The sequence below is a fragment of the Empedobacter falsenii genome (assembly GCF_013488205.1).
Classification (GTDB): Bacteria; Bacteroidota; Bacteroidia; order Flavobacteriales; family Weeksellaceae; genus Empedobacter; species Empedobacter falsenii_C.
The window spans coordinates 2,420,001-2,477,671 of the sequence record NZ_CP040908.1 but is presented as its reverse complement, the minus strand read 5'-3'; the positions used below and the strand labels follow the sequence as shown (position 1 = coordinate 2,477,671).

General features: G+C 31.8%; 47 protein-coding genes, 5 tRNA genes and 2 rRNA genes (2 of these 54 cut by a window edge). 28 read left to right on the top strand and 26 right to left on the bottom strand.

All coding sequences use genetic code 11. From position 1 onward, the window contains the following. Positions 1 to 825 carry the 5' portion of a tetratricopeptide repeat protein gene (locus tag FH779_RS11485; RefSeq protein ID WP_180904785.1) on the bottom strand. The gene continues 150 nt to the left of window position 1, outside the view, so 825 of the gene's 975 nt are visible here — the first part of the coding sequence; the start codon lies at positions 823 to 825; its stop codon lies off the left edge, out of view. A gap of 132 nt (positions 826 to 957) precedes the next feature. On the opposite strand from FH779_RS11485, the gene FH779_RS11480 reads away from it, so the two are divergent. The 4 genes from FH779_RS11480 (at position 958) to FH779_RS11465 (ending at position 4,384) form a co-directional block, all read left to right on the top strand. Beyond that, complete coding sequence (locus tag FH779_RS11480; RefSeq protein ID WP_180904784.1) at positions 958 to 2,589, top strand: ABC-F family ATP-binding cassette domain-containing protein; 1,632 nt, start codon at positions 958 to 960, stop codon at positions 2,587 to 2,589. 101 nt (positions 2,590 to 2,690) lie between these two features. Next, the gene (locus FH779_RS11475; protein WP_180904783.1) at positions 2,691 to 3,215 is read left to right on the top strand and encodes a hypothetical protein; all 525 of its coding nucleotides are present in this window, start codon (positions 2,691 to 2,693) and stop codon (positions 3,213 to 3,215) included. A gap of 36 nt (positions 3,216 to 3,251) precedes the next feature. Continuing rightward, the gene (locus FH779_RS11470; protein ID WP_180904782.1) at positions 3,252 to 3,494 is read left to right on the top strand and encodes a helix-turn-helix domain-containing protein; all 243 of its coding nucleotides are present in this window, start codon (positions 3,252 to 3,254) and stop codon (positions 3,492 to 3,494) included. Positions 3,495 to 3,619: 125 nt separating this feature from the next. Further along, a complete protein-coding gene (locus FH779_RS11465; protein ID WP_052217565.1) occupies positions 3,620 to 4,384 on the top strand; it encodes a hypothetical protein in 765 nt (254 codons plus the stop codon). Between the two features lie 32 nt (positions 4,385 to 4,416). Here FH779_RS11465 and FH779_RS11460 read toward each other — a convergent pair whose 3' ends face one another. Further along, the gene (locus FH779_RS11460; protein ID WP_038332200.1) at positions 4,417 to 5,001 is read right to left on the bottom strand and encodes a PhnA domain-containing protein; all 585 of its coding nucleotides are present in this window, start codon (positions 4,999 to 5,001) and stop codon (positions 4,417 to 4,419) included. Between the two features lie 111 nt (positions 5,002 to 5,112). Here FH779_RS11460 and FH779_RS11455 point away from each other — a divergent pair, with 111 nt between their 5' ends. Then, complete coding sequence (locus FH779_RS11455; RefSeq protein WP_038332197.1) at positions 5,113 to 5,964, top strand: ATP cone domain-containing protein; 852 nt, start codon at positions 5,113 to 5,115, stop codon at positions 5,962 to 5,964. 41 nt (positions 5,965 to 6,005) lie between these two features. On the opposite strand, the gene FH779_RS11450 is transcribed toward FH779_RS11455, so the two are convergent. Then, complete coding sequence (locus FH779_RS11450; RefSeq protein WP_052217563.1) at positions 6,006 to 6,473, bottom strand: DUF4268 domain-containing protein; 468 nt, start codon at positions 6,471 to 6,473, stop codon at positions 6,006 to 6,008. A gap of 117 nt (positions 6,474 to 6,590) precedes the next feature. Here FH779_RS11450 and FH779_RS11445 point away from each other — a divergent pair, with 117 nt between their 5' ends. The 3 genes from FH779_RS11445 to FH779_RS11435 all read left to right on the top strand — a co-directional run bounded on the left by FH779_RS11445 (position 6,591) and on the right by FH779_RS11435 (position 8,507). Next, positions 6,591 to 7,076 carry a TlpA family protein disulfide reductase gene (locus FH779_RS11445; protein WP_038332192.1) on the top strand — a complete coding sequence of 162 codons (486 nt, stop codon included), beginning with the start codon at positions 6,591 to 6,593 and terminating at the stop codon, positions 7,074 to 7,076. Positions 7,077 to 7,150: 74 nt separating this feature from the next. After that, a complete protein-coding gene (locus FH779_RS11440; protein ID WP_038332187.1) occupies positions 7,151 to 7,606 on the top strand; it encodes a hypothetical protein in 456 nt (151 codons plus the stop codon). 1 nt (position 7,607) lies between these two features. Beyond that, a complete protein-coding gene (locus tag FH779_RS11435) occupies positions 7,608 to 8,507 on the top strand; it encodes an MBL fold metallo-hydrolase (RefSeq protein ID WP_180904781.1) in 900 nt (299 codons plus the stop codon). 34 nt (positions 8,508 to 8,541) lie between these two features. Here FH779_RS11435 and FH779_RS11430 read toward each other — a convergent pair whose 3' ends face one another. Both FH779_RS11430 and FH779_RS11425 read right to left on the bottom strand, forming a co-directional pair. After that, positions 8,542 to 9,309, bottom strand: coding sequence for a GH12 family glycosyl hydrolase domain-containing protein (locus FH779_RS11430; RefSeq protein ID WP_180904780.1), 768 nt, complete (start codon positions 9,307 to 9,309; stop codon positions 8,542 to 8,544). Positions 9,310 to 9,370: 61 nt separating this feature from the next. Then, positions 9,371 to 10,312 carry an NAD(P)H-dependent flavin oxidoreductase gene (locus FH779_RS11425; RefSeq protein WP_180904779.1) on the bottom strand — a complete coding sequence of 314 codons (942 nt, stop codon included), beginning with the start codon at positions 10,310 to 10,312 and terminating at the stop codon, positions 9,371 to 9,373. A gap of 170 nt (positions 10,313 to 10,482) precedes the next feature. On the opposite strand from FH779_RS11425, the gene FH779_RS11420 reads away from it, so the two are divergent. The 4 genes from FH779_RS11420 (at position 10,483) to FH779_RS11405 (ending at position 15,129) form a co-directional block, all read left to right on the top strand. Continuing rightward, positions 10,483 to 10,704: a DUF2795 domain-containing protein gene (locus FH779_RS11420; protein WP_019976296.1), complete on the top strand. Its 222-nt coding sequence runs from the start codon at positions 10,483 to 10,485 to the stop codon at positions 10,702 to 10,704. Between the two features lie 128 nt (positions 10,705 to 10,832). Next, positions 10,833 to 13,955 carry a preprotein translocase subunit SecA gene (secA, locus tag FH779_RS11415; protein WP_180904778.1) on the top strand — a complete coding sequence of 1,041 codons (3,123 nt, stop codon included), beginning with the start codon at positions 10,833 to 10,835 and terminating at the stop codon, positions 13,953 to 13,955. An 87-nt stretch (positions 13,956 to 14,042) separates the two neighbouring features. After that, positions 14,043 to 14,504 (top strand): hypothetical protein, encoded by a 462-nt coding sequence (locus FH779_RS11410; protein WP_180904777.1) that lies wholly within the window; start codon positions 14,043 to 14,045, stop codon positions 14,502 to 14,504. A gap of 130 nt (positions 14,505 to 14,634) precedes the next feature. Beyond that, entirely contained in the window at positions 14,635 to 15,129 is a 495-nt protein-coding gene (locus FH779_RS11405) for a YqiA/YcfP family alpha/beta fold hydrolase (protein WP_180904776.1), read from the top strand. Positions 15,130 to 15,194: 65 nt separating this feature from the next. Here FH779_RS11405 and FH779_RS11400 read toward each other — a convergent pair whose 3' ends face one another. The 10 genes from FH779_RS11400 to FH779_RS11355 all read right to left on the bottom strand — a co-directional run bounded on the left by FH779_RS11400 (position 15,195) and on the right by FH779_RS11355 (position 21,513). Beyond that, positions 15,195 to 15,779 carry a hypothetical protein gene (locus FH779_RS11400; protein ID WP_180904775.1) on the bottom strand — a complete coding sequence of 195 codons (585 nt, stop codon included), beginning with the start codon at positions 15,777 to 15,779 and terminating at the stop codon, positions 15,195 to 15,197. A gap of 99 nt (positions 15,780 to 15,878) precedes the next feature. Further along, the gene (locus tag FH779_RS11395) at positions 15,879 to 17,525 is read right to left on the bottom strand and encodes a dipeptidyl-peptidase 3 family protein (RefSeq protein WP_180904774.1); all 1,647 of its coding nucleotides are present in this window, start codon (positions 17,523 to 17,525) and stop codon (positions 15,879 to 15,881) included. A 565-nt stretch (positions 17,526 to 18,090) separates the two neighbouring features. Then, positions 18,091 to 18,522 (bottom strand): hypothetical protein, encoded by a 432-nt coding sequence (locus FH779_RS11390; protein WP_180904773.1) that lies wholly within the window; start codon positions 18,520 to 18,522, stop codon positions 18,091 to 18,093. Between the two features lie 13 nt (positions 18,523 to 18,535). Beyond that, positions 18,536 to 19,093 (bottom strand): hypothetical protein, encoded by a 558-nt coding sequence (locus FH779_RS11385; RefSeq protein WP_180904772.1) that lies wholly within the window; start codon positions 19,091 to 19,093, stop codon positions 18,536 to 18,538. A gap of 84 nt (positions 19,094 to 19,177) precedes the next feature. Further along, positions 19,178 to 19,253, bottom strand: a tRNA-His gene (locus FH779_RS11380). A 42-nt stretch (positions 19,254 to 19,295) separates the two neighbouring features. Continuing rightward, positions 19,296 to 19,371, bottom strand: a tRNA-His gene (locus FH779_RS11375). Between the two features lie 41 nt (positions 19,372 to 19,412). Further along, a tRNA-His gene (locus FH779_RS11370) sits at positions 19,413 to 19,488 on the bottom strand. A gap of 118 nt (positions 19,489 to 19,606) precedes the next feature. Next, positions 19,607 to 20,308: a bacillithiol biosynthesis deacetylase BshB1 gene (gene bshB1, locus FH779_RS11365; RefSeq protein ID WP_114999735.1), complete on the bottom strand. Its 702-nt coding sequence runs from the start codon at positions 20,306 to 20,308 to the stop codon at positions 19,607 to 19,609. 3 nt (positions 20,309 to 20,311) lie between these two features. After that, complete coding sequence (locus tag FH779_RS11360; RefSeq protein ID WP_180904771.1) at positions 20,312 to 20,905, bottom strand: glutathione peroxidase; 594 nt, start codon at positions 20,903 to 20,905, stop codon at positions 20,312 to 20,314. Positions 20,906 to 21,000: 95 nt separating this feature from the next. Next, positions 21,001 to 21,513 carry a gamma carbonic anhydrase family protein gene (locus FH779_RS11355; RefSeq protein WP_180904770.1) on the bottom strand — a complete coding sequence of 171 codons (513 nt, stop codon included), beginning with the start codon at positions 21,511 to 21,513 and terminating at the stop codon, positions 21,001 to 21,003. 59 nt (positions 21,514 to 21,572) lie between these two features. On the opposite strand from FH779_RS11355, the gene FH779_RS11350 reads away from it, so the two are divergent. Beyond that, positions 21,573 to 22,454: a NifU family protein gene (locus tag FH779_RS11350; protein ID WP_038333605.1), complete on the top strand. Its 882-nt coding sequence runs from the start codon at positions 21,573 to 21,575 to the stop codon at positions 22,452 to 22,454. An 87-nt stretch (positions 22,455 to 22,541) separates the two neighbouring features. Here FH779_RS11350 and FH779_RS11345 read toward each other — a convergent pair whose 3' ends face one another. From FH779_RS11345 to FH779_RS11330, 4 genes are all read right to left on the bottom strand, one after another. Beyond that, positions 22,542 to 23,807: an acetyl-CoA hydrolase/transferase family protein gene (locus FH779_RS11345; protein WP_180904769.1), complete on the bottom strand. Its 1,266-nt coding sequence runs from the start codon at positions 23,805 to 23,807 to the stop codon at positions 22,542 to 22,544. Positions 23,808 to 23,936: 129 nt separating this feature from the next. Further along, entirely contained in the window at positions 23,937 to 24,512 is a 576-nt protein-coding gene (locus FH779_RS11340; protein ID WP_180904768.1) for a hypothetical protein, read from the bottom strand. Positions 24,513 to 24,596: 84 nt separating this feature from the next. Then, entirely contained in the window at positions 24,597 to 25,379 is a 783-nt protein-coding gene (locus FH779_RS11335; protein ID WP_180904767.1) for a hypothetical protein, read from the bottom strand. 36 nt (positions 25,380 to 25,415) lie between these two features. After that, positions 25,416 to 26,435: an isoaspartyl peptidase/L-asparaginase family protein gene (locus FH779_RS11330; RefSeq protein ID WP_114999768.1), complete on the bottom strand. Its 1,020-nt coding sequence runs from the start codon at positions 26,433 to 26,435 to the stop codon at positions 25,416 to 25,418. Between the two features lie 113 nt (positions 26,436 to 26,548). Here FH779_RS11330 and FH779_RS11325 point away from each other — a divergent pair, with 113 nt between their 5' ends. From FH779_RS11325 to FH779_RS11300, 6 genes are all read left to right on the top strand, one after another. Beyond that, entirely contained in the window at positions 26,549 to 27,583 is a 1,035-nt protein-coding gene (locus FH779_RS11325; protein WP_244957951.1) for an AI-2E family transporter, read from the top strand. A gap of 23 nt (positions 27,584 to 27,606) precedes the next feature. After that, entirely contained in the window at positions 27,607 to 28,038 is a 432-nt protein-coding gene (locus FH779_RS11320; protein WP_180904766.1) for an acyl-CoA thioesterase, read from the top strand. Positions 28,039 to 28,130: 92 nt separating this feature from the next. Next, entirely contained in the window at positions 28,131 to 28,616 is a 486-nt protein-coding gene (locus FH779_RS11315; protein ID WP_180904765.1) for a SixA phosphatase family protein, read from the top strand. After that, the gene (gene ppk1, locus FH779_RS11310) at positions 28,613 to 30,679 is read left to right on the top strand and encodes a polyphosphate kinase 1 (RefSeq protein ID WP_180904764.1); all 2,067 of its coding nucleotides are present in this window, start codon (positions 28,613 to 28,615) and stop codon (positions 30,677 to 30,679) included. The genes FH779_RS11315 and ppk1 overlap by 4 nt, the downstream gene beginning before the upstream one ends. Beyond that, positions 30,669 to 31,556: a Ppx/GppA phosphatase family protein gene (locus FH779_RS11305; RefSeq protein WP_180904763.1), complete on the top strand. Its 888-nt coding sequence runs from the start codon at positions 30,669 to 30,671 to the stop codon at positions 31,554 to 31,556. Before ppk1 ends, FH779_RS11305 begins: the two co-directional genes overlap by 11 nt. Before the next feature lie 117 nt (positions 31,557 to 31,673). Beyond that, positions 31,674 to 34,262, top strand: a complete 2,589-nt coding sequence (locus tag FH779_RS11300; RefSeq protein ID WP_180904762.1) for a T9SS-dependent M36 family metallopeptidase — start codon at positions 31,674 to 31,676, stop codon at positions 34,260 to 34,262. A gap of 368 nt (positions 34,263 to 34,630) precedes the next feature. On the opposite strand, the gene dinB is transcribed toward FH779_RS11300, so the two are convergent. From dinB to FH779_RS11270, 6 genes are all read right to left on the bottom strand, one after another. Continuing rightward, positions 34,631 to 35,710 (bottom strand): DNA polymerase IV, encoded by a 1,080-nt coding sequence (dinB, locus tag FH779_RS11295; RefSeq protein ID WP_180904761.1) that lies wholly within the window; start codon positions 35,708 to 35,710, stop codon positions 34,631 to 34,633. A gap of 19 nt (positions 35,711 to 35,729) precedes the next feature. Then, positions 35,730 to 37,997 (bottom strand): cation:proton antiporter domain-containing protein, encoded by a 2,268-nt coding sequence (locus tag FH779_RS11290; protein ID WP_180904760.1) that lies wholly within the window; start codon positions 37,995 to 37,997, stop codon positions 35,730 to 35,732. Positions 37,998 to 38,133: 136 nt separating this feature from the next. Continuing rightward, complete coding sequence (locus tag FH779_RS11285) at positions 38,134 to 43,167, bottom strand: DUF4132 domain-containing protein (protein WP_180904759.1); 5,034 nt, start codon at positions 43,165 to 43,167, stop codon at positions 38,134 to 38,136. Between the two features lie 21 nt (positions 43,168 to 43,188). Further along, positions 43,189 to 43,626: a hypothetical protein gene (locus FH779_RS11280; RefSeq protein ID WP_180904758.1), complete on the bottom strand. Its 438-nt coding sequence runs from the start codon at positions 43,624 to 43,626 to the stop codon at positions 43,189 to 43,191. 152 nt (positions 43,627 to 43,778) lie between these two features. Then, positions 43,779 to 44,483, bottom strand: coding sequence for a class I SAM-dependent methyltransferase (locus FH779_RS11275; RefSeq protein ID WP_125350536.1), 705 nt, complete (start codon positions 44,481 to 44,483; stop codon positions 43,779 to 43,781). A 39-nt stretch (positions 44,484 to 44,522) separates the two neighbouring features. Continuing rightward, complete coding sequence (locus FH779_RS11270; protein WP_180904757.1) at positions 44,523 to 45,500, bottom strand: YpdA family putative bacillithiol disulfide reductase; 978 nt, start codon at positions 45,498 to 45,500, stop codon at positions 44,523 to 44,525. Positions 45,501 to 45,644: 144 nt separating this feature from the next. On the opposite strand from FH779_RS11270, the gene FH779_RS11265 reads away from it, so the two are divergent. From FH779_RS11265 to FH779_RS11245, 5 genes are all read left to right on the top strand, one after another. After that, on the top strand, positions 45,645 to 46,235 hold the full coding sequence (locus tag FH779_RS11265) for a TetR/AcrR family transcriptional regulator (protein WP_180904756.1): 591 nt from the start codon (positions 45,645 to 45,647) through the stop codon (positions 46,233 to 46,235). 7 nt (positions 46,236 to 46,242) lie between these two features. Then, on the top strand, positions 46,243 to 47,556 hold the full coding sequence (locus FH779_RS11260; protein ID WP_180904755.1) for a TolC family protein: 1,314 nt from the start codon (positions 46,243 to 46,245) through the stop codon (positions 47,554 to 47,556). A gap of 12 nt (positions 47,557 to 47,568) precedes the next feature. Continuing rightward, positions 47,569 to 48,639 carry an efflux RND transporter periplasmic adaptor subunit gene (locus FH779_RS11255; RefSeq protein ID WP_180904754.1) on the top strand — a complete coding sequence of 357 codons (1,071 nt, stop codon included), beginning with the start codon at positions 47,569 to 47,571 and terminating at the stop codon, positions 48,637 to 48,639. 11 nt (positions 48,640 to 48,650) lie between these two features. After that, a complete protein-coding gene (locus FH779_RS11250; RefSeq protein ID WP_180904753.1) occupies positions 48,651 to 51,827 on the top strand; it encodes an efflux RND transporter permease subunit in 3,177 nt (1,058 codons plus the stop codon). 138 nt (positions 51,828 to 51,965) lie between these two features. Continuing rightward, positions 51,966 to 52,787: a hypothetical protein gene (locus tag FH779_RS11245; protein ID WP_125350542.1), complete on the top strand. Its 822-nt coding sequence runs from the start codon at positions 51,966 to 51,968 to the stop codon at positions 52,785 to 52,787. 52 nt (positions 52,788 to 52,839) lie between these two features. Here the strand turns inward: FH779_RS11245 and FH779_RS11240 are convergent, their stop codons facing one another. Further along, positions 52,840 to 54,132, bottom strand: a complete 1,293-nt coding sequence (locus tag FH779_RS11240; RefSeq protein WP_114999787.1) for a serine hydrolase domain-containing protein — start codon at positions 54,130 to 54,132, stop codon at positions 52,840 to 52,842. 1,231 nt (positions 54,133 to 55,363) lie between these two features. On the opposite strand from FH779_RS11240, the gene FH779_RS11235 reads away from it, so the two are divergent. From FH779_RS11235 to FH779_RS11220, 4 genes are all read left to right on the top strand, one after another. Further along, a 16S ribosomal RNA gene (locus FH779_RS11235) occupies positions 55,364 to 56,882 on the top strand. Between the two features lie 185 nt (positions 56,883 to 57,067). Continuing rightward, positions 57,068 to 57,141 (top strand) — tRNA-Ile (locus tag FH779_RS11230). A gap of 42 nt (positions 57,142 to 57,183) precedes the next feature. Further along, positions 57,184 to 57,257: transfer RNA gene (locus FH779_RS11225), tRNA-Ala, on the top strand. A gap of 167 nt (positions 57,258 to 57,424) precedes the next feature. Then, positions 57,425 to 57,671, top strand: a 23S ribosomal RNA gene (locus tag FH779_RS11220); it runs 2,537 nt beyond the window's last position. The 16S and 23S rRNA genes sit together here with 2 tRNA genes alongside, the layout of an rRNA operon.

Genomic DNA, 57,671 nt, shown 5'->3' with positions numbered 1-57,671 from the left:
TTTACACATGTAATCTAAACCTTTTTCATATTCTTTAAGATCAACGATATACAAATGACCTAAACCGTAAAAAGTTTCAGGATTGTTAGGATAAATATCTGCAAACTTTTCATAGGCTTCTATTGCCGCAGTATAATTTTTTTGATGTATATAAGCCACTGCAATATTTTGTAATGGCATAGCGCCATAAGGATTGATTTGCAAAGATTTTTGATAAGCTTCTATTGCCTCATCATATCGTTCCAATCTTCTCAAATTTACCCCAAGATTATCCCACGCATAATAAAACTTCGGATCTTCTTTAACCGCATTTGCAAAAAAGTCTGCTGCAGATTTCCAATTACTTTCCTTTACAGCTTTCAAACCTTCAGAATAATAATCCAAAGCTTTTCTATTTTCAGAAGGGATTTCATTTTCTAATCCAATTTCACTTGAAGCAATAATATCTCTAAAATTATCGCAATTATCGAATAAATCTGACTCGATTGCTCTGTAATATTTTAGATATTCTCCACTTTTTTCATTTGTATCAATATTAATTTTGATTTCTTTTTTATCCTTTTTCTTTTTACCGTTTGTTTCAACTGAAATAGCACTTAATTTATCAATCATCTGAAAAGCTAGGACTTCTTCATCAATACAAGATTTGATTTTGTCATAAAGCTCTTTTCGATTATATAATTGATTTTGTTTTATTTTATGAAAACATTCGCAACTATTTTTAACAGCATTTGCTTTAAATTTATCAAAATCCGATTTTTTTTCTTGTGCAATAACATTGCTTACAGAGATTAAACTTATAATTAAAATGTAAAATTTATTCATAATGAGTATTAATATTTAGATAAATATACAATTTAATCGATTCAGTGGTAAAATAATACGATTCTAAATCCTATTGATAATAATTAATCTTTCTCATTCGATTATCTTTGCCGCAATTATTCGATAAAATTTATGATTACAGTTAATGATATTACCGTTCAATTCGGTTCTTCAACGTTGTTTAGTGGAGTTAGTTTTGTGATAAACGAAAATGACAAAATTGCTTTAATGGGAAAAAATGGAGCAGGAAAATCTACTTTACTTAAGATTGTTGCAGGAATCAATAAACCTTCTTTGGGAAATATTTCAGCGCCAAAAGATGCGGTAATTGCTTATTTACCACAACATTTGTTAACCGAAGATAATTGTACTGTTCGTGAAGAAACATCAAAAGCTTTTGCTGAATATTTATCAATGAAAAATGAAATTGATGAATTAAATGAGCAATTAACTGTACGAACTGATTATGAAAGTGATGATTATATGAAGCTAATCGAGCGCGTTTCAGAAGTTAGTGAGAAATTTTATTCGATAGAAGAAGTAAATTACGAAGCCGAAGTGGAAAAGGTTTTGAAAGGAATGGGATTTGCGCAAGAAGATTTGGATCGATCAACTTCTGAGTTTTCGGGAGGTTGGCGTATGCGAATCGAATTAGCTAAAATTCTTTTGCGTAAACCAGATTTAATTTTATTAGATGAGCCAACGAATCACTTGGATATCGAATCGATTCAGTGGTTAGAGGATTTCTTGAAAAATCAAGCCAAAGCTGTGATGGTGATTTCGCACGATCGCACATTTGTCGATAATATTACGAATCGTACAATCGAAGTGACAATGGGACGAATTTATGATTATAAAGCCAAATATTCTGACTATTTAGTGTTGCGTCAAGATCGTAGAATTCATCAGCAAAAAGCTTATGATGAACAACAAAAATTCATTGCTGAAAATAAATTATTTATCGAACGTTTTCGTGGAACTTTCTCTAAAACAGAACAAGTGCAATCGCGCGTTCGTATGTTGGAAAAGCTAGATATTATCGAAGTTGATGAGGTTGATACTTCAGCTTTGAAATTGAAATTCCCTGCAGCTGCTCGTTCGGGACAATATCCTGTTGTAGTCGAAAATTTAGATAAATCGTATGGCGATCATATTGTGTTTAAAGATGCGAATATGGTAATTGAACGAGGACAAAAAGTAGCGTTAGTTGGTAAAAATGGCGAAGGAAAATCAACAATGATTAAAGCGATTATGAATGAAATTGATTTCGAAGGAAAATTAGAAATAGGTCATAATGCACAAATCGGATATTTTGCTCAAAATCAAGCTGCTTTATTAGATGAAGATTTAACTATTTTCGAAACTGTAGACCGCATTGCAGAAGGTGATATCAGAACACAAATCAAAAGTATTTTGGGCGCATTTATGTTCAAAGGTGATGATGTCGACAAGAAAGTAAAAGTGCTTTCTGGTGGAGAAAAAACGCGTTTGGCAATGGTAAAATTGTTGTTAGAGCCTTATAATGTCTTGATTTTAGATGAGCCAACAAATCACTTGGATATGAAAACAAAAGATATCATCAAAGATGCATTGAAAGAATTTGAAGGAACGGTAATTTTAGTTTCCCATGATCGTGATTTCTTAGATGGGTTGGCAGAGAAAGTTTTCGAATTTGGAAATAAACGTGTCAAAGAACATTTTGAGGATATCAAAGGTTTCTTAGCAACAAAGAAAATAGAAAACTTGAAAGAAATAGAAAAGTAAATTCAATTTTAGATATACAGAAAATCCTTAAAATAAGTTTTAAGGATTTTTTTAATGTTTCAAATTACCTTTACATTTAAAGAGATAATGGACTTTCTATTATGAATATTGAATACTACAAGCCGAAAAATAAAATTTTACAGAAATATGTAGATGGATATTATTTTATAAAAGAGGATAAAAATTCAGGAAGTGTAGAATATGAGACATTTCCGAATAATAATTTTTTTTATACAATCAATAAAAATACCATTGTGAAAGAGGAAAAAGAGAATATTTTTCTTAGTTCTTCTAACGATAATTCAATTATTGGTTCTTTGGTTTTGAGTTATTCGAAGCCGATGAGAATTTTTTATACACATTTGTTCGACGAAATCACGATCTGTTTTAAACCTTTAGGAATATTTCATTTTGATGTAACTGATTTTAATTCGGAAAGTAAAAAGACATTAATTGATTATGATTTGTTTGAAGATATAACAGAGTTTTCTGCCAAATTATTTGATTTAACAGTGAATGAAAAAGCAATTGAATTAGAAAAATATTTGATTTCAAAGTTGATAGAAGTTGATTTATCTTTTATGGAAAATATAATTAGAGATGTTGAAAATGAAATTAAAATCTAAGATATTTCAACTAAATATTCAATTTCAAGGCAATATTTGAATCGAATTTTCAAGAAACATTTAGGAAAATCTCCTTCTGAATATAGAAAAGTATATCGATTCAGAAATTCTTTACTCAATAAAAAAGAAAGTAAAAATTTAACTGAATTGTCATCAAATGATTATTACGATCAATCACATTTTATGAAAGATTTCAAATCAATCACAAAACTAAAACCAAATCAATTTTTTAAGGAAGTTGATTTAGAAAAGGACACACTTTTGAAATTTTTTGATTAGTTTACATTCTTACAATTTTGAATCTTTTTATTAAAATATTTTAGCCAATAAATTATTTTTACATGATCAATAGGAAAAAGATTCACTATTTTACTTATACATTTTGTCGCTATTTTTTAGCAACCATGATTATTTCTTACGCTTTTGCAAAAATTTTTGAAACTCAATTTATATCGCAACCAAGCGTCTATGACAAACCAATAGGAAATCTTTCAGGATTTGAGCTTACGTGGTTTTATTATGGTTATTCATATTGGTATGGTTTAATCATCGCCTCAACCCAAATTATCAGTTCTTTGCTTTTGTTTTTTAGGCAAACAACAAGAATTGGCATCATTATTTTCTTAACGTTTATGGTTAATATTTTGCTGATGGATTTTGCTTATGATATTGATGGAGCAAAAGGAATGGCAGTCGTTTTAACGATGATGGCGTTATTTGTTTTTCTGTCAGATTATAAGGAATTGATTAAATACTTTATAAAAACTCCTCCTTTGTTTGAAGAAGAAAGAACGGTTAAAATCAATAAAATAAGTAAACTGAAATTTATTTATATTCCTCTAGTTTTTATTGGATTCTTTGTTTTGATTATAACGTTAAAAGATAAATTTTTAAGCCAAAATCAGTTTTTTGGAGCTTGGGAAAATGTAGAAAATAATGAAAGAATTTATTTTGAATCTGCAAATACATTTCAAAAAGTGAATAATTCTACATTTAAACCAATTAATTCAGGAATGTATGATTTTGAAAAAGATTCAATTTATTTAAAAGGAATACAAGAGGAAAATCAAACTCCTGAAATTATTCTTAAAGGAAAGTTTAATATCCATAATAATGTATTGAAAATAGAGACTGCTAAAGGAGTTGAAATTTATAAAAGAATTAGATAAAACGAAAAATCCACTCAACTGAGTGGATTTTTTTATGCTTGTTTTTTCACGAACTTCGTTAAAATAACGATTAATTGTCCGTCAACTTTTCCTTCAATTTGTTCGGTATTATCATGAACTAAACGAATATTTCGTACAGCAGTTCCAATTTTTGCATTGATAGAAGAACCTTTTACGTCCAAATCTTTAATCAATGTCACCGTATCCCCATTCACCAAAATATTTCCGTTGCTATCCTTGTGCAAATCAACACTTCCGTCACCTTCGTGATCACCAGATGCTTTTGCCCACTCCATATTTTCGTCATCCAAATACATCATATCCAAAGCATCAGCAGCCCAAGATTCGTTACGAAAACGATTCAACATTCGCCATGAAAGCACTTGTACGGCAGGAACTTCGCTCCACATAGAAGAAAGTAAAAATGATTCCCAAAATGAAGTATCTAATTCCTCTTTCTTTTCAATTTGGTTGATACATTTTTGTGTAATGTAGACATTTCGATCAGGATTACTACTCGCATCAGGATTCACTTCATAAATAGCCAAATTTTCTGTAACTCGCGTCAATTCGCATTGGTTACCACTTCTTTCTTGTAAAAATGTATCTAATTTCATGTATTGATTTTAAAACTTTTGCAAAGATAACCTTTATTTAGAATTTAAACTTTTGAGGTATTTTAATCAGAATTATTTAAATTCGTTAAGAATAAAATTCAACCTTAAAATATGTTAGTAAAGAAAAACTCGGGCGAGTTAATCCCATATGATCCAAAAGCTTTAAAACGTTCGTTAACGAAATCTGGTGCAAAAAAAGAGGAAGTTGAAGAAGTTTTCGAATTAGTTTCGAAAGATCTTTACGATGGAATTCCGACCAGAGAATTGTATCGCATTGCTTTTGCTCATCTCAAAAATTATAGAAATTCGTATGCAGCGCGTTATAGCCTAAAACGAGCTTTGAGAGATTTGGGACCAGAAGGATATTATTTTGAAAAGTGGATTGGAAGAGTAATGCAAGCAGCAGGATATCAATCGTTGCATTCTGAAATTGTACAAGGAAATGCGGTAACGCACGAAATTGATGTGGTGGCTTCTAAAGGAGATCAATTGCTTTTCTGTGAATGTAAATTCAGAAATGACGAAGATGCCAAAATTTCGGTGACAACGCCGATGTATTTTTTATCGCGAATGAAAGATGTAGAAAGCCATACGTATCATTTTTTTGGACGAGATATGAAACCAACAAAAGGTTTCTTGGTAACGAATGCGTATTTAACGACGGATAGTATAGATTTTGCAAATTATTATGGAATTGGATTGATTTCTTGGGATTATCCTGAAACAAATAGTATCAAATATTTGGTTGATAATGCGGCTTTGTATCCAATTACATGTTTAACGACTTTGACGCCAGAGCAAGAAAAAGTTCTTTTGTCAAAAGAATGTATTTTGGTGAAAGATTTACAACAAAATAATAAGTTTTTAGATTCATTGAACTTGTCTCAAGAACAACGAAACGAAGTTTTGGAAGAAACGAATGAATTGTTAGAAATCGAGAATTTCACGTGCGAAATTGCTTAAACTGAAATAAAAAAGAAGCTCAATATTGAGCTTCTTTTGCTTTATAATTCTTTAAAAATTTCAAAACTATCTTTGTGATCGCACCAAAATTCATCCAAATTAATCATTCGATCTTTTAGGAACGGAATAATCTGTGGCCAATCGGTTTCTCTAAAAATACTAATGTTTTCTAAACGCATTTTTATCGTCGAAATCATTTTTCCATCTTCATCATAATCTTCTTTTGTCCAAATCCATTTTTCGCCAAGATAACTTTCCAAAACATTTTCATATTCCTCAAACTGTTCATAAATCATCAGTTGAACGGACGGATCTGGATGCGAAATTTCAATCGAAACCTCTGCAAATTTACGCTCGACATCCGTTCTAAAATAAACACCTTTTACATCCGTTTTGTAATTTATCCAATTAATACGCGTTCCTTCGGCATTCATTTGCAATTTCATATACGTTCCATACGAAATCCAAAAATCCTTTTTTATGCGATAAGCATCTTCTTTTGAAAACAAATTGATTATTTTTTTACAAAAATCGGTTTAATATTCTATTCAACAAAATTTAGAGAAAAATAGCTTGGATTGATTCTTGTTCTATTACATTTGAATAAATATTTTTAAAAAATAAATATGAAACTATTTTCTTTCCTAGGTTTAATGGGAATTTTGGCTTTTTCTACTGTAAATGCACAATCTGTAGAAACTGTAAAATATGAAGCTTTGCACGATAAAATAGCAAATTATAAAGATCAAGTTGTGGTGGTTAATTTTTGGGCAACGTGGTGTGCGCCTTGTGTGGAGGAGATTCCAGCGTTTATGGAAATTAACGAAAAATACAAAGACAATCCTAATTTCAAGATGTTGTTGGTTTCGTTGGATAGACCAAAAATTATCGATAAAGTAAAGAAATTTATGCTTGACAATAAGATAAATACAGAAGTTGTTTTGTTGGATGATACCAAACGAATGAATGAATGGATTCCGTCATTTGATCCGAAATGGGCAGGAAATATTCCTGTAACAATCATTTATAATAAAGGTGAGAAAAAGGTTTTCCATGATCAAGCCATGACAAAATTTGAATTAGAAGATTACATTACCGAATATCTTAATTAAACGATAAAACTCCTGAAAATACTTTTAGGAGTTTTTTATTTTTTGTAAGTTTATACTAACATAAAACTACAAAAATGAATAAAAAACATATTAGAAAAGATGTTATTCAACATTTAATTCAATTGAAACAAAATGAAATTGATGCGTTAAAAGAATCTGAACGAATTTATGCTGAAGGAGCAGATTTAGACGAAGAATCAAGTTTAGAGTTAGATGATTTTGCACAACAAAGTCAGTCGACAGATGCAGCGAGAAGTTTACGAGTTCGTATCAATCAAGCAACTGAAGATTTAGAAAATTTTAAAGCGTTAAAACCTGAATTGGTTGACGAAATTACAGAAGGAAATGTTGTGTTTACAGATAAAGTGAATTTTGTAATTGGTTTATCTTTCAAAGATTTTGAATGGGAAAATAAAAAGTTTGTTGGAATTAGTACACAAGCGCCTATTTTTGATGCTTTAGTTGGAAAACGAGCTGGAGATAAATTAGAATTTAATGGAATCAATTATACCATAGAAGAAATATTATAACATGCCAAAAATACATACAATCGATCTTAATTTTCAGAATGAAAACGAAGCAATCGCATCTTATTTAATCGAAACTGAACAAGGACCAATCTTGGTTGATCCAGGGCCATATTCAACTTTTGAAAATTTGAAAGCGGGAATTGAAGCGTTAGGTTGGCGAGTAATCGATATCGAAAATATCTTAATTACACATATTCATTTTGATCACGCTGGTGCTGCGTGGAAATTTACAGAACATGGCGCAACAATTTTCTTAAATCCGATTGGTTTACCACATCTGAAAAATCCTGAAAAATTGTGGGAATCAGCAAAAATGATTTATGGCGATGATATGGATCGTTTGTGGGGAGAAATGAAACCAATTGACGAAGAATATTTGGTTGGTTTGGCAGATGGACAAAGTGTGGAGTTTGGTGATGCGGTTTTTCAGACTGTTTATACGCCTGGACATGCTGTTCATCACAATGCTTATGTGTTAGATGATGTTATTTTTACAGGTGATGTAGCAGGAGTGAAGATTGAAAACGGACCTGTTGTGCCGCCTTGTCCGCCGCCAGATATTAATATTGAATTGTGGAAAGAATCGATTGCTAAATTGAGAAAAATTAATGCAAAAGGAATTTATCCGACGCATTATGGTTATCACGAAGATTTAGAAAATCATTTTGATCAATTAGAAAAATCGTTGAATGATTGGTCAAATTATATCAAACCAATGTATGATGATCAAATTCCGACCGAAGAAATTGTCCCAGTTTTTGTTGATCATGTCACAAAAAACTATAAAGATTTAGGTTTGACAGAAGATCAAATTCAAGTGTATGAATACGCCAATCCATCCTGGATGTCTGTTAATGGACTAATGCGTTATTGGAAATTAAAAGAACAAGGAAGATTATAAAACGAAAAGCTGTCAAAAATTTTGACAGCTTTTTTTATTCTATTTTTAATTCATATTGTTCAACCAAAATATTTCCAGTAGAATTTAAAATTTCAGTTCCGAATTCAAACGAAGATAAATAGATGTTTTGTCCAATATAATCTCGTTTATTCATCTCATTTATAAACTCCATCACATTTACTTTTCCCGAAGTTCGTTTTTCTTTTCGCACAAAAGCAATATAATCCCAGCTTGTATTCAAATCTTTTTTGATGATATGACCTCTGTAAATATCATATTGTCCAAATGTTGTAAAAATATTTCCAACTTTTTTACCAAATGGCTTGAATTTATTATAATCTTCGCAAATCATCACTTCAATTCCGATGGTTTGTAGAGCGACTTTTGGCGAATTGTGTAACCAAAAATCAAAAGCTAAATTATATTTTTTGTCATTAACTTTTAACTTCGTTTTATACTCAACTTCAAAAGTTTTTACCTCATTTATATTCTTGAAATAATTATCAGTTTTGATGTCAGCTAAATTAAACCAAGCACTTTCTCCAAACCAAATTTCAGGATAACCCACCACGCCATATTTCTTGCCAGGTGTTTGCCATTTCCAACCAGCCGCTGTGTCGGTTGTGAAAATTGTTTGTGAATATACACCTTTTTTTATTTTGTGTTCGCCCCATTTATTGTTGTTAATTTCATATTTCTGCCATTTTATGGTTGCTCCATTTTCTGACTTTTCTTGATCAGATTGTTGACCAAAACTAATAATCGAAAAAGAGAAAAATACAATATTTAAAAGTTGTTTCATCATTTATGCTAATTAAAAAAGGATGCTTTTGCATCCTTGTAAAAATATAAAATTGTGATGATTATAATCGAATTAATTTATCTTTTGCAGTTTGATAATCTACTAATAAATCGTCAAAAACTTCTGCAACTGTCGGAATAGAATCGATTAATGACGAAACTTGACCAATTTCTAATTCTCCATTCACCAAATCACCTTCAAACATTCCTTTCTTAGAACGACCTCTACCTAAAAGCTCTTTCAATTCTTCTGCGGTTGTACCTTGTTGATATTTTTCTTGAACTTGATTATAAAAATCATTTTTAATCAATCGAACAGGCGCTAATTCTTTCAATGTAAGTTGCGTATCGCCTTCTTGTGCATTTACAATCACATCTTTGAAAGCTTGATTCGCAGACGATTCTTGCGTTGCAGCAAAACGAGAACCAATTTGTACTCCATCTGCACCTAACGCAAATGCTGCCAAAATTTGAGAACCTGTTCCAATTCCTCCAGCAGCAATTAACGGAATATTGATTTGACGTTTCACATTCGGAATAAGACAAAGTGTAGTCGTTTCTTCTCTGCCATTATGTCCACCAGCTTCAAAACCTTCTGCCACGACAGCATCGACACCTGCATCTTGTGATTTTTGTGCAAATTTGGCACTACTGACAACATGCGCAACAGTTATTCCTTCTTTTTTTAAAGTTTCTGTCCACGTTTTTGGATTTCCAGCAGAAGTAAAAACAACTTTTACATCTTCCTCCACAATAATCTGCATAATTTCTTCAATATTCGGATAAAGCATTGGAACATTAACGCCAAAAGGATGATTTGTAGCAGCTTTACATTTCTTTATATGCTCGCGTAAAACATCAGGATACATGCTTCCAGCACCTATTAAACCTAGTCCTCCAGCATTACTTACAGCTGACGCTAATCGCCAACCACTATTCCAAATCATACCACCTTGAATAATTGGGTATTTTATTGCAAATAATTTTGTTATATTCGTGTCCATTTTCGTTATATTTAGGCATAAAATTAAATAAATATAGAGAACGAAAAAATTTAATTTTAACATAAATACTGACAGTTTGACTTTGGCAGATTATTTGATTTGCAAAAAATCAAATTTTAGAAAATAAATTAGAGTTTAATTGTCTCTACTAATAATAAAAAATATAAGCTATGTATTGGACTTTAGAATTAGCATCTTATTTAAGTGATGCACCTTGGCCAGCAACAAAAGATGAATTAATTGATTACGCAATTCGTACTGGTGCACCTTTGGAAGTTGTAGAAAACTTACAATCTATTGAGGATGAAGGAGATTCTTACGAAAGCATTGAAGAAATTTGGGCTGACTATCCAACGGACGACGATTTCCTTTGGAACGAGGACGAATATTAAAAATAAAAAAGCCCAAATTGGGGCTTTTTTCGATTCTATAATCTATAACTAACATAGTTAACGTATATTTGCATCTTAATTAGTCTCAAATATATTGTGGCTAATTTTGACGAAGAACGCAGAAAAATATGAATATTTTAAACAAAATTTTACAAGGTTTCTTAGGTGATAAGAATGCCAAAGATGTAAAAGAATTACGAAAATATGTTGACTTAGCGAATGAAGCTGGTCAAAAGCTTAGTTCATTATCAATTGATGAATTAAGAGGAAAAACAGATGGATTTAAAGCTCAATTAGTTGAAGCTACAAAAGATCTTAAAGCTCAAATTGAAGAGTTAAAAAAACAAGTTGAAGAAACAGAAGATTTTGGTGTAAAAGAAGATTTATACGCTAAAATTGATAAAATCAATAAAGAAGCTTACGAAATAGAGGAGAAGATTTTATTAGAAATCTTACCAGAAGCTTTCGCTGTAATGCGCGAAACAGGAAAACGTTTTACTGAAAACGAAACGTTAGAAGTGACCGCTTCTGAGTTTGATAAAGTTTTGGTAAATCGTGGACACGATTTCGTTTCTCTTAAAGATGATAACACTGCAATCTGGAAAAACTCATGGGATGCAGCTGGTCGTCAAGTAACATGGGATATGTCTCATTACGATGTTCAGTTTATTGGTGGTACGGCTTTACACTTAGGTCGTATTGCGGAGATGCAAACAGGAGAAGGTAAAACGTTGGTTGCAACTTTACCAATTTACTTAAATGCATTAACTGGTCGTGGAGTTCACTTAGTAACGGTGAATGATTACTTGGCAAAACGAGATATGGCGTGGATGCGTCCAATTTTCTCTTTCCATGGTTTATCAGTAGATTGTATCGATAATCACCAACCAAACTCTCCAGGACGTCGTGATGCGTATGCATCTGATATTGTTTATGGAACAAATAACGAATTTGGTTTCGATTATTTACGTGACAATATGGCAAACACTCCAGATGCTTTGGTACAACGTGAATTAAATTTTGCGATTGTCGATGAGGTCGATTCAGTTTTAATTGATGATGCTCGTACACCATTGATTATTTCTGGTCCAGTTCCACAAGGAGATCGTCACGAATTTGATGTATTAAGACCAAAAATTGATCGTTTATATCAAATGCAACGTGAGATGTTAGGAAAAACATTGAACGAAGCAAAAACATTATTCAAACAAGGAGATTTAAAAGAAGGAGGTTTCAAATTATACCAAGTTTACCGTGGTTTACCAAAATATAAACCATTAATCAAATTCTTGTCTCAAGATGGTATTCGTGCTCAATTACAAAAAACAGAAGCGCATTTTATTCAGGATAATAACCGTGAAATGCCAAAAGTTGACGAGCATTTATACTTTGTTATTGATGAAAAACAAAATCAATCAGATTTAACAGATAAAGGAATTGAGTATTTGTCTAAAGGAATGGAAGATGAAAATTTCTTCATTTTACCAGATGTTTCGACAAATATTGGAGCGATTGAAAATTCAGGAAAAACGAAAGAAGAAATTCTTCAAATGAAAGAAGAATTTTTCCGTGACTTCTCAATCAAATCTGAGCGTATTCATACATTAAGCCAATTGTTAAAAGCATATACATTATTCGAAAAAGACATCGAGTATGTAGTGGTTGAAGGTGAAGTAAAAATCGTTGACGAATCGACAGGTCGTATTATGGATGGTCGTCGTTATTCTGATGGATTGCACCAAGCAATTGAAGCAAAAGAGAATGTAAAAATTGAAGCAGCTACACAAACGTTTGCAACAATTACATTACAAAACTACTTCCGTATGTACAACAAGTTAGGAGGTATGACTGGTACAGCGGAAACTGAGGCAGGTGAGTTCTGGGAAATTTACAAATTAGATGTTGTTTCTATTCCAACAAACCGCCCAATTTTACGTAACGATAAAAATGATATTGTTTTCAAAACAAATCGTGAAAAATATAAAGCAGTAATCGAGGAAATTGTCCGTTTATCTCAAGATGACAAACGTCCAGTTTTAGTTGGTACAACTAATGTTGAGATTTCTGAATTATTATCAAAAGCTTTAAAATTACGTGGAATTAATCACAATGTTTTGAATGCAAAACTACACAAAAGCGAGGCTGATATTGTAACAGAAGCTGGTAAACCAGGAGCTGTAACTATTGCAACCAATATGGCTGGTCGTGGTACTGATATTAAATTGACGAAAGAAGTAAAAGAATCTGGAGGTTTAGCAATTATTGGTACAGAACGTCACGATTCTCGTCGTGTAGACCGTCAGTTACGTGGTCGTGCTGGTCGTCAAGGAGATCCAGGATCATCTCAATTCTTCGTTTCATTAGAAGATTCATTAATGCGTTTATTCGGTTCAGAAAGAATTGCAAAATTAATGGACCGTATGGGACATAAAGATGGAGATGTGATTGAACATTCTATGATTACAAAATCTATCGAGCGTGCACAGAAAAAAGTAGAAGAAAATAACTTCGGTATTCGTAAACGTTTGTTAGAGTATGATGATGTAATGAACAAACAACGTGAAGTAATTTACAAACGTCGTCACAATGCATTATTCGGAGATCGCTTGGAAGTTGATATTGCAAACATGATTTATGATGTTGCAGCTTCTGTTGTGAAATCTAACAAAGATTTCGAAGATTTTGGTCAATATGAATTAGATTTAATTAAATTCTTTACAATGGGAACTCCTGTTACAGAAGATGAATTTAGATCTAAATCAATCAAAGATTTAACAAATATTACGTACGACGCAGCAATTGAAGATTACAAAGCACGTATGAAATATGTTGCAGAAACAGCTTTCCCAGTAATTTCGAATGTTTTCGAAAATCAAGGACATATGTTCTCTCGTATTCAAGTGCCATTTACAGACGGAATTCGTCAAATGACAGTTGTTTGTGATTTGAAAGAAGCATACGAATCTCAAGGAAAAACTTTAATCAAAGATTTCGAGAAATCAGTTGTATTAAGTTTAATTGATGATAACTGGAAAGAGCATTTACGTGATGTTGATGATTTACGTAAAACGTCTCAAAATGCGGTTTACGAACAAAAAGATCCGTTGGTTGTTTACAAACAAGAATCTTTCCATATTTTCCAAAGAATGTTGGATACAGTGAATAAAGAAATCATTTCGTTCTTATTCAAAGGAGAATTACCAAATACGCAAAAAGAAGAATCTGTAGAGGAAACTGAATCAGTAAACTAAAAAGATTTTTTTATATAACTTTAACCCTTTCTGAAATTTTCGGAAAGGGTTTTTTGTTATATTTATATGATTCAATTTTAATAGAAAATGATAAAATATTATAAAGCAATAAATAATAGAATTTTGATACTTCTTACAATTTTGATTAATTTATCTTTAATCAGTTGTGATAAAAATGAATTTGAAAATAAAATAACTGATTCCAATTGTTTTTGGTATATATTTGAATATGACAGTATTAATAATTATTTTAAAAATATTAATTATGGCTATAAATTTTTAAATAACGGACAATATAAATTTATGCATTATGATTATTCTTCTAATAAATTATCTGAATTTAAAGATGTTATAAATGATATAAAAAAAACAAATAAATGGTCATATAATAAAGATAATAATTTATTTATTTTTAATAATTGGGAACATAAAATTATTTATAACTCAAAAGACACCATCGTTTTAGAGCATATAGATGTCCCTAAGAAATATATTCTTATTAATTTGGGGTATAAAAATCCTGATATTCTAAAAAAATATAAACGTTAATATTTTAATTTACTTCATTCAAAATAGACGTTTAAAACCCTTACTAATTAATTTAGAAATACTTTTTTTAGTATTTTTACATCAACTACTGAACTTGTTTTCAGTATCAAATTATTAAAATTTTAAACAAATGAAATTTGCATACTTACACGGCTACCAAGGTTTTGTAACAGATGAAAAGAGAGAATATTTAGACTCTTTGGGAGAATGTTACGCACCAACAATTGATTACGATAATGCACCAACTTTGATTCAAGATTTGGTAGAGCATTTTACAAAAGAACCAATCGAATTTATTGCAGGAACAAGTTTGGGCGGAATGATAAGTTATTATTTGGGATTATTGTTAAATGTTCCTGTTTTGATGTTTAATCCTGCTGTAATTGCAGTAGAACGTTTAAAACCATTTTTGCCAGAACAATTATTAAAAGGAGTTCCAACAAAATCAAATTTAATTTTTACAGGTTTAAAAGATGATGTGATCGAACCAAAATTTCAGATTGAATTTGTAGAAAATCTTCAAAAACAAAACGGAAACATCGAACAAGTTTTCGATGCTGAAATGACACATTTAATCACATTAGAAGAATTCGAAAAAGCGTTTGAAACTTTTTTGGAGAAGTGATAATATAAAAAGGTGAATATTATTTTAATTAAATGATATTCACCTTTTTTAATATATTAAATTCTTTATTTTTTCTTAAAATTATGAGATATATTTCCCCAAAATAAAAATTCATCTTTATGAGTAAAATCTTTTGGTGAATTAACAAGACTTGGAAAAAAATCTGCATCAGACCACAATCCAAAAAAATCACCTTCTACATTAGCTGAAGAACCATTCGTTTTAGAAATAATATTAAATGCAAAGTAATTTCTATAGACATGGAATGTGTTAGTTTTTTTATCAACTTTACCGAAAACAAATTCTAATGTATCATAATTTACAATTAATAAATCGTTTTTATATGCACTTTTTAGTCGTTCAACTTCATCGTCAATACTTGTAATAATTACAGAATCTTTTTTCAATTCAATACTTTTGTATGGGGTCTCATCATACGTTGGCCAATGTGTTTTTAGAAAATTTAATGCCTCTGAGGGATGGTTTTCTCCGTCTGGCCCTTTATAATATTTGTAATCTGTAAAAGGACTAGTATCAGTATATGTGTAAATTCCATTAATAGTTGGTGAATTTTCTAAGGGAATAATAATTTCGTCTTCGTTGCACGAAATAATTGCAAATAAACCCAAAATAGCTATTAATTTTTTCATAATGTTAATTTAGTTTTTTATAAAAATAGAAAAATAAAATAGATGATAAACAAAAAAACGAACCAATTGGTTCGCTTTTTTGTTTAATATCATTTTTTTTTACAACCCCAACATTTTAGGACCTTGTTCGAAAACAACATCAACTGGAATATTTTTGGTTTTCAAGACATCTAAATCTTTTTGTAAATCTGCATGAATAGTTCCTTTGTCAGTATATAATTTTTTTACACCATCATAATCTCCATTTCCTTGAAGTGTCAAAATTAATTCTGATAAACCATTCATTGCTTTTTCCATTTTAGCAACATTTACTTTGTAACGACCATTTGGAGTTTTTTCGAAAGCACCATTTTCAGCAAAATAGTTGAACGCAATCATATTCGCTTGTCCGTGAGCAGAACTCGCTCCAAAACGAACTGAACGTAAAATTCCAGCCAAGAAAGTCACAAAATAATCTTCTTGTGTTCCTGTCAATTCACCTTTTTTCAATAATTGATTGACCATATACAAACCAAGAATATCAGCTTTTCCTTCTTCTAAAGCTGAATTAGCTTCTTTTAAAGCATCACGAACTGAACCTTTTCCATTCACCGTATTTTTGATTCCTAAACCATGCGCCACTTCGTGAAACATAACATTAGAAAAGAATGCGTCAAATTTGATGTTTTTCTGTTGGCTTTCATCAATCAAAGCAGTTGCAATAGGCGCAAGAATTTTATCAAACTTCGCTTTCATAGCATTTTTTAATTGCAAACGACGTGTTCCTTTTTCCAATTGAACTTTTTCATCATTTGGTAAATTAATCGCAATTGTTTTTCCTGCCGCATTGCAATCTCCCGCATAATACACAACATCATAGGCATTAAGATCCGAATCAGTTCCAGGAACTTCTTTTTTGTAGTTTGCAGAAACAGGTAAATTCTTCTGTAATTCTGGTAAATATTGAACAAATTTTGCCAATTTTTTCGACCATTCGATATCTTTTACTAAAATATATGCAGAATAGGAAGTTTTATATCCAAATAATTGATCTTCATAATTTTCAATCGGACCAACCACCATGTCAATATTTGCATTTTTCATATCCATCCAAGCCAAATCACTTGCATAGAAATCATCGCTCACCAAAGCTGCAGCACGTAATTTTAAATAATTTTTAAGTCCAGTATCTTCTGCTAATTCAGAAGCTTTTGTCAAATATCCAGCAGCTTTTGATAATTGATTTTTGAAATTTTCGTTATACGGAATCGAATATAATTTTCCTTCGCGATTACGACGAATAATAGAGTAGGGCGATTTGCCATCTTTGATATTCGCTTGTTCAAATTCCTCTTTCGTCATATCAATAGGATAGAAAGTTGCACCTGCAGGTTTTGCTCCAATACCGTTTATAAAAGGCGCTTCGTTATTCAATCTATCCCAAGGACCATAGTTTATTTTTGCATATTCTTTGGCTTCACCTTTCGTTTCGTCCATCAAATCTATTTTAGCGCCATAAGCTTGTTGCCAAAATAAATCGTCCATAATATCAGCCGTTTTGAACATCAAACGTAAAATCTCTTTTTCGTTTTTTGTTAAATGCGAAATATCTGTTGTTAATGGAACTTGAGCATAATATTGAAAAGCATAATCTTTTGTCATTTCTGTTGAGGTTTGAGTTGATTCTGTTGCTGTTTTTTGAGTTGAACAAGAGCTTAAAACTCCAGCAAAAGCAATCAATCCCAAGAATATTGATGATTTTTTCATTTTGAATGTTTTGGTAAATTTAAGGAGAAATGGGTTTTTGAATTAAAATAATATTTACTATCAATTATAGTTTTCTCTAGACAGATCTTCAAAGTGTTCTTTGTGTGTGAGATACATTATTTTATCCATTAAAAATCCAATAATTAAAGGTGTAGGAATAAATATTAGCGCAATGGTAGTGTAATTTTTGAATTCATTTTCCTCAAGTATAAATACATTTATACTAAATCCGAGTACTAAAAGTATTAAGGCATAAAATATTGAGACGATGATTCTGTTTTTTCTATGAAAATATTTTTTGAAAAGATAATTATAAGCAATTGAGAATAAAATAATAATTAAAAATGGATAAACTAACCTAATCATGAGAACTGATGTCAATAAGTAAGTATATAGAAAATCACCAATACACCAAAAATTACTAATACTACAATCTGAAGTTGAATAGCTCATAAAAGATATTATTGGTATTGTAAAAATGAATATTGTAGCTATGATAATTAATATATGTTTTAATATGTACATATTGATTTGGTTTAAATGGTTGATGAATTAAAGTACTAAATCATTCAATTGGCATTCCTAAATTTTTATAATATACATTGTTGATATAAAAGTATCCATAAGAAAATTGATATTTTTTAAGATTTTCAAATAAAGTATCTATATTGAAAATTTCAAGCTGATTTGATTTCAGGTTTGGAATATTTTCTATATTAAATGTATATTTTTCTTTTTTACATTTATCACAATACTTCTTTCCTCCAGCAATTGTATAATATTTGTAACCGTTTTTCTTATTATAAGAAATATTTTCTTTGTGGTAAAGAGTAAGTGTATATTCATTTTTATAAAATGAAAGATTTCCATCTTTTAACACACTCTTTTTTTCTAAATTAATAGAATCATTTCTCGTTATATTGATAATTTGAGCATTAATTGAATAACCAATAAGAAAGGATATTAGCTGAATTTTTAAAAAGATATATTTTTTCATTTTGAATAACTATTTATAGTTGCATATCAAAATATAAAACTTCTTTTGAAATTGAGTCATAATAAATTCTATAATTTGATTGACCTCTTTGAGCTGATAAATATATTATATGATTTTTAGAAGGGGCGAACCAATTTGGTGGATTGTTAAGTTCTGGTAATGGGTCTTTTTTGGAATAGATTTTTAATTGTTTTTTTACAATTTGTTTATCTATCCATTCTTTTTTTACGTTTAATTTTAAAAATGTTTTGTATTCATAAGACCAATGTGCAGACTCCCAATAATGACCTTCTAATACTTTTATATTTGTAGAATCTGGAAAATTACCAAATTGTATTTTGTAGATTTCTTCTTTGGTTGGAGAAAATGATGTTGCAGGTTCAGTGTTATCTCCGTCTTTAGGACTATCATCTACATTATATAAGAATAATATAAATATTAATAATAGAGAAGAAAGAATTAGAAAAATGTATAGTTTTTCTTTATTTCCATCTCTATAATCTTCAATTACATAATAGATAAAAAAGAGTATAGGAACTGCTATTAATAATAAAATGGAGAATAACATCATGTTAATTATTAAGTCTTTAATAAAAATAACATTAAATTATCAAATAAAAAAATCCCAACTTCTACTGAAATTGAGATTTAATCTGGGTGAATGATGGGTCTCGAACCCACGACCTCCGGAACCACAATCCGGCGCTCTAACCAACTGAGCTACAATCACCATTTGGTTTGAATTTCTTTTGAAACTAATTCTAAAGTTTTTAGGGTGAATGATGGGTCTCGAACCCACGACCTCCGGAACCACAATCCGGCGCTCTAACCAACTGAGCTACAATCACCATTTGGTTTGAATTTCTTTTAAAACTAATTCTAAAGTTTTAGGGTGAATGATGGGTCTCGAACCCACGACCTCCGGAACCACAATCCGGCGCTCTAACCAACTGAGCTACAATCACCATTTTTATTGCGAAATTAACTTTTATTTAATCTCTCAATTGGACTGCAAATATAGCCTATTAATCGGTACTTGCAAATAATTTTGACAAAAAAATAAAGGTTTTTTACACCTTTATTTCTAAATTAAAGAATCTAAATTATTTACGCCAATGTAACTTCGCGAAATAAATCCTTCTCCACCTTCAGTTCCGATTAATCTTCCTAAATCATACGCACGATATCGGATAGAATCAGTAAAGTTTTTCGATGAAATTGGCGTTTGAGGTTCGCTCGAATTTGGATCAAAAAATTGCGTTTTATACGCCATACAAGCTTCCACTTTTGTATCTACAAAACCAGAGATGTCAACCACAAAATGAGGTTCTAAAGGTAACCATTGAATGTAGTGGAAGTGTTTTTTGGGACGCCAAGCTGGTAATCCATTTTCAATTTTTGGTAAACCTGATAAGAAAATAGCAGTATTCACTAAATCCGAACCTTTTCCATGATCTGGATGGCGATCGTGAGGCGCATTACTCAAAATAATATCAGGTTGATATTTGCGAATAATTTCGACAATTTTCAACTGATTTTCTTTATCATTCAAGAAAAAACCATCAGGAATTCCAAGATTTTCTCTCACAGCAACGCCTAAAATGTTTTTGGCATCATTTGCTTCTACACGGCGCGTTTCATCGGTACCACGAGTTCCTAATTCTCCTTTTGTTAAATCAAGAATACCAACCGTTTTACCGTTTTTAATTTCTTTTGCAAGTGTTCCTCCACATCCCAATTCTACGTCATCAGGATGCGCTCCAATTGCAAGAATATCTAACTTCATTTACTATTTATTTAACCAATCTATTATTTCTTTTGAATCTGGAGTTACTTTTGAAGCATAAGAAGCCTCTAAAGTTCCGTCTTCGTTAATCAAAAATTTTGTAAAATTCCATTTTACATCATTGTCAGATTTTCCGTTCAATGATTTTTTTGTTAAGAATTTGAAAATTTCATTTTGATTTTTTCCAATTACATCACTTTTTGACATCAAAGGAAAAGTTACGCCATAATTTAATTTACAAAAACTTGCAATTTCTTCGTTGTTATCAAATTCCTGACCTCCAAAATTGTCTGAAGGAAATCCAACAATTACCAAACCTTGATCTTTATATTCTTGATATAACTTTTCTAAAGCATCATATTGAGGTGTGTAACCACATTTTGAAGCTGTGTTAAGAATTAAGATTTTCTTTCCTTTCAAATCAGCGAAATTAAAATCGTCATCATTGATATCCTTGAATGTATAATCGTAAATTTTGTTCACTTTTTGAGGTGTTTTTGTTGTTTGATGAATGTTTTGCTTTTTAGAAACTTTCTTAGTTTCTTGCGCATTACAAGCTATAAATAGCCCTAAAAATCCGATGAATAAATATTTCATTGCGTACTATTTTAAACAAATTTAAAAAAAATGTTACGATTTGTAAGTTAAAGTAGGTTAAAATAAAAAAGCTCAGTTATAAACTGAGCTTTCTTTTATTTATACCAACTACTATACATCAAATAATTATTAGCGATTCTTTCTATTTCGCCTTCTTTCAATTCCTTTGGAACATCTTTAATTTTTTTAGCAGGAATTCCAGCCCATAATTCCCCTTCTTTTACATGCGTTCCTTTGGTTAAAATCGCACCAGCGGCAATCAAAGAATTAGATTCAACAATACAATCATCCATCACAATTGCGCCCATTCCAATCAAAACATTATCGTGTATTGTACAACCATGTACAATTGCATTATGCCCTATCGAAACGTTATTTCCAATTGTTGTTGGCGATTTTTGATACGTCGCATGTATTGTTGCATTATCCTGAATATTTACTTTATTTCCCATTTTGATATAATGTACATCTCCACGCACAACTGCAGAAAACCAAATTGAGCAATCGTTTCCCATTTCTACCTCTCCTACAACTACCGCATTATCCGCTAAAAAGCAGTTTTCACCGAACTTTGGTGTGTGCCCATTTAATTCTTTAATTATTGCCATAACAAAATCTATAATTCTAATGATAAAGATACATTTTTATAGCGTATTTTTGTACGACTATGAGAGTATACGAAGAAATTACACCAAATAATAACGTGATGAAGTTCGTTTGTGACGAGACTTTAACACAAGGTGGCGTGGAATTCGATAAAGAATCTACAGCTACCGAATCTCCTTTAGCGCAAGTTTTATTGACTATACCATTTATTCAAAAAATATTTATCACAGCGAATTTTGTTGCGATAGAAAAAATAGATGCAGTTGATTGGGCTGATGTTACTGAAGATTTGAAAGAAATTATCAACGAACATTTAGAAGAAAACGCAATTTTAGCGCCAATGAAAAAGGCTCCTATTTCTATTTATGCAGAAATGACGCCTAATCCTGCTGCGATGAAATTCGTTTCAAATTCTATGTTAGCGCCAGAAATCATCGAAATAAAATCGAGAGAAAAAGCTGCTGGAGTTCCATTAGCTGTTGCGATTTACAAAGAATATCCTTTTGTAGAAGAAGTTTTTATTGTTGATAATTATGTTTCTTTAACAAAAAATGAAACAGAAGATTGGTCACTTTGGGCAATGGATGTTCGTTCATTTATTACCAATTATTTACAAGCTGGAGGTCCTGTTTTTGATGAATTTTACGAATTCACAACAGAAGCTCCTGAACATGTTGTCGTAAAATCTGCCGAAGAATTTTCTTCTGTTGAGCAGCAAATCAAAGCTATTTTAGATGAATATGTTCAGCCAGCAGTTGCAAATGATGGTGGAAACATCGAATTAATTGAATTTGATGAAGAAACACGTACAGCTAAAATGTTATTGCAAGGTGCTTGCTCTGGTTGTCCGTCTTCTACAGCAACGCTTAAAAATGGTATCGAAGGAATTTTAAAACAAATGATGCCTGATGTTGTAGACAACGTTGAAGCTGTAAATGGATAAGATTAAAAATATTTTTATCTAAAAATAAAGAAAGCCTTCTAAATTAGAAGGCTTTTGTATTTTCATTAAATTATCAATATCATATTTTTAAGAAGAAATCGCTTCAAAATATTCTTTTTCGATTTGTTCTCTAAAATCTGGATGCGCAATTTCAGCCATTGCTTTTACACGTTGTCGAATATTTTTTCCGAATAAATTTGCAACACCATATTCCGTTACAATATAATTTACATGTGCTCTTGTCGTCACAATTCCCGCACCTTGTTTTAGGAATGGTACTATTTTATTTGCACCTTTTGCTGTTGTTGACGTTAATGCAATGATCGATTTTCCACCTTTACTTAAAGATGATCCGTATATAAAATCAACTTGTCCTCCAACACCAGAAAATATTCGCGAACCAATTGAATCTGCACTTACTTGTCCCGTAACATCTACCTCAATAGCCGAATTAATCGAAACCATTCTATTGTTCTGACTAATCTTAGCAGGATCATTTGTAAAAGAAGCATCGCGCATTTCTACGCCAGGATTATCATCAATAAAATCATACAATAATTGTGAACCATGCGCTAAAGTCGAAACAATTTTACCTTTTAATAATTTTTTGTGTTCGCCTGTAATCACGCCAGATTTAACCAATGGAACAATTCCATCTGAAAATAATTCGGTATGAATTCCTAAACCTTTATGATTCTTCAAATTATTCAAAACTGCATTTGGAATAGAACCAATCCCTAATTGTAAACAACTTTTATCTTCAATTAATTCAGCAATATAATTCCCAATTTTAGCTTCTTCATCTGTAATATTTCCATTATCCAAGATATCTAACGGTTGATGATGTTCTACTAAATGCGTGATAGTCGAAATATGTAAAATTCCGTCACCAAATGTGCGTGGCATATATTTGTTCACTTGCGCAATAACCACACGAGAAGTCTCAATTGCCGCTCTAATATTCTCCACAGAAGTCCCTAAAGAACAATAACCATGAGAATCTGGCTCAGAAATCTGAATTAAAACAACATCAACATTCAATTCAGTTCGAATCACTTTTCCCATTTCGCTAAAGAAAATCGGTAAATACGAACCATTTCCTTCTTTGATCGTGTGACGAACATTAGCACCTAAGAAAAAAGAATTGACAAAAAATGAGTCTTTATAAGCAGGATTTGCATATTCTGCATTTCCACTTGTATGAATATGACAAAATTCTATATCTCTCAATTCATGCGCTCTCTTCGATAATTCTGACACCAAAAATGTAGGCGTAGCCGCAGCTGCATGAACGTAAACACGATCGCCAGATTTGATTTCTTTTACAGCTTCTGTTGCAGAAGTATATTTCATAAGTAGATTTTAATAATCGTGCAAAATAAAGGCTTTGATGCTTTATAAAAAACGATATTTTTCATCAAAATCTAATCAAATTTTATTCCTAATAATTTAAGTTGTAGTTTGCGTTTTTCTTGATAAAAATTATTCATCAAAAAAGTCGATAGAACGGCGATAATTATAAAAAAATAATCTTCGACGAGCTTCTAAATCATTGACACGAATCGACGAAACATCATCAACCTGAAAATACAAAGAACCTTCGTCTGTTCCTTCCGAACCAATACATTTCAACTCAAAATCATCTTCAGTTAAATTTCGAATAAAACCTGCAAAACGACTATTGTTATTTAATTGAATACGTGTAACATATTCGGTTTGATCATTTATTTCGCCTAAAATTTGACGAACCCAATTTTCTTCTGCTGTTGCATTAAATGTAATTGGATTTTCTTGATCCAAATCGGTGTGATGTTCTTTTAAATAATTGAGACATTTGCAGTAATCATCAACATCTATTCGACTAATTTTGAAATAAGGTTCGATTAAAATCCCATCTTTTTTACCATATTTCGAAATGTGCTGCATTGTAAAAAATTCGTCATTAAAATCTAAAATATATCCAGCCCAAAAATTGTCTCCTTCGGGATCATTGTAAACGGCAATAATTGATTGATTTTCTTTTGAGTGTTGTAATATTTTATAGAAGTTAGAATTCATATTTCTTTGAGTTAAAAAGTCAAATTACGAATCTTTGTGGATAAAAAAAAGGTTCTTGATTATTTCAAAAACCTTTTCTTTCTATTAATTTGCTTTTCGGAAAATCGAAGCTTCATAACTTAATGATTGCCAATCTCCTTTTTGCAGATTATCTAATTTTATTTTTTTATAGATATTTTCTTCTCCTGCAACTGTTATTGTAAATTGTGTACGATCTAAAATATTTTTTTCAGTAATTGTATAATTTATATCAAATTTCTTTTTTGTCAATTTCTCTACAATTGGTTTTAAATAAGCAATCGCAGCTTCAGAATTTTTGAATTGTTCGTTTTGTGGAAATTGCACATCAAAATATCCTTCGTATGTAAAATCTGGTTCTGTAATAATCAAATTATAAGAATCCGCAAACAAGGCTGGACGCTGTTTTTGATATTCTTTTTCGGTTTTATATTGACGTTTTTCTTCTTTATAAATCAACGGATATTTATCAGCAAGAACAGCTAATTTATCAGCATCAAAAGAATAAGGAATTCCGTCATGAAAAACATTGTACAACGCAGGATTCACCAACCATTGATCGACAATTTTCTTATCTTTTACCATATAAATCATCACTCCATTTTCTTGCGCTTGGAAAGTAGACGATTGATATCCATACTCCAAAATTGGTTTTCCTAATTGTATAGCCGCTGCATTTTCTAACATAAAATTAAACTTCTCATAAGCCTTTGTTTCATCGCTTAAAGGAGCCATTCCATATACTTTTGTCGAAGCATCTACATTTTTATCATTAATCATAGAGGTTACTTGCGCTGTTGCAAAATTTGCAAGAACAACAGTGGCTGTAAGTAAAATTTGTTTTATCATGTATTGTATATCTTTATTTTAAAATGTGTTCCAAATTTATTGATAAATTTCGATAGTTATCTTACCTGATTGCGTAATACTTCCGCGATACATTCCGGCAGTGTTAAAAGGAAAACTTGCTTGACCATTTTTATCTAAAATAATCATTCCGCCATCGCCACCTAAATCACCAATTTTTTTGATAACTTCTTCACCAGCTTTTTTCGAAGAAAGTTTTTTGTAATTCATCAAAGCTGCAACATCATATGCCGCAACAGCTTTAATAAAATATTCGCCCCAACCTGTACTCGAAACACCAACTTCGCTATTTGCATAGGTTCCAGCTCCGATAATTGGCGAATCACCAACACGCCCAAAACGTTTGTTTGTCATTCCGCCCGTCGAAGTTCCTGCCGAGATATGACCTTTGTTATCCAAAGCAACTGCGCCAACTGTACCAAATTTTTCGTCAACAAAATTGAATGGAACATACGCTTGTGTTTTAGCATCGTGGTCTAATTCCATTTTTTCTTTATCTTTTTCCAAAACTTTTTGAAGAGAATTCCAGCGTTCTTCCGTTTTGAAATAACTTGGATCAACAATTTCTAAACCTTGAGTTTGAGCAAATTCTTCAGCACCTTTTCCAACCATCATTACATGAGCAGAATTTTGTAAAACAGCTTTTGCTGCTAAAATAGGGTTTTTAATCGTTGTAACTCCAGCCACAGCTCCAGCTTGCATTGTATTTCCGATCATCAACGAAGCGTCTAATTCATTTTTACCTTCATGTGTAAAAACCGCTCCTTTTCCTGCATTAAACAAAGGCGAATTTTCCATTACTTTTATGGCCTCTATCACCGCATTTTCACTTTCGCCACCTTGTTTGATAACTTCATAACCTTTTGTCAAAGATTCAGCTAAAGCATCTCGGTATGCTTTTTCCTTTTCGGGTGTCATATTTTTTTTCAGAATTGTACCAGCACCACCATGAATTACCAAAACAACTTTGTCTTGTTTCGTTTGCGCATATGTCGTCATCGTCAAAACGGATAAGATTAAACCAACTATTTTTTTCATGTGTAAAATTTTATTCAACGTCTAAAAATAGAAAAGTTTATAGAAATTAACTATTTTTAGCATTGAATTTGATAACGAAATATCAACAACTGTTATTAAACAAATAAATACCTATGAACTCTAATAAACACTATCTTTCTAACAATATCTTGTTACAGTTAGCATTTATTGCAATAATACTTTTAGTTTTTGGATTAATTACCAAAAATCTTTTAGCATTTTTCCCTGGTTTTCTTGGCGCTTTATGTTTGTACGTTTTGCTCCTAAATCCTTTGCAATGGCTAGTTAAAGTAAAAAAATGGAACAAATTAGGAAGTGTAATTGTCTTAATGATTAGTAGTGCAATTCTAATTATAGGACCACTTTATTTATTAATTCAAATGTTAACGAATAAAGTAATGGTGCTATTAAATGACACAGCTCAAATTAAAAAAGATGTCAATAAAATTATTGAAATGTTGCAAATCAAATTTCATATTGATGTTTTTAGCGCAACAAATATTGAAAAAATAACACAAGTTGGAGGGAAATTATTAGAAAAAACACTGAATGCTTCAATGGATATGACAGTTCAGTTGGGTGTTGCTTTCCTTATTTTGTATTTTATGTTGATGAACCATCAAAAACTTGAAAATTGGTTTTACAGAACAATTCCGCTTAAAACAAGTAATTTAGTCAAAATGAACAAAGATTTGAAAGATTTAGTTATTTCAAATGCTGTCGGAATGCCATTAACAGCCTTTCTACAAGCAATAATTGCCTACATTGGATATCTTATATTTGGTGTAGATGATGCGTTTACTTGGTTTATTTTAACCATTTTTGCTGCAATGTTGCCTGTCGTTGGTGCCGCACTTATTTATGTACCTCTTGGACTATTTTTACTTGCAAGCGGTGATACAGGACAAGCGATCGGATTATTGATTTATTGTTTTGTTATTGTTGGATTATCAGACAATTTGATTCGTTTAGTTTTACAGAAAAAAATGGCGGATGTTCATCCATTAATTACTATTTTTGGAGTAATCGTTGGAATAAATTTATTCGGATTTATTGGAATTATTTTTGGACCAATCTTATTTTCAGTATTCTTTTGGTTAGTCAAATTGTACAAATACGAATTTATTGATCCAAATCCAGAAGATTAATTATTATTAAAAACCAATTAAAAATGAGTATAGAAAACTTTAAATTCTTTAAGCCTTTAGAACCACGTTGGAGCGATTTTGATCCAATTGGTCATGTAAATAACGTATTTTATTTCGAATATTTTCAGACTGGTAGAGCCTATTATATGATGGCTTCGAGCAAAAAATGGCAGTGGACGCATCACATGTTTGTTATTGCGCATATAGAAGCAAGTTACCAAAAAGAATTACGTCCAAATGCGATAGATCCTCGTATTGGTGTGCGTGTATCAAAATTAGGAAACAAGAGTTTCGATTTTGAATATATTGTCACAAGTAAAAGCGAAAATGGCGAAGATGTTATTCATTGTATCGGAAAAAGTACACAAGTAATGTACGATATGGAAGAGAAAAAATCAATGGAATTGCCAGATTGGGTAAAAAATGATTTTAAGAATTACGAAGGTAATCTTTAGAAAATAATCCTAAAAAAATACAACAGTAGTTAAGTCTTTTCGTTAGATAATGATTAGATTTAACTACTGTTTCTTTTTAAACTCGTTGCGTTATGAAAAATTTGTTTTTAATGCGTCATGCAAAAAGTAAATGGAACGAAAATGTTTCAGATCAATTTCGTTCTATCACAGAGATTGGTGAATTCAAAACGAAGAAAATAGCGAATTATATTCATCAAAATTTTGAATTGAAATTTGATAAAATATTTTCGAGCAAAGCAGTTCGAGCAAAAGAAACTTCTCTACTTGTCAAACCTATTTTATTTCCTAATCAAACCATTCATATCGAAGATGATTTGTATACTTTTTCGCATTATTTATTAGACAAATGGATTAGAAATTTGGATAATGAATTGCAAAATGTTCTTATTTTTGGACATAATCCTGCGTTTACAGATATTACCAATCAGTTAGGAAATGATATGATTTACAATCTTTCGACTTCTGGATTTGTCTGGATACAGTTTGATTCTGATGATTGGAAATCGATACAAAAAGGAAAAACTATAAAAATAATTTTACCTAAAGAAATTAAATGAAAAAATATATAAACCGCGAAATCAGTTGGCTTTCTTTCAATGCGCGCGTGTTGCAAGAAGCTTCTGACGAAACAGTTCCGTTGTTAGAACGAATTCGTTTTTTAGGAATTTATTCAAACAATTTAGATGAATTTTATTCGGTTCGATATTCTACAATTTTGCGCTCGATACAGTTCAAAGATGTAGAAATCGTTTATCAAAATATTGTACCAGATCAAACGGACGAAGAATTGATCGATGAAATCAATGAAATTGTGCGTCAACAGCGCGTTCAGTACGATGATTTGCATAATCAATTATTCAAAGAATTAGAGAATCACAATATTTTTGTGATTGATGATAAATCAATTCCTGAGAATTATTTAGAATTTATTTCCGAATATTTTTACAACGAATTTATCCATACAGTTGGAGTTTTTATTTTAGATGACATCAAAAAAGCGCCACCTTTACGCGATGGATCGTTCTATTTAGCGGTAAAAATGCAATTAAAAGACAAAGTTCAATATGCACTTTTGATTGTTCCAACGCATTTATTTTCGCGTTTTATTGTGCTTCCAAAGTATGATCAAAATACCTATGTCATGTATTTGGAAGATATTATTCGTTTTCATTTGAAAGATATTTTCAAGATGTTTGATTTTGAAACAATTGAAGCGCATTCCATCAAAATTACCCGAGATAGCGAACTTGATTTTGATAATGATTTGGAACATAGTTTATTAGAAAAAGTCATTAATAGTTTAGAAAATCGTAAAAAAGGTGTTCCTGTACGATTAGTTTATGATGCTGAAATTGCACCAGATACGTTGAAATTTTTCTTGAAAAAATTACGATTAGACGAATATGATAGTATCAATCCGGGTGGAAAATATCACAACAAACGAGATTTGATGAGCTTTCCAAGTTTTGATATTCCTAATTTAACGTATGAAAAAATAAAGCCAATTATTCAGAAAAAACCTTTTGAATATAACAGTTATTTTCAAGCTTTTACGGAAAATGAAGAAATGATGATGGCGCCTTATCATGATTATTCTTTGTTGTTAAAATTTCTTCGTGAAGCCGCAATTGATCCGAAAGTAACCAAAATAAAAATTACTATTTATCGTGTTGCAAAAGATTCTCAAGTGATGCATTCATTGATAAACGCAGCAATGAACGGAAAAGAAGTAACTGCTGTTTTGGAACTTCGCGCGCGATTTGATGAATCCAATAATGCGATGTGGTCGAAAAAATTGCAAGAAGCTGGTGTGAATGTTATTTTTGGGGTTCCGGGACTGAAAGTACATTCGAAAATTGGTTATATCGAGCGTAAACCAGAAGGAATGTTGGCACAGAAATATGTGTTTATCAGTACAGGAAATTTTCATGCAGGAACAGCAAAAATTTATACAGATTATACGTATTTTACAACTAATCCGGGAATAACAAAGGATGTTGAACAGATTTTTAAATTTTTCGGAGCTAATTATTTGAACTTAACGTACAATCATTTATTGGTTTCACCTTATGGAACGCGTAAAAAAATTGTCAAGATGATTAAACGAGAAATCAAAAATCATCAAGCTGGTTTACCTGCAGAAATTAATATGAAACTGAACAGTTTAAGCGATAAACAAATCATTGATTTATTGTATAAAGCTTCTCAAAAAGGAGTAAAAGTTCGTTTGGTTGTGCGTGGAATTAATTGTTTGATTCCTGGAGTTAAAAATCTTTCCGAAAATATTGAATGTGTCAGCGTTATTGATAAATTTTTGGAACATCCACGTGTGTATTGGTTTAAGAATGCGGGTGATGACAAAGTATATATTTCGTCGGCAGATATGATGGAGCGTAATTTGGATAATCGTGTAGAAGTTGCGTGCCCGATTTACGATCATAAATTCAAAAAAATCGTTATGGATACGTTTAATTTGAGTTTTGAAGATAATGTAAAAGGTCGCCAAATAACGGCTGAATCTTCTTTAGAATACAAACGAAACAATAAAAAACCGAACCGCTCTCAGTTTACGACCTACGAATATTTTAAAAAATTAAACGAACAAGAAAATGAAGATTAGAAAATTAGGAGCAATAGATATTGGATCTAACGCCATGCGATTGTTGATTAATTATGTTTACGAAGAAGAAGGTCGTGCGCCAATTTTTAATAAAACCAGTATTGTGAGGATGCCAATTCGTTTGGGACACGACGTTTTTATTGATGGACAAATTTCCGAAACAAATATAAATCGTATTTGTGATGCTATGTTGTCTTATGCATTAATGATGAAGGTTTATGATATTGAAATCTATAAAGCTTATGCAACTTCTGCCATGCGCGAAGCAAAAAACGGAAAAGATGTTGTAAAAAAAGTGATGAAAAAATCTGGAATTAACATCGAAATTATTGATGGAAAAACCGAAGCTGAATTACTTTTTAATACGGAATTAGGTGATTTTATACAAGACGAAAAAATCTATTTGTATGTAGATGTTGGTGGTGGTAGTACCGAATTAACGTTATTAAAAGATAATAAGGTTTTTACGTCAAAATCTTTTGAAGTAGGAACTGTACGTTTGTTAGAAAATAAAGTTTCGCCAAATACTTTTAACGAAATGAAAGAATGGATTCATGAAAACATTGGTCATGATGAAGTAGAATTAATTGGTTCTGGTGGAAACATCAACCATGTATACAAATATTCTGGCGTAAAACTAGGAATGCCTTTGAGTAGTATTTATGTGAAAAAACATTATCAAATTTTACAAACAATGACTGCGGAACAGCGTATGCAGAATTTCAATATGAAGCCCGACCGCGCTGATGTGGTGGTTTATGCATTAGAAATTTATAATAATGTACTAAAATGGTCGCATGCAAAGAAAATTCATGTTCCGAAAATTGGACTTTCGGACGGAATTATTCGAAAAGTATATAAAGATTTAGAAAAATAAATGATGAGGTCAGATTAGTCTGGCCTTTTATATTAGTTAAATCGATTTTAATTTCCAAATTTTTTCTTTAAAATGTATTACTTAATTTAGTTTCATAATTAATTAACACAAAATATAATGAAGAAAAATTTAACGCTGATATTTTCTGCGTTTCTTTTATCTATGTCTGCTTATGCCCAAACGGCAGAGCAAATTGTAGATAATTATGAAGCAAAGGCCATAGCAGGTAATGTTGAGTATAAATTTGCTCAAACAATTAATGATGATCTTAATCAAAGGGTTTACACACAAAGAACTTTCCAAGGTATTCCAATTTATAACAGTTATTCAACATATATAATAAAGGATAAACAGGTTATTTCTAAAACTTCATCAGAAAATTTTAATATATCATTAAAGAATGCAGATATTTCTCCATCTTTAAATTTTAACGATGCTTTAAATAAAGTAGCTCAATCAGAAGGATTAAAATTTTTTTCAGATTCAAAAATAGACCAAAATGGCGTATATTTTTCGAAAGATGATTCTTCAGAATTGGTTTATTATATTAATGACCAAAACCAAGCAATTTTAAGTTATGCATTTAGTTATCAATTGGTAAAAGATAACCATAATGATATCATTCATGTTATTGTTAACGCAATGAATGGTGCAATTTTAGAAAAACATAACAACACATTAAGCTGTGGTTTTGATCATGGAGCTTTTCATAATGAGAATTTAGCTACATTTAATAAAGCTGATTGGGATTGGTTATATGCAGATGTTAAAAATGTAGCATCACCACAATACAATGTTTACCAATTACCTTTAGAAGCTCCTAATCGTGGAGGAAGATCATTTGCTGATCTTTCTGTTTCAAATGCAACTGCATCACCGAATGGTTGGCATAACACAGCAGAATCAACTGTAAAAACAAGAACAGAAGGAAACAATGTAAGAGCTGTTAGGGATCATGATTCTAAAGGGTATCAGACTTATAATTCTATATCAAATACAGTAACAATCAAAGATACTGATTATGCTGATGGAGGAAATGATCTGAATTTTGATTTTCCAATGAATTTGTCTAACCATCCTTATACTAATTGGGAAGGTGCAACCACTAATTTGTTCTATATGAACAATATGATGCATGATATTTTCTATAATTATGGTTTTACAGAGGCTAATGGAAATTTTCAAAAAGTTAATTTTGATAAAGGAGGAACAGGTAATGATGATGTTGTAGCCTTGGCACAAACAGGAGTGTCGTTAGGGTACACTAACAATGCTACTTTTGCTACACCTGCAGACGGAAGATCTCCAAGAATGGCAATGTACTTATGGAATAAAACTCCAGAACCACTAATTATTAATAGTCCTGCTAACATAGCTGGTAGTTATCAAGCTACTGTTCCTACTTGGGGAGGTACATTAACTTCTACTGCTTTAACTGGAGATCTTGCCTTAATTGTAAAAAGTGAAACGACAGGTACGCCTTATGATGGTTGTGGGACAATCACAAATGCTGCAGAAGTAAATGATAAGATAGCAATTATATACCGTGGAGATTGTTCTTTTGCTATAAAAGTAAAAAATGCTCAGAATGCTGGAGCTAAAGCTGCTATTATTGTAAATAATGTAGATGGGATGATTAATATGTCTGGAGATGATACAACAATTACAATTCCAGCAATTTCTATTAGTAAAGCAGATGGAGATGCAATTATGCAAGAATTGCAAAATAAAGTAGTCGTTAATGGATCTTTATTAAAACCAGATGAATCATTTATTGATGGAAGTTTAGACAACGGAATTATTGCACATGAATATGGACATGGAATTTCTAATCGCTTGACTGGTCCAATCACAAATGCTAACTGTTTGAATAATCTTGAACAAATGGGTGAAGGTTGGTCTGATTTCTTTGGATTGATGATTACTCAATTGCCATCTGATATAAGTACTACTAAAAGAGGAATAGGAACATTTGCTGTAGGTGAAAAGAAAGAAGGTGTTGGAATTCGTCCTACAGTTTATTCGACTGATATGACAGTTAATCCTGCTAGATATGGGTTCTTAAAAACTTATGGTAATTCAGATTCTCCTCACAATACTGGTTACGTATGGGCTTCTATGCTTTGGGATTTAAACTGGAAAATGGTTAATAAATATGGTTTCTCTCCAGATTTATATAATGGTAAAGCTGGTAATAATATGGCTATACAATTAGTAATGACAGGTCTTAAATTACAACCTTGTTTTCCAGGATTTGTAGATGGACGTGATGCTATTCTTAAAGCTGACGAACAATTAAATAATGGAGTTAATAAGTGTGAGATTTGGGAAGCATTTTCAGCTCGTGGTTTAGGTTATAGCGCTAAACAAGGAAGTTCTAACAGTAGAACAGATGGAACAGAAGCTTTTGATATGCCACCAGTTGAAGAGTTAGAATGTAAACTAGCTACTTCTGATGTTAAACAATCTACTTTCCAAATGTATCCTAATCCAGCTAAGGATGTAGTTTACATTGTTGATAAATCTATTAAAAATGATATCAAAGTTGATATTGTTGATATGACAGGTAAAGTTGTTTCAACTTCTAATGTAAAATTTGATGGTCAAAAAGGAACAGTTTCCACTGATAATCTACCAAAAGGTATTTACATCTTAAAATTTGAAACAGGTAATGGAACTATTACAAAAAAATTGATTAAAAACTAAATTTTAGTTTCAAAATAAATAAAACTAAAAATCCATCTCAATTTTTGAGATGGATTTTTTAATTTGGTTTAGATAATTGATATTGGTTTAGGTTGTTTTGATAAACTGGTTAGATTTATCAAAATAGCTTTTTAGTTTGGTTGTTGGTTAGTAATCTTAAAAGCATTACAAACGATGTTGTTTGTTGATACAAATGTCTTGAATAAATACTAAACTAAAAAATGTAGACTATCATCAAAGTGTCTACAGGTAGTAAAAAATAAATCTAAGTAGTAAATAAAATGTATTGATTTAAAACATTGTTAATTTATTTTAAATCAGTTGTTTAAATTTTATTATTTCGGAATTTATAAAATTGTTTAAAGAATTTATATAATTTCTCTAAAAGGAATTTCAAGTTGAGTTCCGAATTTTTTTTGATTATTGGATAAATTTGAAATAGCAACACCTAATAGTCGAACAGGTTTTTCTGAAGAGTAACCTTCGGTTAATAAATCATAACAAATTTGATCAAAAAGGTCTCTATTTTTAATTGGAAATGAAGCTGATTTACTTTTTGTAGTAACCGAAAAATCATTGTGTTTTATTTTTACAGTTATTGTTCTTCCATAAATTGATGTTTTCAAGGAAAAGTTCCAAACATCTTCCATTAGTGGAAATAAAGCGATTTGCATTTCTTCTAATGTTTCTAAATCTTTGCTAAAAGTTGTTTCTGAACCAGATGATTTTCGCAATCGAGTAGGATTGACCTCTCTAAAATCTAATCCTCTAACAATATTGTAATAGTATTTACCAGATTTTCCGAATTCGCGTAAGAGTTTTTCTAATTCTAGATTCTTCAAGTCCAAACCTGTATGAATACCCATCATTTGCATACGTTCGGCAGTTACTTTTCCAATTCCATGAAATTTTTTGATTGGTAATTGATCAATAAAACTTTCAGACATTTTAGGTGTAATAACATAAAGTCCATCAGGTTTGTTATAGTCCGAAGCAATTTTAGCTAAAAATTTATTGAACGAAACACCTGCTGAAGCAGTCAAATTTGTTCGTTCTTTTATTTTTTGTTTGATTTCGTTTGCTATATCCGTTGCAATTTCGATGTTTTTATGGTTAATTGTTACATCCAAAAAAGCTTCATCCAAAGATAAAGGTTCGACCAAATCAGTATATTCAAGAAATATTTCACGAATTTGATTCGAAACTTCTTTATAAACTTGAAATCGAGGTTTTACAAATATTAATTGCGGACATTTGCGCTTTGCAACAACAGAGGACATTGCAGAGCCAACTCCATATTTTCTAGCTTCGTAACTAGCGGTAGCAATCACACCTCGCTCTTCATTTCCGCCAACAGCAATGCATTTTCCTCTTAATTCGGGAAAATCTCGTTGTTCAACAGAAGCAAAAAAAGCGTCCATATCGATGTGAATAATCTTACGCTGCATCTTGCAAAATTACTCGCTTTTATTTTAAATGATACTCCTGAATAAAGTTTTTTAAGTTTTTCTTATCGGCAACAATTGTCAAATAATCGCCCAGTTCAATCGGTACATTTCGATCAGGATTATGAATCATTTTACCATCGCGCTCTATCGAAACCACAATTCCTTTCGCCGTATCTTTTACCCAACCAATCGATTTATGCTCCAAAACACAAAAATCATTCGGAATAACTACTTTATCCAACGTAAAATTATCTGTATTTTTAAGATCATTATTTTCTGGAGGAGTTTCACCAATAATTTGCAAATACTTCTCAAATCGTTGAATATGTTCATCCGTTCCAATAATTCCAATTTTATCGAAAGGATATAAAACTGATTCAGAATTTGGAGTCTGAATGATTCGGTCCCCACGTTTGATATAGGCAATATTGATCTGAAATTTTGTTCGCCAATCCAATTCACCCAAAGGAACACCAATAAAATTCGCATTTTGTGGAACAATCATATCCGAAATGTGTGTGTTATCCCAAGTATATTGAAATTTATCTTGTTTCTTTTTCTCTTCAATTTTTTTAGTCAAAATTTCACGTTCATTTAAGTTATAAATGAATTTTGTTTGAATATAATTGTAAAATTGATTGAAATATTTCGAAAGAAAATACATAGTAATCAATAATCCAATAACCAAAATAATTGAGGCAATTGTACTTGAGAAAAATTGATTATAAATAAAGATTACAGCAACTACAACTAAAGTTAAACGTATAGAAATAATTGCAATAATTGGTGCACGATTGTAATTAGATTCATCCCAAAACTCTCGGATAATTTCTCTTTTTGGACGATTTCCAATAATTGCCCAAATAAATGGAATACACAATACAAATGTCAATGTAAGGCTGACCAAACTTGCGCCAAAATAGGTAAACCAATCGGTTAATAAGAATAAAACGTAGCTTTTTATGATTAATGTGATTGCGATAATGATTATTCCATTGATGAAAATTGTTGAAACCGTTTGTTTGATGATTTTATTCCATTTATTTTCGTTTTGAATATGTTGTGTATCAGATGAATAATTTTCAACACCTTGAATGAATTTTTGCGGAAGAATTTTTTCCAATAAAGTATAAACTTTGTCAGATGATTTTATTAAATAAGGTGTTGTAAATGTTGTAATTGCCGAAACACCAACTGCAACAGGAAATAAGAAGTCGCTTGTTACACCAAGAGAAAGTCCTAAACCAGCAACGATGAAAGCAAATTCACCAATTTGTGCCATGCTCATTCCTACTTGTACAGATTGTTTTAGCGGTTGTCCTGAAATTATAGCACCTAAAGTGGTAAAAATTAACTTTCCGAAAATCGTCAACAAGGTCACAATCAAAATTGCCCATTTGTGTTCGTACATCGAAACGGGATCAATCATCATTCCAATAGAAATAAAGAAAATTGTTGCGAATAGATTTTTTACAGATTGAAAATTATGTTCGATTTTTTCTGCATAAACAGTTTCAGCGAGAATAGAACCCATTACAAATGCACCTAATTCTATTGAAAAACCTACGCTATCAGCAATGTAAACCATTCCAAGACATAACCCAATTGAGATAATTAGTAAAGTTTCATCATCTAAATAATTCTTAATTGAACGTAGAAAAGTTGGAATAATAAAGATTCCTCCAATAAACCAAACCGCTAAAAAGAAACCTAATTTAACGAAAGAATTAATCATTTCTGCTCCGTTAAAATGCTGGCTAACAGCCATTGTAGAAAGCATAACCATCAATAAAATGACCACAATATCTTCTACAATTAAAATTCCGAAAACGACATTCGCGAATTTTTTTCGTTTTAAACCTAATTCATCAAACGCCCTAATAATAATGGTTGTAGAAGAACTGGCTAATAAACCGCCGAGGAAAATACTGTCCATTGTAGACCAATTCATAAATCGACCAACAAAATAACCAACGGTTACGATGCAAATAATTTCAACAATTGCAGTGATGGAGGCAGAGCCACCAACATTGAGCAATTTTTTGAAACTAAATTCTAATCCAAGACTAAAAAGTAGAAATATAACACCAATTTTTGCCCAAATCTCCACATTATGTTCTTCTGCAACAGATGGAATATATTCGAAATGTGGTCCAACTAAAAAACCAGCAATAATATAACCTAAAACAAGAGGTTGGTTGATGCGTTTGAAAATAAGCGTCGTCACAGCGCCTACACATAGAATTAATCCAAGATCGGTAATGAGTTTTGGCAGGTGTTCTTCCATAAATTGCGTTTAATCTCCACTAATTTATGAATTTTTTAAAAGATAATTAATTGTTCAACTATTGATTAACTTTATATCATTATCAATTTTTTGTAAAAAGAAAAGCGAAGAGATAAAAACTCTTCGCTTTTTTTATTTAGTTTATTTCTCGTTTTATTTGACTTAAAATAGTTGGATCTTTTATTTCACTATCTTTTGCTAATAATAAAACTTTTGAGATGACTTCTGCAGATTTAGGATCATCATCAGCAAAAGGTAAAAATATTCGACCTCTATGTTGCGATTGTACAGGTAAAATAGATAAATACAAACCTGGTACTTGATGCACAACAGCGCTTCCTAAATGTACACTATATTCTGCCATTTCTCCTTTTATGTAAGCATGACTTCCTTTTGTTTCGACATTTTTCAGTTTGAATAATCGAGTCGTTTCATTTAATAAAACTGTTCGCATTTCAATTGTAGAATGACTTGCTTCAGGATCAACACCGCCAACATGAGCTACACTAACAACCAAATCAATATCACGCATTACTTCCGAGAAAATTCTAGGATTAATTTCTTCGAAAGGAATATTTTTATGTGTTTTTAATGAGTGAAATTCGATAGTTTCTAAAGTTGGACTTTCGACATCAGCAAGAGAAAACCAATCTGCCAAAGCATATAGCTTAACTTGATAACCTTCTTTGTGAAAAACCTTTTGCAAACCTTCTTCGTAATCAACTTTCCAATCACGTGTTTTCAATAAAGCCAATGTTTGTTTTGGTTGAACTTGATGTCCAGCATATCGACGAGAAATAGATTTTTCCTTTAGTTCATCTGCTGTAGGAATATATAATTCTCTAAAAATTTGTTTAAAAGGTTGCTTTAATTTTTGATCAAAACAATAATGTTGATAATCAATCCAAACAGAATTTTGATGTAAATCATAACAATGAGCAATTCTGAACATTTCTGTAGAATCAATAGATTGTAAATTCCCTTTTGCGTCCTTTAATTGTCCATTTACATAAAAACCAATTGTATTTTTGCTTGAAATAAAGACTAATTTCTCTAAATGTTTTGAAATGATTGGATGTGAAAAAAGATTTTCAATTTCTGAAAATAAAAAATCATCTCCACGAATCATCGCTTCTTCTAAACCTTTTCTCGAACGAGTAAATTGTTCTCGCAATGTTTTACGATAATTGGTAAGTTCTACAACTGCTTTGTCCTTCTTTAGTTTTGGTGGAATAGATTTTAATTGTTTATCTCCTTTAAAAGTTACCAAATCTGCTTTTCCGTCTTCATCAATAATCAAACCTATTGTTGTACCATCAATTTCGACTTGTGTATCTTTTGATAAAATTTGCTGAACCTGTTGAGATTCCATTGCCCAAGTTAAACGAATAGGATCTGGATAACCTGCATTTCTTGCCAAGTTTTCTAAAGCAACTCGCAAAGCTAAAGCTTCGCTTGTTTGTTTCATCGATCCGAACTCTCTACTTTCTTTTTTGAATTGTTGTAAATATTCATAGCGCGATAAAACATCTTTTTCTGCATTTGTTTTGCTCAATGGAACCAAACCGTAAACACGCAAATAATCTTGATCTCGTTTATCTTTTACTTTGGCTGTAACTTCTCTAATTTTTAAATCTCCTGTCAAAGTATCTGCATAAAGTCTTGCTCTACGATGTCCATTTCCGTCAGAAATATATTTCGCAGCTTCGTACAAAATTTCCCAACGCGATTTTCCTAATTCTTTATATGCTTTTGTAAACCAGTCTTTGTCAACCGCCCCATCTTTGAAATCTTGAATATCAATTGAGGAATATTTTGCAACTTCACTTTCTAATTCAGCATTTTCAGCTTGATAGCCAGATGTTTTTGTATGTGCATGCATCCACCAAATCGCGGCGTCTAAACCTTTCCAATCTAAATAATTACTAACTAATTTTTGCCATTGAGGTGCATAAACAGAAGCTTCTATTAAACGACTTTCTGAAATTTTAGCTTTCTTTACTAATTGATTGAATTCTTCTTGCGTATCAGTTTCTAGTGGTAAACATCGTTTAATTAAGAAACTAAATAACTTTTGTTTTGTAACATCCGTATAACGCCAAGAATAAATGTATCCTTTGAAAAGTTTAGCTTTTCCAAGTTTATCTAAAATTTCAACAAAACGATTTATTCCATAAATATGCTCAAAACTTTGAACAAATTGCGTGACATTTGTATTAGAATCTCCACGTTTTAATTCAACATCTAAAAATTTTTCTCGAATATTTTCAATCATTTCAGTTAAGAAAGGAAAATCTTCTTGCATGGTTTTACTTCCTTGGTAACGATAATTTTTTCGATCACTTGTGATTTCATTGATACAATCAGGATCTAGAATTCCTTCGTACATTTCATCTTTTGTGATGAATTTATTTTGATAAGCTAAACAATAAATATAAAGCGGTGGTTTATTAAATTTTATATTTTCTTCTAAACCATTGTATTGACGCCATCTGTAGATATTCCATACTTTTTGGACATCATCTTTTTCTAGATTGATAAGGTTTATTTTGTTCAGAAAAACATCAAAAAAGCGTTCGTTTTGCCAACCATTTCCAAATTCTTCGTTGTAATAATAATTGTTTTTATCTCTTTTACTTTGATAATTAATAACGTCTTTTGGTAAGGCAGAAAACAATTGAATTGTTGCATCAATAACGAAATTATTTGCATCTTCAAACGGGAATTTTTCTTGAAGAATAAACAAAATTGATTTTAAAGGATTGTTCCAATAATAATCAGTTTTTAAAGGATTTGGAATTTTTCCTTTGTTATAGAACACATAATTTTCTAAAATAGTTCGCCAAACTTTTCGATCACATTCTTCTTCCATCGTCAATAAATAAAGATCGATAGGTGTTAACTTGCTGTCTAAATACCATTTTTCCCACGTTTCATGTAACGGATAATTTGCAAATTTTTCGTCAGCAGTTAAGTTTTGAGTATTTCGTTTCAAAGGATTAAAACTATTTCCCAACAAATCTGTAATTACGCTATTGTTCCAATCTTCATACTCATATTCGTAATCTTTATTTTGAAGATAAAGATCTTTCAATTGTTCTAAATTCTTAACAATTTCGTTTTCAGACTTAGAAAAACCGTATTTATTCTTCTTTGTATATTTCAAATAAACCGAATCTTTATCCAATTTCGGTAATTCGAATGGCGTAATATTAGCTGGATTGTAAATTCCATAACCATTTTCTATAGATAAAATATCGTTAGAACTTTTTGGATCTAATTGTTTTAAAAGAATAGTTTCTTTTTCAGTGATTTTTTTGCGCTCGTTAAAAGAACTGACAGTTTGTTTTATAAAATCAGTAGCACGTTTCTCTTTGTTTAATTGTAATAAAATGTCTAATCCCGCCAAACGCTGTTCAGCATCACCTTTTTCAATTAAATTTTGCGTAAAAGTTGAAATGATTTCATCATTTTGAAGAAGAATTAATTGAATTAAATGTTTGCGAAGATTGGCACTTTTTCTTTTAAATAAATCTTGAATCGATTCAATTTCTTGTTGATTTAATTCTGAATGTTTTAATGTATTTAAAGCAGAAGCAACAATACTTTCGCCTCGATCTTTAATTACTTTTAATGCAAATTCTCGCTGAAAATCAGAAACTTTAGTTGTCGATTTTTTCTGATCCATATAATAATATGAATAACTGTAAAAATCTTTTAAAACCAAACGCGTTAAAGATTCGCGTAACGAAAGACTTAATTGATCAAATAGAGCTAGAATTCGTTCAAGTTTTGTTTGGTCTTCTCCAATTAAATTAATCGCAACTGAATATAAATCGTCTTTCGAGAATTTTGTATTTAACCAAGAAAATACTTTTCCTTCGAATGTTTTTTCCTTTTCTTGAATTGTTTCTGCAAGATGTAAAACTTTATCAAAAAGACCGATTAAAGTATCATCGTTAGGAAATTTGAATGATGAAGTTACAGAAATCATTCGTGGTAAAAAGAAAGAGAAAACTTGTAAATTAACTTCGTCTAAAGCTTTATTATAAAGCCTTATTTCTTTTTCGTAAATAGAAGTTTCGCTTGCAAATTTTAAAGCCAAACATTTTTTTTCTATTGTTCCTTTTTCAAGTAATTTATCTAGATAGTTTAATGAAATATCAATATCTGTTACACCTTGCGACCAAAGCGCCATATAAACTTCGTTGTTGTTTTTACTTTCTATTCCTTTTTCTATGGTTTCAGGATGAGTCAAAAATTGATCAGCAAAAGCTAAGATATTACGAATTGTTGTTTCTTTTTCAGCTTCCCAACCTAATCCTGTCCACGTATCTACAGCGCGAACAACAGAAGAAAAGCGAGCTAATTTTTCATTAATAATAACTTTTATCAACGATTGTAATGCGCCAACACTTGTTTCGTCTAAGGTTTCGAGAATTGTTTGTCGCAAACCTTCTTGTCGTTGTGCAGAAAGCAAAAGTTTTTCAACCAATTCCCAAGCTTCAGGTTTATGAGAATTTAATAAAGCTTTGATAATATTTCGTGAAACTTTTCCTGTAGGATCTTTTCCGTAAATAATATCTTCCATTAATTGATAAATCTGTTGATTTCCTTGGTCAATCATTTCAGACCAAATCAATGTGTAACTATCATTAATACCGATGTCAGAAGAATATCTAATTTGCTCAACAATTGGTAAATCATAGTATTTATAGCCTTCGGAAGTGTATTGAGAAGGTTTTGTCAATAAATTTCGTAGAAAATTGATCTGCTTGACAAGAATGTAATCTTTTTGATTAGGTGCTCGAAAAGATCGTCTGTAATATCCCGATTGGTAAATATGTTGAGACATTTTGTTCCAACTATTTTTTACATAAGGAGCCAATTCTTCACCATAAAAAAGTTCTAATAATTTATAGTATTTTTTATCTTCCCAGATATTGTCAGAAATTAATTCTTTTAATTTGAAAAATTGTTTGGTTCCGTAATCAATTTCTGAGTAATAATCCGTGTTACCTTTTAGAATTAATAATCCTAATTCGGCAACTTCTTTTTTGATAGATTTAGGTAAAAGAGAAAGTTCTGAGGATTTTTTTAATTTTTTTTCTAGCTCTTTCGTTTTGTTTTTTGTCTCAAATGGAGTCAAAATTTCAATAAGTGTAGGCATATGTTTTGAGTTTTGTTCGTTCTACCAGTAGCTTCCAGCAAGGAAAGTAAGTCGTATAAATGTAAAAGATTGATTAGTTGTTAATGAAACTTCTTCAGCTAAATCTTCTATTTGTTCTTCTCCTAAGAAAATCGCAAACATTCCGTCTTCAAAAGCTTGTTTTGCTGTTTCTTGTGCTTTGGATAAATCAGCTTTGTTTTCGTTATAAATACTAGAAAAACTTACTTTACCTGATTCAATTAGAAGTGGTAAATAGTTTTCTTTAGGAAGTTTTTCTGTATCAATATCTTCTTTTTCTATCGGTTTTTGATTGTATTCTTCAACTTGTTGTTGAACTATAAAATCAAGAAGCTCATGAACAGAAATTGTATCTTTTGTTGTATTAAGTTGTATAGGTAATTCGGCAAGAATTGGATGTTTTTTGCCCAATTGTTTCACATTGACGTGAATAGTTTTCATATAAGTTTGTGTTAGTATGAGTTTTCTAAAATTAATAAAAATAACCTTTTAGAAAGATTAAACTTTTGCTAAAATTAGTTAATGTTTAACACAAAAAAACTCACTAATTCTAATGAACTAATGAGTTTGTATTTTATTATCGAAACGATATTTTACAAAGTAATTTTTGCTAAATAAGAATCTCCTTCGGTTTTTATTTTTGTACATTTTAGTTGATGATATTCGCACGCATTTTTTAACGTGTCAAAATCCAAATACAACCATTGAATAGGTTCTTCTTGCTCGCCTTTATAATGAACCGTAAAATCTAATTCACCATAGTAATTTCCATTACTTGGAATCCATTTTCCACCATCTTCGTCTTCATCAAACATATAAATAATGTCGGTTCCATCAATCAAAACTTGACCATTTTCGGTTAATAAATTTTTGATTTTATCCAAGAAAACATTAATTAAAACTAAATTCTGAAAAATCCCAGTTCCGTTCATCAAAAATAGAATCGTATCAAATTTCTCAGCTTCATTGATTTCAAGGAAATTCTGAACTTTTGCATTGTTGATTCCTCTCAATAAACAAGCTTCAATCGCTTTCGGAGAAATATCAATTGCTAAAACATCCAACCCTTTTTCTTGCAAATAAAGTGAATGAGAACCCGCTCCACAACCAACATCTAAGATTTTTCCTTTTGATAAATCCAATGCTTTTTGCTCCAAAATTGGCATGTCATCATAATCTCTAAAAAGATAATCAATTGGCATCACATCTAATTCTGAAATTGATGTTTCGGTATAGAGATCTTCGGGCGAATGATTGGTTTGATAATCTAAAATTGCCTGTCCGAAAAGGTCTTTCATGTTATTTTTATTTTTATGTTCTGATTGATACAGAAACTTTTATTTATTATTTTTTGCTAAAATTGCCTCAACAATTTGCTGTGCATGTACGCGCGAATTTTCAATAAACCAAATATTTGTCAACATACCACCACAAACAACGCCTGCCAAATATAAACCATCCACATTTGTTTCCATTGTTTCGGGATTGTAAGTTGGTGTTTTCAATTCATCATCACTGAAAGTTATTCCACAGTTCTCCAAAAAATTGAAATTTGGATGATAACCAGTTAAAGCTAAAACGGTATCATTTTCAATTGAAATATCACCTTCTGGTGTTTTGATATGAACTTGATTTTCGTCAATAGAAGTAATATTCGAGTTGAAATAAGCTTTGATACTTCCTTCTGCAATTCGATTTTCGATATCTGGACGAACCCAATATTTTAGTCGATGCGTAAAACCTTCTCCGCGAATCACCATTGTTACATTTGCACCTTTTCGATAACATTCTAAAGCTGCATCAACAGAAGAATTATTCGCTCCAACAACCACTACGTTCTGAAAAGAATAAGGGTGAGCTTCCTTGTAATAATGATGAACTTTTGGCAAATTTTCACCTTCAATATTCATTAAGTTTGGAATGTCATAAAAACCAGTTGCAAGGACTATATTGTTAGTTGAATAGTTATTTTTTGATGTTTTAACTTCGAAATGATTTGTTTCAACTTTATTAATCGTTTCAACTTCTTCGTATAGATTTAGATTGAATTTGAAATATTTATGAATGTTTCGATAATATTCTAACGCCTCTTGTCGACCAGGTTTTGTCTCAATACAATTGAACGGAATTTCTCCAATTTCTAATCGTTCGGCAGTCGAAAAAAATGTCATATACAAAGGATAGTTGTACAAACTATTTGTTAAAGCACCTTTTTCAATAATTAAATAAGAAAGATTATTTCTTTTCGCTTCTATTGCACAAGCTAGCCCAATTGGTCCGGCGCCTACAATAATCAAATCATATTGTTCTTTCATCAAGCAAATTTAAGAAGAAAATTTTCAGAGGAAATTATATTTGACTTCAAATTTTGACAAAAAAGTTAAATAAGTATTTGTATTAACAAAAAATATTAATACTTTTGTTTAACAAATTTGTTAAATATAGAATTCGATACAAAAATGAAAGATCAAACAGAAGAATTAATCAAAGAAACAGCCAAAAAAATGTTTTTTACCGAAGGTAAATTTCACGCGACAACACAAGAAATTGCAGATGAAGCAAAGGTGAATAGAACTTTGATTAATTATTATTTTAGATCAAGAAATAACTTAATTAATATCATTTTTGATGAAGCAAAAATGGTTAGTCATGAAAAATCACGTGCAATTTTTGATCGTGATAAAGACATCAAAGATCTGATTGGCGAATTTATAGAGGATTCTATTGCAACATCAATCAAATATCCATATTTGGAAACCTACATCGTTACCGAAATGAATAAAAATAATACAATGTGTTCTAAGTTAATGAAAGATGATTTGGATGTCGTTGTAAATGTTTTTTACGAAAGATTAGAGGAAGAAATGGAAAAAGGAACGATAAAAAAGATGGAACCACTTCAGTTTTTGTTAAACATGATTTCGTTGGTCAATTATCCGTTTACAATTCGTCCACTTCTTCAATTGGATTTGAAATTGAGCGACGAAGATTTCAAACGTATTCTTTCTGATCGAAAAGAAATTATTCTCAATACACTTTTTAATAATTAATATATCAATGAAAAGGTTAAAACAATTACTTTCTATAGCGATTGTAGCGTTGATGAGTTCTGCAAATGCGCAAGAAATTATAGCACTTAAAGATGCAGTAAATTTTGCGTTAGAAAACAAAGCAGATGCAAAACGTGCAGATTTGGCAATCAAAAAAGCCGAATACAAAATTGATGAAGCCAGAGCAGGAGCTTTGCCGCAAGTGAATGCGAATGCAGGTTTGCAGTATAACCCAATTGTACAAGAAATGGCGTTGACAATGGGAGGACAAACAACTGTGATTAAAATGGGACAACCATGGAATTCGAGTTTAGGTGTTACGGTAAATCAAACATTGTTCGATCAACGTGTTTTTACAGGTTTGAAAGCGGCGAAAACAACACGCGAATTCTATCAGGTGAATGCAGATTTAACAGACGAACAAATTATTGAGCGTGTAGCAAATGCGTATTATCAAGTTTTTATTCAAGAAGAAAAATTAAAAACGATTGAAAAAAGTTACGAAAACACAAATAAAGTTCGAAATGTAATCAAAAGTTTAGTGGATAATGGTTTGGCAAAACCAATTGATTTAGACCGAATTGTTGTGCAATTAAATAATATTTCTTCTTCGCGTCAACAGTTGGTAAATGCAGTTGAAATCAACAAAAATGCGTTGAAATTCTATATGGGTTATCCAATTGAGCAACCAATTAGCTTAACAGAAGAAACAATTACGCCAAATTTAGTTTTGTTGGAAGATCAAATAGATGTTGAAAATAGAACCGAATTTAAAGTTTTATCGAAACAAAAAGAATTGTTAGGTTTTGCGAAAGAAGCGGAGCGAGCAAATTTATATCCAACTGTTGGTTTAGCTGGAAATTATGGATTGCAAGGTTTTGGTGAAAAATTTATTACTTCGAAAAGTTACATCTGGTCAGATTTGGCTTCGATTGGTTTGAGTGTTAAAGTTCCGATTTTTTCTGGTGGAGCTACAAAAGCAAAAATTAATCAAGCAGAAATTGATTTGTTGGATATCGAAGAACAAATGAATGACACAAAACTTGGTTTGAGTTTAGAATATCAAAATGCAAAAGCGCAAATTGAAAATGCGTTAAAAAGTGTCGATATTCAAGAAGAAAATGTATCGTTGGCAGAAAAAGTACTTGCAAATACACAAAATAATTACCAACAAGGTTTAGCTAATTTGACAGAAATTTTAGACGCTGAAAATGCGTTGACAGATGCTAGAAATAATTACTCAAATGCTTTGTTAGAATATAAAATTGCCGAAATCGCATTAATCAAAGCAAAAGGAGATTTAAAAATATTAATTCAATAATAGAACCGATTTATGAAATCAGTAAAAACTTTACTTTATATATTAATTGCTGCTGGCTTGATTGGTGGAGCAGTTTACATCATCAAAAATAACAAAGCGAAGCAAGAAGAGGAAGTTGCGATTGTAAATGCTAGTAACGATGAGGTTGTGGTAAATACAATTAAAGCAAAATACGAAAGCTTAAATACAGATTATACGTCAAACGGAACGTTTGCGCCATTTCAGGAAATGAGTTTTCCTTCAGAAATTTCAGGAAGAATTGTTCGTGTATTGGTAGATGAAGGGAGTTATGTTTCTGTTGGTCAAACATTGGCAACAATCAAAAAAGATGCAATTGAAGTTGATGTTACGCAAGCGCAAAATAATCTTCAAAATGCAATTATTGACAATCAACGTTACGAAAATGCTTATAAAACGGGAGGTGTAACAAAGCAACAATTAGATAATTCGCGTTTGCAATTAAAAAATGCAAGAGCAGCGGTTTCTGCGCAAAATTTGCGTGTGCGTGATACGAATGTAAAAGCAACTATTTCTGGTGTGATTAACAAGCGTTACATAGAGCCAGGATCTGTAGTAGCGCCAGGTTCTCAAATGTTTGATATTGTAAATGTATCAAAACTAAAATTACAAGTTACAGTAACAGAAGCTGAAGTTGTGAATTTGAAAGTAGGACAAACAATCAAAGTATTGGCTAGTGTTTTTCCAGATCAAGAATTTGCAGGGAGAATTTCTTTTATTGCGCCTAAAGCAGATGCTTCATTAAACTTTCCAGTAGAAATTCAAGTTTCGAATAATTCTGGTTTAAAAGCTGGTATGTACGGAACGGCAGTATTCTCGACAAAAGATGATGTAAATGCAGGTAAAAATGTATTGGTTGTTCCAGCAAATGCTTTCGTAAATGGAATTAGTTCTGGACAAGTTTTCGTGGTTGAAAATAATACAGCAAAATTAACGAAAGTTGTGATTGGAAAAACAGTTGGAACTGAAGTTGAAATTATTAGTGGAATTAAAGATGGAGCTGAAATCGTGACAAGTGGTCAGATTAATCTGAAAGATGGAACGAAAGTAAAAGTTGTAAAGTAAGATAGATTTCCATGAAAATAGCAGAAATATCAATTAAACGTCCCACAATGATTATCGTGTTATTCACGATTTTGACTTTGGGAGGATTGTTTAGTTATACGCAAATGGGATACGAATTAATCCCAAAATTTGAAACGAATGTTGTTACGATTTCAACGGTTTATCCTGGAGCTTCTCCAAACGAAGTTGAAAATTCTGTAACCAAAAAGATAGAGGATGCGGTTGCAGCCTTAGAAAATGTAAAGAAAGTAGAATCGAAATCTTACGAAAGTTTATCAGTTGTAATGGTTACGTTGAATTCTGATGCAAATGCAGATTTAGCGTTGAATGATGCGCAACGTAAGATTAATGCCATTGAGAAAGATTTACCTGATGATGTAGATCCGCCTTCTTTGACGAAATTCTCGTTAAGTGATTTACCAATTATTACAGCTGGTGTAACGTCTGATAAGTTGACAGAAAAAGATTTGTATGATTTGTTAGATAAAAAAATAGAACCAGTTTTATCACGTGTGACAGGTGTTGCGCAAGTAAATTTGATTGGAGGACAAGAACGTGAAATTCAAGTAAGTTTAGATCCTGTGAAATTGAAAGGTTATGGATTATCTGTGCCTCAAGTTCAGCAAGCAATCTTAACTTCGAATTTAGATTTCCCAACAGGAAGTGTAAAAACACGTGAAAACTCTACAATTATTCGTCTTTCTGGAAAATATAAATCAGTTGATGAATTAAATAATTTGGTAATTTCTTCGAATAATGGAATTCAAGTTCGTTTATCGGAAGTTGCTTTTGTGCAAGATTCTCAGAAAGAAGTAGAAAAAATTGCACGTGTTAATCAGAGTTCTGCGATTATTGTTCAGGTTGTAAAACAATCAGATGCAAATGCGGTGGCTGTTTCTGAATTGATGAAAGAAACCATCAAAAAAGTTGAAACAGATTATAAGAAAGAAGGACTTAAAATTCAGATTGTAAATGATACGTCTGATTTTACATTGGCTGCGGCAGATCACGTTATTTTCGATTTAGTTTTAGCAGTTGTTTTAGTTGCAATTGTAATGCTTTTGTTTTTACATAGTATTCGTAATGCTTTTATTGTAATGGTTTCTATTCCAGCATCGTTAATTGCGACTTTTATCGGAATGTACTTAATGGGGTATACCTTAAACTTGATGTCGTTACTTGGTTTATCACTTGTAGTGGGAATTTTGGTGGATGATGCCATCGTTGTTTTAGAGAATATTTACCGTCACATGGAAATGGGAAAATCGAAAATTAGAGCTTCATACGATGGGGCAAAAGAAATTGGATTTACCGTAACTGCTATTACATTGGTAATTGTCGTGGTATTCTTACCAATTGCAATGAGTACAGGTTTGGTGGCGAATATTATTGCACAGTTTTGTGTGACAGTCGTTATCGCAACCTTACTATCCTTATTGTCGTCATTTACAATTGTTCCTTGGTTGTCTTCTCGTTTCGGGAAATTAGAACATATCACAGGGAAAAATATTTTTGAGAAATTTATTCTTTGGTTCGAAAAACAATTAATGAAATTTACCCACTTCATTTCTGATATGTTAGAATGGTGTTTAAAATCTACCGTTCGTAGAATTGGAGTTTTTATTGGGGTATTTATCGTTTTATTTGCAGTTATTGGAGTTTTAATGGGAGGAAAATATATCGGTGGTGAATTCTTCCCTAAAACAGATAAAGGTGAATTCCTAGTTCAAATAGAGTTACCAAAAGATGCAACAATAGAGGAATCAAATTTTATGACGCAAAAAGCAGAAAAGTTTTTACGTGATAAAAAAGAAGTTGTTGATATGATTACAACTGTTGGTCAAAGTTCCGAAGGATTTGGAGCAGCACAAGCAACAGCTTATAAAGCAGAAATAGACGTTATTTTAAATGATAAATCAGAGCGTGAAGACAATTCATTTATTTATGCGGCAAAAGTAAAACGCGAATTAGAAAAAGAATTAGTTGGTGCTAAGGTTAAAACTGTTCCAGTTGGTTTGATTGGAGCGGAACAAGCGCCAATAGCGTTGGTTGTGACAGGTCCAAATTTAGAAAGCGCCATGAAATTTGCTGAATTAGCAAAACACGAATTAGAACAAATTAAGGGTTCTTCGGAAGTGAAATTAACGACAGAAGCCGGAAATCCTGAAATTAATGTGCAAGTTGACCGTGATAAAATGTCTGCTTTAGGATTGAATTTACAAACAGTTGGTTTAACCATGCAAACTGCTTTCTCTGGAAATACAGATGGTAAATTTAGAGCGGGTGAATACGAATATGATATTAATATTCAGTACAATGATTTTAATCGTTCGAATATCGATGACGTTCGTAGTTTGATATTTGTGAATGATAAAGGACAACAAATTCGTTTGGATCAATTTGCAACGGTTACACAAAGTTCTGGACCAAGTTTCTTAGAGCGTCGTGATAAAACACCTTCTGTAACTGTGCAAGCGCAATCTGTTGGTCGTACAACGGGTGATATTGTTACTGATTTCAAAAATAGTTTACAAAAAATTGATAGTAAAAAACCAACCGGTGTATCGTATGTTTGGGGTGGAGATGAAGAAAATCAATCCGAAGGTTTTGGTACATTAGGTTACGCATTATTAGCAGCAATTATTTTAGTTTATTTGGTGATGGTTGCTTTGTATGATTCGTTTATTTATCCTTTCGTGGTTTTGTTTTCGATTCCATTATCATTAATTGGTGTCTTTGTGGTTTTAGCTTTAACTAATAATTCGTTGAATATCTTCACGATTCTCGGAATGATTATGTTAATTGGTTTGGTGTGTAAAAATGCGATTTTATTGGTCGATTTTACAAATCATAGAAAAGAAGCTGGCGAAACAACGCACAATGCTTTGGTACAAGCCAATCATGCACGTCTTCGTCCAATTTTAATGACAACTATCGCCATGGTTTTTGGTATGATTCCAATTGCATTAGCAGAAGGAGCAGGAGCAGAGATGAACAACGGTTTGGCATGGGTAATTATCGGTGGATTAGTTTCCTCATTATTCCTAACCTTAATTATTGTTCCTGTGGTTTATTCATTATTCGATAGTGCAATTCGTCGATTCTCAAAAGGAGAAAAAGTAGATTATGAAGCAGAAATGGTTGCAGATTATGAAGCGCGACAAATAAAAGAAGAATGGGAAGAGTAATCTTTCGTTTTAGATATTTAATACTTGAAGTCGCTCTATATTTGGAGCGACTTTTTTAATTTTTAACTATAATTAGTGAGTTTTAGACGAATTAAAACGTTTATTTTTGGCGTAATATTAATTGAGACTTTCTAAAAAATGAAAAAACTATTTTTATTGACAACATTCTTTATGGTGTCAGCACTTTTTGCTCAACAAGCGACTAATACGTTAGAAGGCGTTTTTACAACAAAAGCAAAAGATGAATTATATAATCCATTGAAATTTGATGGAAAAGGAAGAGTAACAATCGGTGAATTTGATGAGGTTGGTTACGAATTTACAGAACGCAATGATTCGGTTATAATATTTGTCGAAAAAACGGTTTTTATCTTCAAAAAAGAGAAAAATCAATTAAAAGGAATTTCAGATTGGGTGGATAAAAAAGTGTATAAATCAAATTTGAAATCTTTCGAAAATAAACCTCAATCAGATTCTAAATTAGCACAACGTGCAAATTGGATGGCTCAGAATTATGATATCAATTTTAAAAATAATGCAAGCTATTTATTTGATTTTGATGAAGAAAGTTTAATTAAAAAATTAAAAGAAAATGAAGCTGCAAATGCAAAATTGTGTAAAGAAGGTTTTGATGAAAGTTGTAAAGTAGTTTTTGCCTATAAATTTGCTGAACAATCTGGTGGTGTTTTCGAGACATTAAGTGCAACAGAAGAGTTGAAATTAAAACCTAATAAAGAGTTACAGCAATTGGCCCAACGTGTATTAGATTTAGGAAATCCAGATGGATACGGATTATTTTATACGTATTACTATTTTACAGGAGAAAAGGAAAAAGCGGAAGAGTTTTTACAAAAAGGATTAGATTTAGGATCTAAGTATTGTACAGAGATTTCATTAAATTCAGCTTTAAGTGAATTTGGAGAAGGCTTACAATCGGAAGTAGAAGAATCAGAAGATTAATTCGAACAAATTATCATATAAAATAAAAGCTCAACATTAGTTGAGCTTTTTGTTATTTAGTCAATAAATATTTTGCAACAGCATGATAAGCTGGTAACGAATACGGGTCGTTCGCACTATTCGATGCAACCGGATTGGAAGCAAATCGCACAATAACCATTTCCGCTTTTGGATCAACATAAATCGCTTGACCATGAACGCCACGCGCCATAAATGCTTGATGCTCATTATTCGTTACCCACCACATATCTTTGTAGCTCCAGCCTTTTAGAAGTTTATAATTTGCCTTTTCAAAAGCTTTTTGATTTCCTCCTTTTTTGATTTCCTCAACCAATTTTTTAGGCAAAATTTGATGATTATTAAAGTAACCATTGTTTCTTATCATTTCTCCAAACATCGCTAAATCTCGAAGGTTTGCATTAAAACCACCTCCTGCAAAAGCAATTCCAGCACCATCAATCTGGTAATATCCATCAAAGTTTGTTCCCAATGGTTCCCAAAATTTTTCAGATAGAATTTGAGCCAAAGGTTTATTCAATACTTTTGTAATAATCCAACCCATCACATCAGTATTCACCGTTTTATAACCAAAAGCTTCACCATGTTTACCATTTTTCTTGACTGTTTTCAAATAATCATAATAATTTGTAGGTCCATTATAATTAGCAGGTTTAGGAAAAGGATTTCCAGCAGCCGAAAAAGCCCACACTTCAGCATTCGGATCGCTGTAATCTTCACTATATTGCAAAGCAGTTGTCATATCCAAAACTTGACGAATCGTAGCATCACCAAAAGCTGAGGTTTTCAATTCAGGAATATAATCACTACATTTTTTATTCTCATCTAGAATACCTTCGGCAACTAACATTCCGCCTAAAGTTCCTGTCAAGGTTTTACTCACAGACATCAAGGCATGAGTTCCATTTTTGTTTAGTTCTCCAAAGTAATTCTCATAAACAATAGCACCTTTGTGTAAAACAATAATTCCATCGGTATAATTTTTTTGCAAAGATTCTTTCCATGTCATAGTTTTTTTACTTTCTAAAGGAGTGAAAGTCACATTATCAATGGATTGATCCAATTTAGTTTTCCAAGTATATCTGTTTTCTTGTGCCGAAGCGACATTTACAGTTGGGAAAAATTCGCGCATATGACAAACGCTATATCGTAAAGCTGGAAAGTTAAAAAAGCTACCATCTATAGCGGACAAAATATCTTCTTTTGCAGGTGGAAACCCTTTTATCCAATTAAAATTCTTTGGATCCGATTGTTCTGCAGTCAAAAATTGTTGTCCATAACTCATTTGCGTCATCACTAAAATTAAACAAACTAATATTTTTTTCATAGTTGTACTATCTATTTGGTTGATAAATGAAGTAGAGGAGAAGCTTGCTTCTCAAATTTACGAAAACCATTTTAAACTTTTTTATTTTAACGTATACTAATAATTCCGCTTTCGCGAAATTCCTCCCGAGTCGTTAACCACAAAGTACCTGCTGTTGCTTTGTTTTAATCAGCAAATCATCATCGTCTAATCATTCACTTGTAGTAAAAACTAACAAAAAGAATATCCCCTTGAGGGGATTATAGGGGTGTTTTCGAGTTGTGAATAATAAGTTCTAAGTTTTAATTTTTGAAAATTAAAAAGTATACTATATATGATATAAACTATCATAAAACTTCTTTATAAAACTATCTCTATTCAGTCCTGCTGAACTCGTTTCGGCATCATATCCAAATAATCAAAAATAAATTTTCTTATTTTTGACTAAATCGAAAAAATGACCATTCAATAAAAAGGCGTTCATAAATGAAGAAATTCGCAGCGAATAAAAAGATTTAGCCGATAGGTTTTTAAATCTTTTCGCGCAGAATGAATCATTTTAGGTTTTTTGTTGAGGTCTTGATTTTAATACCCAAAATCATCTCATGATTTTTCCTCTTAATCTCAAATGTTTTGTATCAAGACAAAATGAATGTATATATAAAGATGTTGTTATTCCGAGTTTATAGATAAATTCCCACAATTTTCCATTTTTAACTCTTCGTTTTTCTCTATTTCGTCTGCCGTTTAGCGTAAACCGTCAAACATTTCAAAAAATATTTCCCATCATACCAATAACTTAAGAGAAGAATGTAAAATAAATGTAAAGATGGTTTGGAAAAACGGAAAAATGGTGCGTATATTTGCAACCGCAATACGAAAGACGAGTAGTGTTGAAATTGACATAGGGACTTATATAGCGACAAAATTTATTTAAAAATAAATTTGCGAGTTTAGAAATAAGTATTACCTTTGCGAACCGATTCCGAGAGGGGTTTGAGAGCGAAAGTAAAATTGACTTATTAAAATAAAAACTTTAAAAATTTTCGAAATAAAATTTGTTAGTTAAAAAATAAGTATTACCTTTGCAATCGCAAATACCGAGAGGGTTTGCTAAATGAGAAGTTCATTTGAAATTATAAAATATACAGAAGAAAAAATAGCCGAATAAAACGAAGTCAATCCTTGAATAATGGAGCTATAGGAAATTCGAAGTTGTAAAAACATAGGTAGCAATACCAAAAGAAAAATTACAATGGAGAGTTTGATCCTGGCTCAGGATGAACGCTAGCGGGAGGCTTAACACATGCAAGCCGAGGGGTATAGTTAGCTTGCTAACTAGAGACCGGCGCACGGGTGCGTAACGCGTATGCAACTTGCCCTACTGAAAAGGATAGCCCTTCGAAAGGAGGATTAATACTTTATAATAGAAATCATGGCATCATGAATTTTTGAAAGATTTATCGCAGTAGGATAGGCATGCGTAAGATTAGTTAGTTGGTGAGGTAACGGCTCACCAAGACGATGATCTTTAGGGGGCCTGAGAGGGTGAACCCCCACACTGGTACTGAGACACGGACCAGACTCCTACGGGAGGCAGCAGTGAGGAATATTGGACAATGGGTGGAAGCCTGATCCAGCCATCCCGCGTGTAGGATGACGGCCTTATGGGTTGTAAACTACTTTTATCTGGGGATAAACCTACTTACGTGTAAGTAGCTGAAGGTACCAGAAGAATAAGCACCGGCTAACTCCGTGCCAGCAGCCGCGGTAATACGGAGGGTGCAAGCGTTATCCGGATTTATTGGGTTTAAAGGGTCCGTAGGCGGATTAATCAGTCAGTGGTGAAATCTCATAGCTTAACTATGAAACTGCCATTGATACTGTTAGTCTTGAGTGATGTTGAAGTTGCTGGAATGTGTAGTGTAGCGGTGAAATGCTTAGATATTACGCAGAACACCAATTGCGAAGGCAGGTGACTAAACATAAACTGACGCTGATGGACGAAAGCGTGGGGAGCGAACAGGATTAGATACCCTGGTAGTCCACGCCGTAAACGATGGATACTTGCTGTTGGATTTTCGGATTCAGTGGCTAAGCGAAAGTTATAAGTATCCCACCTGGGGAGTACGTTCGCAAGAATGAAACTCAAAGGAATTGACGGGGGCCCGCACAAGCGGTGGAGCATGTGGTTTAATTCGATGATACGCGAGGAACCTTACCAAGGCTTAAATGCAATTTGACAGATCTAGAAATAGATTTTTCTTCGGACAGAATGCAAGGTGCTGCATGGCTGTCGTCAGCTCGTGCCGTGAGGTGTTAGGTTAAGTCCTGCAACGAGCGCAACCCCTATCATTAGTTGCCAGCGTTTAAAGACGGGGACTCTAATGAGACTGCCGGTGCAAACCGCGAGGAAGGTGGGGACGACGTCAAGTCATCACGGCCCTTACGTCTTGGGCTACACACGTGCTACAATGGTAAGTACAGAGGGCAGCTACTTGGCAACAAGATGCGAATCTCAAAAACTTATCTCAGTTCGGATTGGAGTCTGCAACTCGACTCTATGAAGCTGGAATCGCTAGTAATCGCATATCAGCCATGATGCGGTGAATACGTTCCCGGGCCTTGTACACACCGCCCGTCAAGCCATGGAAGCTGGGGGTACCTGAAGTCGGTGACCGTAAAAGGAGCTGCCTAGGGTAAAACTGGTAACTAGGGCTAAGTCGTAACAAGGTAGCCGTACCGGAAGGTGCGGCTGGAACATCTCATATTTAGAGAACGACGAATTTTCTTCTATTAGTAGAAGATTGATTTTGATTCGGCTTTTTATTCTGTAGTATTATATAAATATATTAGAAGTTAGATATTAGAATTGAGAACTTAGATAAATCTAAATACTTATCTCTCAATACTAAAATCTTACAACTAAAAAGACCACTCTTTAAGAGTATTAAAGAGTCTCATAGCTCAGCTGGTTAGAGCGCTACACTGATAATGTAGAGGTCGGCAGTTCGAGTCTGCCTGAGACTACAAACGTACAACGTTAAACGTTCTACGTAATACGTAAAAAGAGGGGGATTAGCTCAGCTGGCTAGAGCGCTTGCCTTGCACGCAAGAGGTCATCGGTTCGACTCCGATATTCTCCACAAAATTAGTTTTTATGACTAATAGAAGAGTTCATTGACATTATTGAAAAAAAACATACAATCAAAACAGATTTAGAGATAAATCAAAGTTTATATAAGGTATACAATTAATCAAGAAAACGAGTAAGATTAACATAACCGCTCAATAATATGACGGTTAAATCGAGAAAAAAGTTACAAAGGGCGTACGGCGGATGCCTAGGCTTTGAGAGGCGATGAAGGACGTGATAAGCTGCGATAAGCTACGGGGAGCGGCACATACGCATTAATCCGTAGATTTCCGAATGGGACAACCCGGCATGTTGAAGACATGTCACTCACGTAAGTGAGAGCGAACGTTGGGAACTGAAACATCTAAGTACCAATAGGAAAAGAAATCAATTGAGATTCCGTAAGTAGTGGCGAGCGAACGCG

Coding starts and splice junctions, on each gene's coding strand:
- FH779_RS11385 (WP_180904772.1), bottom strand. CDS start 19,093: ATGATGTTATTCTCCATTTTATTATTAATAGCAGTTCCTATACTCTTT.
- FH779_RS11325 (WP_244957951.1), top strand. CDS start 26,549: ATGAACTCTAATAAACACTATCTTTCTAACAATATCTTGTTACAGTTA.
- FH779_RS11335 (WP_180904767.1), bottom strand. CDS start 25,379: ATGATAAAACAAATTTTACTTACAGCCACTGTTGTTCTTGCAAATTTT.
- FH779_RS11305 (WP_180904763.1), top strand. CDS start 30,669: ATGAAGATTAGAAAATTAGGAGCAATAGATATTGGATCTAACGCCATG.
- FH779_RS11395 (WP_180904774.1), bottom strand. CDS start 17,525: ATGAAAAAATCATCAATATTCTTGGGATTGATTGCTTTTGCTGGAGTT.
- FH779_RS11400 (WP_180904775.1), bottom strand. CDS start 15,779: ATGAAAAAATTAATAGCTATTTTGGGTTTATTTGCAATTATTTCGTGC.
- bshB1 (WP_114999735.1), bottom strand. CDS start 20,308: ATGAAGTTAGATATTCTTGCAATTGGAGCGCATCCTGATGACGTAGAA.
- FH779_RS11320 (WP_180904766.1), top strand. CDS start 27,607: ATGAGTATAGAAAACTTTAAATTCTTTAAGCCTTTAGAACCACGTTGG.
- FH779_RS11300 (WP_180904762.1), top strand. CDS start 31,674: ATGAAGAAAAATTTAACGCTGATATTTTCTGCGTTTCTTTTATCTATG.
- FH779_RS11260 (WP_180904755.1), top strand. CDS start 46,243: ATGAAAAGGTTAAAACAATTACTTTCTATAGCGATTGTAGCGTTGATG.
- FH779_RS11465 (WP_052217565.1), top strand. CDS start 3,620: ATGATTATTTCTTACGCTTTTGCAAAAATTTTTGAAACTCAATTTATA.
- FH779_RS11475 (WP_180904783.1), top strand. CDS start 2,691: ATGAATATTGAATACTACAAGCCGAAAAATAAAATTTTACAGAAATAT.
- FH779_RS11340 (WP_180904768.1), bottom strand. CDS start 24,512: ATGAATTCTAACTTCTATAAAATATTACAACACTCAAAAGAAAATCAA.
- FH779_RS11280 (WP_180904758.1), bottom strand. CDS start 43,626: ATGAAAACTATTCACGTCAATGTGAAACAATTGGGCAAAAAACATCCA.
- secA (WP_180904778.1), top strand. CDS start 10,833: ATGAATATTTTAAACAAAATTTTACAAGGTTTCTTAGGTGATAAGAAT.
- dinB (WP_180904761.1), bottom strand. CDS start 35,710: ATGCAGCGTAAGATTATTCACATCGATATGGACGCTTTTTTTGCTTCT.
- FH779_RS11420 (WP_019976296.1), top strand. CDS start 10,483: ATGTATTGGACTTTAGAATTAGCATCTTATTTAAGTGATGCACCTTGG.
- FH779_RS11480 (WP_180904784.1), top strand. CDS start 958: ATGATTACAGTTAATGATATTACCGTTCAATTCGGTTCTTCAACGTTG.
- FH779_RS11435 (WP_180904781.1), top strand. CDS start 7,608: ATGCCAAAAATACATACAATCGATCTTAATTTTCAGAATGAAAACGAA.
- FH779_RS11390 (WP_180904773.1), bottom strand. CDS start 18,522: ATGAAAAAATATATCTTTTTAAAAATTCAGCTAATATCCTTTCTTATT.
- FH779_RS11275 (WP_125350536.1), bottom strand. CDS start 44,483: ATGAAAGACCTTTTCGGACAGGCAATTTTAGATTATCAAACCAATCAT.
- FH779_RS11270 (WP_180904757.1), bottom strand. CDS start 45,500: ATGAAAGAACAATATGATTTGATTATTGTAGGCGCCGGACCAATTGGG.
- ppk1 (WP_180904764.1), top strand. CDS start 28,613: ATGAAAAAATATATAAACCGCGAAATCAGTTGGCTTTCTTTCAATGCG.
- FH779_RS11245 (WP_125350542.1), top strand. CDS start 51,966: ATGAAAAAACTATTTTTATTGACAACATTCTTTATGGTGTCAGCACTT.
- FH779_RS11430 (WP_180904780.1), bottom strand. CDS start 9,309: ATGAAACAACTTTTAAATATTGTATTTTTCTCTTTTTCGATTATTAGT.
- FH779_RS11345 (WP_180904769.1), bottom strand. CDS start 23,807: ATGAAATATACTTCTGCAACAGAAGCTGTAAAAGAAATCAAATCTGGC.
- FH779_RS11255 (WP_180904754.1), top strand. CDS start 47,569: ATGAAATCAGTAAAAACTTTACTTTATATATTAATTGCTGCTGGCTTG.
- FH779_RS11240 (WP_114999787.1), bottom strand. CDS start 54,132: ATGAAAAAAATATTAGTTTGTTTAATTTTAGTGATGACGCAAATGAGT.
- FH779_RS11290 (WP_180904760.1), bottom strand. CDS start 37,997: ATGGAAGAACACCTGCCAAAACTCATTACCGATCTTGGATTAATTCTA.
- FH779_RS11455 (WP_038332197.1), top strand. CDS start 5,113: ATGTTAGTAAAGAAAAACTCGGGCGAGTTAATCCCATATGATCCAAAA.
- FH779_RS11360 (WP_180904771.1), bottom strand. CDS start 20,905: ATGAAATATTTATTCATCGGATTTTTAGGGCTATTTATAGCTTGTAAT.
- FH779_RS11350 (WP_038333605.1), top strand. CDS start 21,573: ATGAGAGTATACGAAGAAATTACACCAAATAATAACGTGATGAAGTTC.
- FH779_RS11405 (WP_180904776.1), top strand. CDS start 14,635: ATGAAATTTGCATACTTACACGGCTACCAAGGTTTTGTAACAGATGAA.
- FH779_RS11425 (WP_180904779.1), bottom strand. CDS start 10,312: ATGGACACGAATATAACAAAATTATTTGCAATAAAATACCCAATTATT.
- FH779_RS11315 (WP_180904765.1), top strand. CDS start 28,131: ATGAAAAATTTGTTTTTAATGCGTCATGCAAAAAGTAAATGGAACGAA.
- FH779_RS11330 (WP_114999768.1), bottom strand. CDS start 26,435: ATGAAAAAAATAGTTGGTTTAATCTTATCCGTTTTGACGATGACGACA.
- FH779_RS11355 (WP_180904770.1), bottom strand. CDS start 21,513: ATGGCAATAATTAAAGAATTAAATGGGCACACACCAAAGTTCGGTGAA.
- FH779_RS11410 (WP_180904777.1), top strand. CDS start 14,043: ATGATAAAATATTATAAAGCAATAAATAATAGAATTTTGATACTTCTT.
- FH779_RS11250 (WP_180904753.1), top strand. CDS start 48,651: ATGAAAATAGCAGAAATATCAATTAAACGTCCCACAATGATTATCGTG.
- FH779_RS11285 (WP_180904759.1), bottom strand. CDS start 43,167: ATGCCTACACTTATTGAAATTTTGACTCCATTTGAGACAAAAAACAAA.
- FH779_RS11445 (WP_038332192.1), top strand. CDS start 6,591: ATGAAACTATTTTCTTTCCTAGGTTTAATGGGAATTTTGGCTTTTTCT.
- FH779_RS11265 (WP_180904756.1), top strand. CDS start 45,645: ATGAAAGATCAAACAGAAGAATTAATCAAAGAAACAGCCAAAAAAATG.
- FH779_RS11440 (WP_038332187.1), top strand. CDS start 7,151: ATGAATAAAAAACATATTAGAAAAGATGTTATTCAACATTTAATTCAA.
- FH779_RS11460 (WP_038332200.1), bottom strand. CDS start 5,001: ATGAAATTAGATACATTTTTACAAGAAAGAAGTGGTAACCAATGCGAA.